The sequence below is a fragment of the Acidovorax sp. CF316 genome (assembly GCF_000276605.1).
GTDB lineage: Bacteria > Pseudomonadota > Gammaproteobacteria > Burkholderiales > Burkholderiaceae_C > Acidovorax.
Genome location: NZ_AKJX01000155.1, coordinates 1 through 55,758, shown reverse-complemented (window position 1 = coordinate 55,758; position 55,758 = coordinate 1). Strand labels below are relative to the sequence as shown.

Below are 55,758 nucleotides of genomic sequence, written 5' to 3'. Positions count from 1 at the left end.
CCTGCTGGAGAGCGAGCGCCTGGCAGGCCGGCATGCGGCCCTGCACCGCGAGCCCACCAACCTGCCCGAACTGGCGCGCGAGGTGATCACCGAGCTGGAGGTGCGGCACGAATGCGCCGACGACATCGTGGTCATTGCCGACCCGGCCTTGCCCGTGCTGGCGCTGGACCGGGGGCGCCTGCGCCTGGTGCTGCGCAACCTGCTGGACAACAGCCTGCGCCACTGCGAGCCCACGGCATCGCCGCCCGAGCTGCACCTGCGCAGCACGCCCACGGGCGTGGAGCTGGAGGTGCGCGACCACGGCCCCGGCGTGCCGCCCGAGCACCTGGCGCGCATGGCCCAGGCCTTCTACCGGCCCGATGTGGCGCGCCAGCGCGCCACCGGCGGCGTGGGCCTGGGGCTGTACCTGTGCCGGCTGGTGGCGCAGGCCCATGGCGGCCAGTTCGAGCTGCGCAATGCCTCGCCAGGCCTGTCCGTGCGCATCACGCTGCCGGCCGAGCCTGCGCAGGTGGCGCCCACCAAGGGCTGAGCTAGCGCGCAGCCGCTCCCGGCGCAGTCATCTCGTCGCGCTGCTGCGCGAAGGCGGCCTTGGCGATGCGCGCGAACAGAGCCGAGCGCGGGTTCTCGTGGCCCTGCTGCCCCGGAGAGGCCAACACCACGGACTGGGCTGCCAGCGGCCCGCGCAGGCGCCGGCAGGCCAGGCGCTTGCCGTCGTAGCTCCAGTCGCGCACCGGCCGCGTGGTGAGCAGCGAAACGCCCAGGCCATTGGCCACCAGCGAGCGCACCATCTCGATCGACGGCGTCTGGTGCGCGATGCGCGGCGTGACGCCTGCCTGGCGGAACAGCGAGAGAAAGTACTCGCGGCTGTGCGGCAGGTTGATCAGGATGAAGGGCTCCTGCGCCAGGGTGGACAGCGCAAGGCTGCTGCGCGCGGCCAGCGCATGGCCGGCCGGCAGCAGCGCATAGGGCACGAAGGAGGTGACCGCCTCCAGCCGCACGGCGCGCGCCAGGCCCAGGTCGTAGAGCAGGGCGGTATCGAGCGCGCCGCGCTCGAGCATCTGCACCAGGGTTTCGGTGTCCGCCTCGTGCACCTCGATCTCCACCTGCGGGTGCCTCTCGCGCATGCGCACCAGGATCTCGGGCAGGTAGCGCGGTGCCAGTGTGGACAGGCAACCCACGCGCAGCAGGCCGGCCTCTTCCTCGCGCCGCGGCCCTTCGAGCGCGCGCGCCTTCTCCAGCAGCACCTGTGCCTCGCGCTGGCGCTGCCGGCCTGCGGCCGTGAGCTCCAGCCCGCGTGCATGGCGGCGCACGAACAGCGCTTCGTTCCACAGCGCCTCCAGGTCGGCAATGGCCTTGGAGATGGAGGGCTGCGACACGCTGAGCGCGTGCGCGGCCCGGGCCGCGCCGCCGTGCTGTGCCGCGGCCACGAAATACTCGAGCTGTCGAAGGCTGATATTGATCAAGATAGTTGATCCATTGCATCAAGATTGAATATTTTATTTTGATAGAGGAATGGGCAACCATGTGAACTCCCGATCAGACACGGAGATCCCTGCCATGACCCCCACCACCCGCCCGCTCGACGGCGTGCGCATCCTCGACTTCAGCCGCGTGCTCGCGGGCCCGCTGTCCACGGCCCTGCTGGCCGACCTGGGTGCCGAGGTCATCAAGGTCGAGCCGCCCACGGGCGACGACTACCGCCACATCGGCCCCATGCGCGAAGGCATGAGCAGCCTGTTCACGGCACTCAACCGCAACAAGAAGAGCCTGGTGTTGGACCTCAAGCACTCCGATGCCGCACAGACCATTGCGGCGCTGGCCGCCACGGCCGACGTGGTGGTCGAGAATTTCCGCCCCGGCGTGGCCGAGCGCCTGGGCGTGGGCCCCGAGGCCTTGCGCGGTGTGAACCCGGGCCTGGTCTACGTGAGCGTTTCGGGCTTCGGCCAGACCGGCCCGCTGGCGCACCTGCCGGCCTACGACATCATCGTGCAGGCCATGAGCGGCCTGATGGAATCCACGGGCGACCCCGATGGCGCGCCCACCATGGTGGGCGAGGCCGTGTCCGACGTGATCGCCGGCCTGTTCGCCTCCTGGGCCACGCTGGCCGCGCTGCTGCAGCAGCGCCGCACGGGCGAAGGCCAGCATGTGGACGTGGCCATGTTCGATGCGACCCTGAGCTTCCTCGTCACCGGCGTGGGCCGTTACCTGTTCACCGGGCAGAGCCCGCGGCGCAGCGGCAACCGGCACGCGTTCTCGGCGCCGTTCGGGGTGTACCGCGCGCAGGACGGGCATTTCGCGCTGGCCGTGCTCAACCACAAGCTGTTCGCATCGCTCGCGCAGCTCATCGGCGAACCCGGCTTTGCCATGGATGCACGCTTTGCGAGCGACGAGCTGCGCCATGCCAACGAACCCGTGCTCGCTGCGGCCATCGAAGCCTGGGCCGCGCAACGGCCGGTGGCCCAGGTGGTGGCCGCGCTGGAGGCGGCCGGCGTGCCTGGCGGCCCGCTGTGGACCACGGCCCAGGCGCTCGAATCCGAGCAGGGCAGGGCGCGCGGCCTGCTGCGCGAGGTGCACGACCCGCGCCTGCCCGGCCTGCGCGTGCCCACGCAGCCGGTCAAGTTCGGTGGCGCCGCGCCCAACCGGGCCGAGCCGGCACCGGCGCTGGGCCAGCACACCGACGAACTCATGGCAGCGCTGCTGCACTGCGGTGGCGAGCGGCTCGCGGCGCTGCGCGAGGCCGGGCTGTTCGGCCCGGCGCAGGCGGCCACCACCTCCCATTGATCCCTGAAGGAGATTTTCCATGACCACCATGAACCGACTGGGGGTGACCCCCGATGACCAGGGCATTGCCGATGCCGTGGCCCGTTTTGCCACCGAGGTACTGGCGCCCCGGGCACGCGAGATCGACGAGGCGGCCCTGTCCGTCACCTGCCATGTGCCGCAGCTGGCCGCCTTGGGCGTGATGGGCATGAACCTGCCCGAGCACCTGGGCGGTGCGGGCGTCAAGCCCACGGCCATGCTGCTGTCGCTGGTGGAGATCTCGCGCGCCTGCGCGGCCACCTCGTCGATGATCGGTGCGCACTACCTGGGCACCGATGCGGTGCTCATCGGCGGCAGCGCCGGGCAGCACCAGCGCTTCTTGCCGCGTGCGGCCAGCGGCGAATGGCTTGCCGGCTTTGCGCTCACCGAGCCGCGCGGCGGCTCGCACCCGGCGGACATGCGCACCCGGGCCGTGCGCGAGGGCGACCACTACCGCATCGACGGCGTCAAGCACTTCATCTCCAACGCCCGCGAGGCGCAGTTCCTCGTGGTCTTCGCCAAGACCGACCCCGATGCCGGGGCGCGCGGTGTCAGCGCCTTTGTTGTGGAAACCAATACCCCTGGCACCACGGTCTCTTCGCCTGAGAAGCTCATGGGCATCCAGGGTGCGCATGCCTTCGAGGTCGCATTCGATGGGGTGCGGGTGCCGGCGGAAAACCGTCTGGGCGAGGAGGGAACGGGTTTCAGGATTGCCATGAAGGTCCTGGACAACAGCCGCCTGGACGTGGCCGCCACGGCCCTGGGCATTGCCGAAGCGGCGATTGCCGACGCCACGCGCTGGATGAAGGAGCGCCTGGTCGGCGGCGAACCCCTTGCCGGCAAGCAGGGCCTGCAGTGGATGCTGGCCGACATGAAGCTGCGCCTGGAGGCCTCCTGGGCCCTGACCCTGCAGGCACTGGCGCTGCGCCAGGCTGGCCAGCCCTTCACGCTGCAGTCGGCCATGGCCAAGCTGCATGCCTCGGAGATGGTCGGGTTCGTGGCCGATGCGGCGCTGCAGATCCACGGCGGCTATGGCTACACGCGCGAAATGCCGCTGGAGCGCTATGTGCGCGATGCCCGCATCCTCCGCATCTACGAGGGCTCCTCGGAAGTGCAGCGCAACATCATTGCGCGCACGCTGCTGGGCTGATTGCGGGTGATTGCACCTTTCTGGTGCAATCTGGGCGCCTGGCATTGGCCCGCAATTTGCTAAATCGCTGTGCCGGTGAAGCACCGGCCAGCGCCCCGAGTGGGCCCGACCATGGGATGGCCCGAAGGGCGTTCCCAAGAGACGGGAAGCGGGGCGGTTTCTTGGGGCCGAGGGCCCGGTTTCCTAGCGTTTACCCTGTATAGACAGGTACGATAGAACCTCCATCATCGGACCCAGGAAGCAAGGCCTGTTTCCCTGCGGATGCATAAAAGTACTTTTTTCCCCTACAGGAGCTGATGATGAGCCGAATGGTTGTGAAGATGGCGTCGCTGGCAGCGGCGGTTGCGTGTGTGGTGGGGCTGGCCGCACCGGCCCAGGCCCAGGAGACCAAGGTGGTTCTGGGCATGTCCGGCTGGACGGGCTTCGCCCCGCTGACCCTGGCGGACAAGGCGGGCATCTTCAAGAAGAACGGCCTGGACGTGGAACTGAAGATGATCCCCCAGAAGGACCGCCACCTGGCCCTGGCCTCCAAGGCCATCCAGTGCGCCGCCACCACGGTGGAGACCCATGTCGCCTGGAACACGAATGGCGTGCCCATCGTGCAGATCTTCCAGCTCGACAAGTCCTACGGCGCCGACGGCCTGGCCGTGCGCAACGACGTCAAAAGCTTTGCCGACCTCAAGGGCAAGACCATCGGCGTGAGCGCACCGGGCACGGCCCCGTACTTCGGCCTGGCCTGGATGCTGTCCAAGAACGGCATGAGCCTCAAGGACGTGAAGATCGTCTCGCTCGAGCCCCAGCCTGCCGCGCAGGCCTTCGTGTCCGGCCAGAACGATGCTGCCATGACCTACGAGCCCTACCTGTCCACCGTGCGTGCCAACCCCGCCGCCGGCAAGATCCTGGCCACCACCATCGAGTACCCGATGGTGATGGACACCGTGGGCTGCGACCCGGTGTGGCTCAAGGCCAACCCCAAGGCTGCACAGGCACTGGCCAATTCGTACTTCGATGCGCTGGAGATGATCAAGGCCGATCCGACCAAGTCCAACGAGATCATGGGCGCCGCCGTCAAGCAGACGGGCGAGGCGTTCGCCAAGTCTTCGGCCTTCCTGCGCTGGCAGGACAAGGCGGCCAACCAGAAGTTCTTCGCGGGTGAGCTCACGTCCTTCATGAAGGATGCCGGCGCGATCCTGCTCGAAGCCGGCGTGATCCGCAAGGCGCCCGAGAACTTCCCCGCGATGTTCGACGACAGCTTCATCAAGTAAGTAACCACCAAAGGATCCAACCATGAGTCGCGTGATGGGTGTTGCACCTTCGCTGGAGCCAGAGCGGCCTCGCCGCCGGGCCCTGGCCCCGCTAGAACCTGTGAGCACCCGCACGCGGCTGGTCTTGGGGGTGGCGTTTTTCATTCTGTTCTTCGCCGTCTGGGCCGTGTTCACGCTGGGGGGCTTCGTGTCGCCCACGTTCCTGGCCAGCCCCGTCACCATGGCCCGGGAAGGCTGGCTGCTGTTCACCGAGTTCGGCTTTTTGCACGACATCGGCATGACCGTGTGGCGCGTGCTGGGCGGCTTCATCCTGGCGGCGATCGTCGCCGTGCCCCTGGGCATCGCGATGGGTGCGCACAAGGGGGTGGAGGCCTTCCTCGAGCCCTTCGTGTCGTTCTGCCGCTACCTGCCGGCCTCGGCCTTCATCCCGCTCCTGATCCTGTGGGCCGGCCTGGGCGAGATGCAGAAGCTGCTGGTGATCTTCATCGGCTCGGTGTTCCAGATCATCCTGATGGTGGCCGTGATCGTCGGCAATGCCCGCAAGGACCTGGTGGAGGCGGCCTACACGCTGGGCTCCAGCCCCACGGGCATCGTGCGCCGCGTGCTGATCCCCGGTGCCGCCCCCGACATCGCCGAAACCCTGCGCCTGGTGCTGGGCTGGGCCTGGACCTACGTGATCGTGGCCGAGCTGATCGGCTCGTCCTCGGGCATCGGCCACATGATCACCGACAGCCAGGCATTGCTCAACACCGGCCAGATCATCTTCGGCATCATCGTCATCGGCCTCATCGGGCTGGTGTCGGATACCTTCTTCAAATTCGTCAACCGCCGTCTGTTTGCCTGGAGTGCCCTGCGATGAGCCCGCTGCTGTCCATCCAAGGTGTCTCGCGCACCTTCGTCAGCCCCAAGGGGCAGGCCACCCAGGCCCTGCTGCCCGTCGATTTCGACGTGCAGGAAAACGACTTCGTGACCATCCTCGGCCCCTCGGGCTGCGGCAAGTCGACCATGCTGCGCATCGTCGCGGGCCTGGACCACCCCACCTCGGGCCGCGTGCTGCTCGGTGGCCGCCCCGTGGAAGGTCCGGGTGCCGACCGCGGCATGGTGTTCCAGAGCTACACGCTGTTCCCCTGGCTCACCATCGAGCAGAACATCCGCTTCGGCCTGCGCGAGCGCGGCATGCCCGAGGCCCAGCAGAAGGAGCGCGCCGCCTACTTCATCGCCAAGGTGGGTCTGCGCGGCTTCGAGCAGCATTTTCCCAAGCAGCTCTCGGGCGGCATGCAGCAGCGCACGGCGATTGCCCGGGCGCTGGCCAACGACCCCAAGATCCTGCTCATGGACGAGCCCTTCGGCGCTCTGGACAACCAGACCCGCGTGCTCATGCAGGAGCTGCTCCTGGGCATCTGGGAGGCCGAGCGCAAGACCGTGATGTTCGTGACCCACGACATCGATGAAGCCATCTTCATGGCCAACCGTGTGGCGGTGTTCAGCGCCCGGCCCGGCCGCATCAAGACCGAGCTGGCCGTGGACCTGCCGCACCCGCGCCATTACACGATCAAGACCTCGCCCGAGTTCATGGACCTCAAGGCACGCCTCACGGAAGAGATCCGCGCCGAATCCATGGCCGCGGACGCCCACTGATCCCGCAAAGCCACCCCTTCGCCATGCCCGCTGCCTCCTCCGCCCGCGCACCCCGTCCCAAGGCTTCGCCACAACCCGTGGCGCAGCCTGAGACGTCTGCGCTGGCCCTGTACCAGCAGATCAAGGACCACATCGCGCGCAAGATCCAGGACGGCTCCTGGAAGGCCGGCGACCGCCTGCCGTCCGAGAACGACCTGGTCACGCAGTTCGGCATGTCGCGCATGACGGTGAACCGCGCCCTGCGCGAGCTGGCCGAGCAGGGCCGCATCGTGCGCGTGGCTGGCGTGGGCAGTTTCGTGGCCGAGGACAAGCCCCAGTCCACGCTGCTGCAGATCGCCAACCTGGCCAGCGAGATCCGCCAGCGTGGGCACGACTACCGCTGCAAGGTGCTGACCGTGGAGCGCGTCTCGGCCACCATGGAAGTGGCGGCGGCGCTTGACATGCGCACCGGTGAGTCGGTGTTCCACGCCGTGTGCGTGCACCTGGAAGACGGGCTGCCCGTGCAGCTCGAAGACCGCTACGTGAACCCGCGCGTCGTGCCGCAGTTCGCGCAGCAGGATTTCACGCTGCTGCAGCCCTCCGAATTCCTGGTGCGCAACGTGCCCTTCGACCAGGTCGAGCATGTGGTGGATGCCGTGCTGCCCACGCCCGACCAGGCGCTGTTGCTTGAAATGGACCCGGCCCAGCCGTGCCTGCTGCTCACGCGGCGCACCTGGAGCCGGGGTGTGCCCGTGACCATGGTGCGCTGCCTGCACCCGTCATCGCGCTACCGGCTGGGGAGCCGCTTCCGCGCGGACGGCAACCCGGTTTTTGAATAGGTATCCAGGACGCCTGCCGGTGGCAGGCATCCCGTTTTTTTCGCTTGTGCCAACTTGTATATACAGGACCAACCCATGACCACTGCAACCTCTGTATCCCCAAGCACCCTGTTGCTGCGCCCCGGACAGGTGAGCCTGGCCGAACTGCGCCGCGTGAGCGCCGGTGGCGTGCGCCTGGCGCTGGACCCCGCGGCCCTGGCCGGCATGCAGGCCTCCGAGGCCACCGTGCAGCGCATCGTGGACGAGGACCAGGTGGTCTACGGCATCAATACCGGCTTCGGCAAGCTGGCCAGCACCAAGATCGCCCATGACCGCCTGGCCGAGCTGCAGCGCAATCTGGTGCTGTCGCACAGCGTGGGCACGGGCGAGGCGCTGCCCGACCCCGTGGTGCGCATGGTGCTGGCCACCAAGGCCGTGAGCCTGGCGCGCGGACACTCGGGCGTGCGCCCGGCCCTGGTCGATGCCCTGCTGGCCCTGGCCAATGCCGACGTGCTGCCGGTGATCCCGGCCAAGGGCTCGGTCGGCGCCTCGGGCGACCTGGCGCCGCTGGCCCACCTGGCCTGCGTGCTCATCGGCGAGGGCCAGGCCAAGGTCGACGGCAAGGTGGTCGGCGGCCGCGAGGCCATGGCCGCCGTGGGCCTGGCGCCCTTCGTGCTGGGCCCCAAGGAAGGGCTGGCGCTGCTCAATGGCACGCAGGTGTCCACCGCGCTGGCGCTGGCCGGCCTGTTCGGGGCCGAGAGCGTGCTGGCCGGCGGCCTGGTGTCGGGCGCATTGTCGCTCGAAGCCATCAAGGGCTCGGTCAAGCCTTTCGATGCCCGCATCCACGAAGCGCGCGGCCAGGCCGGGCAGATCGCCGTGGCGGCCGCCGTGCGCGGCCTGCTCGACGGCAGCGAGATCGACCCCTCGCACCCGAACTGCGGCCGTGTGCAGGACCCGTATTCCATCCGCTGCGTGCCCCAGGTCATGGGCGCCTGCCTGGACAACCTCACGCACGCTGCACGCGTGCTGCGCATCGAGGCCAATGCCGCGTCCGACAACCCGCTGGTCTTCACCGACACCGGCGAGGTGATCTCGGGCGGCAACTTCCACGCCGAACCCGTGGCCTTCGCGGCCGACATCATTGCGCTGGCCGTGTCCGAGATCGGTGCCATCTCCGAGCGCCGCCTGGCGCTGCTGCTGGACACCGGCCTGTCCGGCCTGCCGGCCTTTTTGATCCGCGACAGCGGCGTGAACTCAGGCTTCATGATCGCCCAGGTCACGGCCGCCGCGCTCGCGGCCGAAAACCAGTGCCTGGCCCACCCGAGCAGCGTGACCAGCCTGCCGACCTCGGCCAACCAGGAGGACCATGTCTCCATGGCCACCTACGGCGCACGCCGCCTCTCCGAGATGGTGCGCAACACCGCCGTCATCGTCGGCATCGAGGCCATGGCCGCGGCCCAGGGCATCGACTTCGAGCGCGTGCCGGCCCCAGGCGCCGTTGCCACCTCCTGGCTCAAGAGCTCCGCGCTCGTTGAAGCGCAGCTCGCCGCCATCCGCCAGCGCGTGGCCTTCCTCGAGCAGGACCGCTACCTGGCGCCCGACATCGAGGCCATGCGCCTGTGGGCGCTCGAATCGGCCTGGCCCGCACCGCTGACCCAGTGCCTGCCCAGCCACGCCTGAACTGTCCCATCCATCCACCGCTTTTCGCACCCGTTGACCAGGAGATCACCATGAACGCCAACGACGCCATCATCGCTGCTGCCGCTGCCAACAACGACCCCCGCCACGACGCCTCGCGCGTGATCCGCGCGCCGCGCGGCACCGAGCTGACCTGCAAGAACTGGCTCACCGAAGCTGCCTACCGCATGATCCAGAACAACCTGGACCCCGAGGTGGCCGAGCGCCCTCAGGACCTCGTGGTGTACGGCGGCATCGGCCGCGCTGCGCGCAACTGGGAGTGCTTCGACCAGATCCTGGCCTCGCTCAAGGACCTGAACGACGACGAAACCCTGCTCGTGCAGTCGGGCAAGCCCGTGGGCGTGTTCAAGACGCACGCCAACGCACCGCGCGTGCTGCTGGCCAACTCCAACCTGGTGCCCCAGTGGGCCAACTGGGAGCATTTCAACGAGCTGGACCGCAAGGGCCTGTTCATGTACGGCCAGATGACCGCCGGCAGCTGGATCTACATCGGCAGCCAGGGCATCGTGCAGGGCACGTTCGAGACCTTCGTCGAGGCCGGCCGCCAGCACTACGGCAACAGCCTGGCGGGCAAGTGGATCCTCACCGCCGGCCTGGGCGGCATGGGCGGCGCGCAGCCGCTGGCCGCCACGCTGGCCGGTGCCGTGTCGCTCAACATCGAGTGCCAGCAGAGCAGCATCGACTTCCGCCTGCGCACGCGCTACGTGGACAAGCAGGCCAAGGACATCGACGACGCCATCGCCCTCATCCAGCACCACACCGAGCGCAAGGAAGCCGTCTCCATCGCCCTGCTGGGCAACGCGGCCGACATCCTGCCCGAGCTGGTGCGCCGTGCCAAGGCCGGCAGCATCAAGCCCGACCTGGTGACCGACCAGACCTCGGCGCACGACCTGATCAACGGCTACCTGCCCAGCGGCTGGACCGTGCCCGAGTGGCAGGCCGCCATGAAGGACCCCGCGCGCCATGCGGCCCTCACGGCTGCTGCCGCCAAGAGCTGTGCCGTGCACGTGCAGGCCATGCTCGACTTCCAGGCCATGGGCGTGCCCACGGTGGACTACGGCAACAACATCCGCCAGGTGGCGTTCGACCAAGGCGTGAAGAACGCCTTCGACTTCCCGGGTTTCGTGCCGGCCTACATCCGCCCCCTGTTCTGCGAAGGCAAGGGCCCGTTCCGCTGGGTGGCGCTCTCGGGCGACCCTGAGGACATCTACAAGACCGACGCCAAGATCAAGGAGCTGTTCCCCAACAACACGCACACCCACCGCTGGCTGGACATGGCGCGCGAGCGCATCAGCTTCCAGGGCCTGCCGGCGCGCATCTGCTGGCTGGGCCTGGGCGAGCGCCACCTGGCGGGCCTGGCCTTCAACGAGATGGTCAAGAACGGCGAGCTCAAGGCCCCCATCGTGATCGGCCGCGACCACCTGGATACCGGTTCGGTGGCCAGCCCCAACCGCGAAACCGAAAGCATGAAGGACGGCACCGACGCCGTGAGCGACTGGCCGCTGCTCAACGCACTGCTCAACACCGCGGGCGGTGCCACCTGGGTCAGCCTGCACCACGGCGGTGGCGTAGGCATGGGCTACTCGCAGCACTCGGGCATGGTCATCGTCGCCGACGGCACCGATGCCGCGGCCGAGCGCCTGGCGCGCGTGCTGGTCAACGACAGCGGCAGCGGCGTGATGCGCCACGCCGATGCCGGCTACGACCTGGCCGTGGCCACCGCCAAGAAGCAGGGCCTGAAGCTGCCCATGGTGCGCTGAGCGCCGGCAGGACAGCGCTTTTTCCGAGGCACCGAGACATGCCCAAGGATGCGTCCACCCTGGCCACCGTGCCCACGGCCGACCGGGTGCTGCAGGTGCTGGCCGTGCTGGCCCAGCAGGGCAAGTCCATGCCTGCGGCTGAGCTCATGGAGCGCACGGGCCTGGCGCGCAGCACGCTGTATCGCCAGCTCGCGCGGCTCAAGCGCTGGGGTTTCGTGCTGGAGAGCGATGGTTTCTACGCCCCCGGCCCGCTCAGCCTGCAGTTGGCGCTGGGCTTCGACCTGGCCTCGCACCTGGTGCGCCAGGCGCGGCCCGACATGGTGGACCTGGCCCAGCAATCGCAGGAGAGCGTGGGCCTGATCGTGGCCGTGAACGACCAGGCCATCTGCCTGGACATGGTGGAGAGCCAGCACTCGCTGCGCTGCTCGTTCGAGAAGGGGCGCAGCGTGCCCCTGCGCGCCGGGGCCTCGGCCAAGTGCGTGCTGGCCCACCTGCCCGAGGCCGTGCGCGCCGCGGTGCTCGACAGCCAGTGGGGCGCGGGCACGCCCGAGCGCGACGCCGCGCAGCGCGAGACCGATGCCATCCGCAAGGCGGGCTTTGCCATGACCGCCGGCGAGGTGGACCCCGGCGTCTGGGGCTGCAGCGTGCCGCTGTTCGGCGCCTCGCGCCAGTCCGTGGGTGCCATCACGCTGATGGCACCGATCGTGCGTGCCAGCGGGCAGGAAGAAGCCCTGATCCGCATGGCCGTGGTGGCCGCTGCGCGCATCTCGCGCCAGCTGGTTTTGCATTGACCGACAACGATGACTGATTTTTCGATGAGTGCGATGGTTTTTTGGCTGGCTGCTCCAGCGTGGGAGCACTGAACATGGTGCAGTTTTTTGACCTGGCATCCACCCCCAGCGTGCCCTGGAAGAACGGTGGCGGCAGCACCCGCGAGCTGGCCTGCTGGCCGCAGGGCGCCGGCATGGATGGTTTCGAGTGGCGCGTGAGCGTGGCCACGATTGCCGCAGCGGGCCCGTTCTCGGCCTTCCCGGGCGTGGACCGGCAGATCATGCTGCTCGACGGCGACGGGGTGCATCTGCGCTCGGACGACGGGCAACTGGACCACGACCTGGACCAGCCCTGGCAACCGCTGGCCTTCAAGGGCGACGTGCCGGTGGACTGCGCCATGCTGGGCGGCACCTCCACCGACTTCAACCTCATGGTGCGCCGCGGCCGCTGGCACGGCGGCCTGCAGGTGACCGGCCATGCGCGCGTGGCAGGGCGCGCACGCGCCGGCCTGTGCATGGTGCTGCGCGGGCGCTGGCGCTGCGGTGAAGAGGTGCTGGAGCCCGGCCAGGGACTGTGGTGGAGCGATGGCACCGCCGAAAATGCGCTGGAGCCTTTGGATGCCGATCCGGCATTGGCCTGGATCGACCTGGACATGGAACCCTCCGACTGACTGTTTGCCCATGACACCCACACCCATTCCCACCCCTCAAAGCCATCCCTCCGCCGACGGCATCTGGATCGGCCTGCGCCCGGCCCCCGGCCTGTGCGTACCCGATGTGCCTGTGCCCCAGGGTACCGCCACCTCCGTGGTGGTGCAGGGCGACACCGTGCAGTGGGTGGGGCCAGAGAATGCCTGGCCTGCGGCCTGGAATGCCTTGCCGCGCCATGATGCGCGGGGCGCCCTGGCCACGCCGGGCCTGGTGGACTGCCATACGCACCTGGTCTATGGCGGCCAGCGCGCCAACGAATTCGCCATGCGCCTGGCGGGCGCCACCTACGAAGAGGTGGCCCGGGCCGGCGGCGGCATCGTCTCGTCGGTGCGCGCCACGCGCGAAGCCAGCGAGGACGAACTCCTCGCCCTGGCCCTGCCGCGCCTGCAGGCGCTGCTGGACGAGGGCGTGTGCGCCATCGAGATCAAGTCGGGCTATGGCCTGGCGCTGGAACACGAACGCAAGCAGTTGCGCGTGGCGCGCCGCCTGGGCGAGGCGCTGGGCGTGACCGTGTGCACCACCTTCCTGGGCGCGCATGCGCTGCCGCCCGAGTACGCGGGCCGCAGCCAGGACTACACCGACCTGGTGTGCAACGAGATGCTGCCTGCGCTGGCTGCCGAGGGCCTGGTGGACGCGGTGGATGTGTTCTGCGAACGCATCGCCTTCACGCTGGCCGAGACGGAGCAGGTCTTTCAGGCCGCACAGCGGCTGGACATTCCCGTCAAGCTGCATGCCGAGCAGCTCTCGGACATGGGTGGCTCCGCGCTGGCCGCGCGCTACGGTGCGCTCTCGTGCGACCACATCGAGCATCTGTCGCAGGAGGGCATCGCTGCGATGAAGCAGGCCGGCACCGTGGCCGTGCTGCTGCCCGGCGCCTACTACACGCTGCGCGACACGCACCTGCCGCCCATCGCCGCGCTGCGCGAGGCCGGCGTGCCCATGGCCGTGTCCACCGACCACAACCCTGGCACCTCGCCTGCCTTGAGCCTGCTGCTCATGGCCAACATGGCCTGCACGCTGTTCCGCCTGACGGTGCCCGAGGCTTTGGCTGGCATCACCGTGCATGCCGCGCGCGCGTTGGGGCTGCAGGACACGCATGGCCTCATCGCATCGGGCCGGCCGGCCAACTTCGTGCTCTGGCCTTTTGCCGAGGCCGCGGAGCTGGCCTACTGGTTCGGCCACAAGCCCGCACGCACCATCGTGCGCCAGGGGCGCATCGTGAAAGGGGCCTGAGTCCATGGCCACGCACAGCGAATTCCTGGCGGCGCTGGTCGATGCGCTCGGTGCCGACCGCGTGCAGGTGGGCGATGCCGTGCCAGAGCGCCACCACACCGACTGGAGCGGCACGGCCCCCGTGCCACCGCTGGCGCTGGTGCGCCCGCGCAGCACCGAGGAAGTCTCGGCCCTGTTGCGCCTGTGCCATGCGCACCGCGTGCCCGTGGTGCCGCAGGGCGGCCTGACCGGGCTGGCCGGGGCGGCCGTGCCCTGTGCGGGCGGTGTGGCCCTGTCGCTGGACCGCATGAACGCCATCGAGGCGGTGGACGCACGCTCTGCCACGCTCACGGTGCAGGCCGGTGCCACCGTGCAGGCCGTGCAGGAGGCCGCGCTCGCCGTGGGCCTGCAGTTCGGCGTGGACTTCGGTGCGCGCGGATCGGCCCAGGTGGGCGGGGCCGTTTCCACCAATGCCGGCGGCAATGGCGTGCTGCAGTACGGCATGGTGCGCGAACAGGTGCTGGGCCTGGAGGTGGTGCTGGCCGATGGCGCGGTGCTGCCCATGCTGCGGCCCATGCTCAAGAACAACACGGGCTACGACCTCAAGCAGTGGTTCATCGGCGCCGAGGGCACGCTGGGCGTGGTCACGCGCGCGCTGCTGCGCCTGCGGCCCTTGCCGCGCGCCCGGGCCACGGCCCTGGTGGCGCTGCCCGATTTCGATGCCGCGCTGGCGCTGCTGGCCCGGCTGCAGGGGCGCTTTCCGGGCGCGCTGTCGGCCTTCGAACTCATGTGGCGCGATTTCGTCGAGGCCTCCCTGCGCTGGCAAAGCCTGCGCGAGCCCTTCGAGGTGCCGCACCCCTTTGCTGCACTCATCGACGTGGGTGGCCAGGACGAAGCCGGCCTGCGCGATGCGCTGGAGGAGGTGCTGGGCGAAGCCATGGAGTCCGGCGAGGCCAGCGATGCGGCCATCGCCCAGTCCGAAGCGCAGGCCCGCGCGCTGTGGAAGATCCGCGAGGCGACTGCCGAACTGCCTGCCAACATGCACCCGCCCATCAACTTCGACGTGAGCCTGCCGCAGGCCGACATCGGCCGGTTTGCGCAGGAGTGCCGCGCCGCGCTGACTGCCCGCTGGCCAGGGCACCTCACCGTGTTCTTCGGCCATATCGGCGATGGCAACCTGCACATGTCCACCGATGCCTCCACCGTGAACGGGGAAGAGGGCGCGGTCGAGGAACTGGTGTATGCCCAGGTGGCGGCCTTCGGCGGCAGCGTCTCGGCCGAGCATGGCATCGGCCTGCACAAGAAGCCCTACCTCCACGCCAGCCGCACCCCGGCCGAGCTGGCCGCCATGCGCGCCATCAAGCAGGCGCTGGACCCTCTCCATCTCATGAACCCCGGCAAGGTATTCGACCTATGAACGCTGCTGTTGTTGTTTCCGCCATCGCTGCCCTGGCCCGCCCCGAGGTGCCGCCTCTGCCCGCCTACAACGCGGGCCTGTCGTCCGACGCCGTGCGTGAGCGCTACGGCGTGACCGAGATCGCGCGCCTGGCCAGCAACGAGAACCCCTACGGTGCCAGCCCCGCCGTGGCGCGCGCCCTGGTGGACCTGGCGGCGCGCGTGGGCACCTACCCCGATGCCAACTGCACCGCGCTGCGCGCCGCCATCGCCGCACGCACGGGAGTGGCGCCCGAGGGAATCGTCGTGGGCAATGGCTCCGAGGATATCCTGCAGATGCTGTGCCAGGCCTTCCTGTCGCAGGGCGATCGCGTGCTCACGCAGCGCCCGGCCTTCGGCCTGTACGAGATCTACCCGCGCATGATGGGCGCGCAGGTCGAGCTGCTGGCGCTCACCCCCGAACTCGGCTTCGACGTGGATGCCTGGTGCGAAGCGCTGGCGCGCGGCCCCAAGATCGCCATGCTGGCCAACCCCTCCAACCCCGTGGGCTGCATGTTCACCGCGCCGGAGTTCGAGCGCCTGCTCGCTGCCACGCCCGCGCACACCCTGCTCGTGGTGGACGAGGCCTACCACGAGTACGCCTGCCACGCGGCCGGCTACCCCGACGTGCTGGCCCTGCTGCAGGGCCGCGCCATGCCCTGGATCGTGCTGCGCACCTTCTCCAAGGCCTGGGGCCTGGCGGGCCTGCGCGTGGGCTACGGCCTGGCGAGCGACGCGGCGCTGGTGCAGTTGCTCGACCGGGTGCGCACGCCCTTCAACGTGAACCATGCGGCCCAGGCTGCGGCGCTGGCGGCCTGGGGCGACGAGGCCTTCATGCAGCGCGGTGTGGCCGAGACGGTGCGCCTGCGCGGCGTGCTGGTGCAGCGCTTGCAGGCCCTGCCGGGCTTGCGCATCGCACCCTCGGCCACCAACTTCCTGTTCCTGGACATCGGCCGGTCCAACGGCCCGGTGAACGAGGCGCTGCTGGCCCAGGGCCTCATCACCAAGCCCTGGAAGGAACCGGGTTTCGAGACCTTCATCCGCGTCTCCATCGGTACGGAGGCCGAGAACGCGCGGTTCGCCGACGCGCTCGCCACCATCCTGGAGGTGGCTGCATGAGCGCCAACACCATGCTGTTTGCCGAGCACGCGCTGCTGTCCGGTGGCTGGGCCCGCGATGTGCTGCTGCAATGGGATGCGGCGGGACGGCTGCAGTCCGTGGCGCCCGGCAGTGCCGCCGGCGCTGCGCCGCGCGCCACCGGCCCGGTGATCCCGGGCATGCCCAACCTGCATTCGCATGCCTTCCAGCGCGCGTTCGCGGGGCTGACCGAATACCGCGGCGAAAGCCAGGACAGTTTCTGGAGCTGGCGCAACCTGATGTACCGCTTTGCGGCGCAGATCACGCCCGAGTCGCTGGAGGCCATTGCCACCTGGCTCTACGTGGAGATGCTGGAGGCAGGCTACACCTCGGTCTGCGAGTTCCACTACGTGCACCATGACCGGGACGGCCGGCCCTACGCCGACGATGCCACGCTCTCGCTCGCGCTGCTGCGTGCGGCGCGCAATGCGGGCATCGGCATCACCTTGCTGCCGGTGCTCTACCAGACCAGCGGTTTTGGTGCCAAGCCTCCGCGTGCGGACCAGGCCCGCTTCATCCGCAGCACCGACAACATGCTGGCGCTGCTGGAGCGCCTGGCACCGCTGGCCAAGGCCCAGGGCGCGGGCCTGGGCCTGGCGCCGCACTCGCTGCGTGCCGTGCCGCCGGACAGCCTGGCCGCTGCCGTGCAGGGCCTCACTGCCATCGATGCGCGCGCGCCCATCCACATCCACATCGCCGAGCAGACCCAGGAGGTGGACGATTGCGTGGCCTGGAGTGGCCAGCGCCCCGTGCAGTGGCTCCTGGAAAATGCCCCTGTGGACGCCCGCTGGTGCCTGGTGCATGCCACGCACATGACGCCACAGGAGTATGCCGATGCCGCACGCACCGGCGCGGTGGCCGGCATCTGCCCGACCACGGAAGCCAACCTGGGCGACGGCATCTTCGACATGCCGCGCTGGCTGGGCCATGGCGGTGCCTGGGGCGTGGGCTCGGACAGCCATGCCTGCGTGAACGCGGCCGAGGAGCTGCTGGCGCTGGAGTACAGCCAGCGCCTGTCGCTGCGCCAGCGCAACGTGCTGGCCAGCGCCGCACAGCCGCAGGTAGGCACCGCCCTGTGGCTCGCGTCCGTGCAGGGCGGGGCGCAGGCCTCGGGCCGGCCCATCGGCGGCCTGGCAGCGGGCCAGCAGGCCGATTTCGCGGTGCTGGACCCGTCGCACATTGCCCTGGCCGGGCTGCCGGTGGAATCCCTGCTGTCGGCCCATGTGTTTGGCAGCCACCGCACCAGTGCGCTGCGGGACCTGTGGGTGGGCGGCGTGCAGCGCGTGGCCGCCGGCCGCCATGCCCTGCATGACACCGCGGCCGCCGCCTTTGCCCAGGCCCGTGCAGCGACCATCGCGCCACAATGAACCAAATTTGAAAAGCGTCCCCTTCGAGACCCACGCCATGAGCATCACCACCCAACCCGCCTTCACCTTCCACCAGGGCACCGTGCCGCTGCTGGTGTCCATGCCCCACGTCGGCACCTATGTGCCGCCGGCCATCGCCGCGCGCTTCACCGACGAGTGCCGCCAGGTGCCCGACACCGACTGGCACCTGGAGCGCCTGTACGATTTTGCCAAGGGCATGGGCGCCTCCATCCTCGCGGCCACGCATTCGCGCTATGTGGTGGACCTGAACCGCCCGCCCGATGGGGCCAGCCTCTACCCTGGCCAGAGCGTCACCGGCCTGTGCCCCGTGGACACCTTCGACGACACGCCCATCTACACGCGCGGCGATGGGCCCGACGACACCGAGGTGGCGGCGCGCCGCGATGCCATCTGGGCGCCTTACCACGCCCAGCTGCGCACCGAACTCGACCGCATCCGCGCCGCCCATGGCGTGGCCGTGCTGTGGGACGCGCATTCGATCAGATCGGTGCTGCCGCGCTTCTTCGAAGGCAAGCTGCCCGACCTGAACCTGGGCACGGCCAACGGCGAGAGCTGCGACCCGGCGCTGGCGCAGCAGCTGCTGGCGATCGCGCAGGCCGCACCGGGCTACACCGCGGTGCTCAACGGCCGCTTCAAGGGCGGGCACATCACGCGCCACTATGGCCAGCCCGCGCAGAACGTGCATGCCGTGCAGCTGGAGATGACGCAGTGCAGCTATATGCAGGAGGCGCTGCCGTTCGACTACCTGCCCGAGGTAGCGGCCGGTGTGCAGCCGCACCTTGAGCGCCTGCTGCAGGCGGCTCTGGCGTTTGCGCGGGCGCGGGCCCGGGCCTGAAGGACGGGGCTGCGGGGCCTTGTGGGCCCCGCTACCGCCGTATCGGTGCTAGTATGGGCTTACGCCGCCCTGCAGGGCAGCGGGTGCGCCCCTTGGCCACCACTGCGGAAGGAGCCGCATTTCCCATGGAGACTGCGGCCTACTACTACATGCCCTTGTTCAAGCCGGGTGCCTTCGTGCACCTCGGGAGCAGCCGCGAGACCGTCAGCCATGTGGTCGTGCGCCGCAACGCCCTGATGGTCTACCTGGTGGGGCACGAATCCCCGGTGCACCCCGATACGCTCACGGTGGCGCCCACGGCCTTCCACCTCACGCGGATGCCCGACCGCGCCTGACGCGGGCAGGCTGCGCAAGGCAGGGCCGGTTCAAGCCACCTGGTACTGCGCCATGGTCTCGCCCAGGCGCACGGGGCGCGCGGGGGCCCATTCGGTGTTGAACTGGAACGGCCCCTTGGGGAACAGCATCACCACGGTGGAGCCGAGCAGAAAGCGGCCCATCTCCTCACCCTTTTGCAGCGACACCTGGCCGGGGGCGTAGTCCCAGTGGCGCAGCACGCCGGTGCGTGGCGGGTTCACCTGGCCATGCCACACCGTGGCCATGCTGCCCACGATGGTGGCGCCTACCAGCACCAGCACGAAGGGGCCGTTGGCCGAATCGAAGAAGCAGACCACGCGCTCGTTGCGCGCGAACAGGCCGGGCACGCCGCGCGCCGTGGTCGGGTTCACGGAGAACAGGTCGCCCGGCACATGCACCATGCGCGTGAGCTGGCCGGCGCACGGCATGTGGATGCGGTGGTAGTCGCGCGGGCTCAGGTAGATGGTGGCGAAGTAGCCGTCGTCGAAGCGCGCGGCCAGCGACGAATCGCCGCCCACCAGCGCCGTGGTCGAGTACGAGTGGCCCTTGGCCTGGAAGATCTGGTCCTTCTGGATGGGGCCGAACTGGCTGATGGCGCCATCCACGGGGCAGACCAAGTCCGCGTCGGCCAGCGGGCGGGCGCCGGGCTGCAGGGCCCGGGTGAAGAAGTCGTTGAACGAGGCATAGGCCGCGATGTCCGGATTGGCCGCCTCCGCCATGTTCACCTTGTAGCGGGCCACGAAGCCGCGGATCACCGATGTGGTCAGCCCTCCGAGCTGGGCCGAGGCGAATTTTCCCGCCAGGGCGGTCATGGCCTGCTTGGGCATCAGGTACTGGGGGAGAACGGCGAGGCGGTCAGACACTGTGGGAAGATCCTGCGAAAAGGGTGCGGGCCATTCTACTGATGCCATCCCCTCAAAAATGTAGGTGTGCAGCCTGTTGTGCTGGCTGTGTGCTCCAGGTATGGGGGCGGGGCGACCAGTCCTCGGTGGCCTGCACCAGGGCGCCGACGTAGCCACCCAGGTCGATCCCCAATGCGCTGGTGGCCGCCTCGGCGCCGGCATCCCTGCGGCTGGCGCTGGTGGCGAAACGGCTGAACGCAGGCCAGTCGCGCGCCAGCTGCGCCACGGCGATGCGGGCCAGGTCGTAGGACAGGGCGTTGCCTTCGTCCGTGCGGTGGAACGAGTCGCCCGACCAGAATTCCTGCATGCGCTCGGCATTCCAGAACGCCTGGTGGCGCTGGTGCATGGCCTGCGGCGACTGCGCGGGGCGCCCGGCACCCGCGATGCGGTGCTCGGTGTTCACGGCCAGGCCTTCGTCCAGCCAGGTGGGCAGGCGCAGCCAGGCCAGCGCACTGTGCGTGAGCTCGTGCGCGATCACGGGTTCGATGCTGGACAGGTCGGCCTGCACCACCACGAAATGCGGGCAGCCGTTGTGGATGAACATGCCGCCGCTGAAGGCGAACTCGCCGCCATCGGGGTAGAACTGGCCCACGTAGTGGTAGTAGAGCTCCTGGCTTTCCAGCACCAGCAGCACGCTTTTCTCGCCGGGGTTGAAGCGCGCCACACCGTCGAGCACGCGTGCGACGCGCTGGCGCGTCTTGGTCACATAGCCGGCCATGGCCTGTGCCACAGGGGCTTCCAGTGCAGACAGGATGTACACGTCCTGGCTTTCATGCAGGTGCATGTGCGGGCCGATCGCGTCGCGCAGGTGCAGCAGCCAGGCGCGGCGGCCCTGGTCGATGGCGTGGGTCGTGGCCTCGGGGCTGCCGGCCTGCTGTGCCCAGAGGTCGAGTGCCTGCCAGTCCAGGGCGGGCAGGTCCGCAGGCGCGATCAGGTGGTCCAGCAGGTCGAAGGGGGCCAGGCCGGGGATGCGCAGGACCTCCGGCGCGGGCGGCTGCTCGCCGCCATGCCCGGGCAAGGACGCCGCGGTGGACGGAGAATCCGCGGGTGGGGCAAACTGGTAGCGCGCCATGAAGGCGCCCAGGAAGGGCAGGATCCAGATGCCCATCACCATCAGGGCCTTGCGGTTGCCGAACTCGTCGCTGCGCAGCACGCGCCGCGTGGCCCAGATGTTGAGCAGCACCAGGGCCGCAAGGAGCGCGAGGAAGATGGCGAGGGCAGGGGGCATGGGCGATGGCAGCGTGGTGGCGGGCAAATGGCCGCATGCTAAGGCAATGCGGACCCGCCCAGGCGCCCTGTGCTGCACTTGCCGGCCCCGGCCGAGAAACTGTTCACGTTTCCTCGCGGGATCGTGGGTGCCTACACGCCCAGGTGCTGCTCCAGCAGGTGCGGCTGGGAGCACAGGGTCTCCGAGCTGCCCTCGAACACCACCTGGCCCTTGACCAGGATGACGTTGCGGTCGGTGATCTGGGTGACGTGCTTCCAGTTCTTGTCCACGATCACGCTGCTGATGCCGCTGGCCTTGATGAGGCTGCAGATGCGCCAGATCTCGCGCGCGATCAACGGGGCCAGGCCTTCGGTGGCCTCGTCGAGGATGAGCACGTCCGGGTTGGTCATCAGCGCGCGGCCGATGGTCAGCATCTGCTGCTCGCCGCCGCTCAACTGCTGGCCACCATGGCCCAGGCGCTCCTTGAGGCGCGGAAAGGTCTCCAGCACGCGCTCGTAGGTCCAGTCGCGCTGGCCGCGTGTGCCGGCGCGCGCGGCCATCTGCAGGTTCTCGACCACGCTCAGGTTGCCGAAAATGCCGCGCCCCTCGGGCACATAGGCAATCCCCAGGCGTGCCACCTCGTAGGGTGGGCGGCCCGTGGTGTCGCGCCCGGCCACGGCCACACTGCCCGAGCGGGGCTTGACCAGGCCCATGAGCGACTTGAGCAAGGTGCTTTTGCCCATGCCGTTGCGGCCCATGAGGCCGATGGTCTCCGCCTGGCCCACGGTGAAGTCCACGCCGTGCAGGATGTGGCTGGCGCCGTAGAAGGTGTTGAGGCCGCGGGCCTCGATCAGGGGTGGGTGCTGCTGTGCCATGGTCAATGTTCTTCACCAAGATAGGCGGCCTGCACGTTGGCATCGGCGCGCACCTCGGGCGGCGTGCCGCTGGCGATGGCCTCGCCGTTGACCATCACCGTGAGGTGGTCGGCCAGGGCGAACACGGCGTCCATGTCGTGCTCCACCAGCATCATCGCGTGCCCGGGCTTGATGCGCAGCAGCAACTGCACCATGCGCTCGGCCTCGGCCACACCCATGCCGGCCAGGGGCTCGTCGAGCAGCAGCACCTGGGGTTCGGTGGCCAGTGTCATGGCGATCTCGAGCTGGCGCTGCTCGCCATGGCTCATGGTGCCGGCCACGGTATCGCGCCGCGCCTGCAGGCCCGCCAGTTCGATGGCACGGTCGACGCGCTCGTTGCTGGCGCGGTTGTGCGGGCCGGCATGGCGCGTGTCGCGCCACCAGCGCAGCGGGTTCCAGGGCTGCTGGGCATCGCGCGACTGGGCGGCCAGGCGCACGTTCTCGTGCACGCTGAAGGGCAGGAAGATGTTGGTCTTCTGGTAGCTGCGGCCCAGGCCCTGGCGCGAGATGCGCTCCGACGCCCAGCCGGTCACCTCCGTGCCGCCCAGCCGTATCTGGCCGGCCGAGGGCGGCAGGTCGCCCGAGAGCAGGTTGGTCAGCGTGGACTTGCCCGCGCCGTTGGGCCCGATCACCGCGTGGATGCGGCCGCGCCACAGGTCCACCGAGACGCCGTTGACGGCGGCCAAGCCACCGAAGCGCTTGGTGATCTTGTGGGCCGACAGCAGGACTTCGTGGGGGGTATCAGCCATGGTGTGTGCCTCCCTTGGCTGCGCGCAGGCGCACCAGCATGCCCAGCAGGCCGCGCGGCGCCACCAGCACCACCAGCACGATGAAGCTGCCCATGAGCAGTTGCCAGTGCTTGGTGATGTCCTTGAACACGTGCAGCAGGTACTCGAACGCGAATGCGCCGACGATGGCCCCTGCGAAGTTGCCCATGCCGCCCAGGATGACCATCATGATGGCGTGCGCGCTCATGTGAAAGCCCATGAGCTCGGGGTTCACATAGCCCGTCTGTGCACCCCAGAGGTAGCCCGCCAGGCCTGCCAGGGCGCCCGCCACCGTGAAGGCCGTGAGCTTGTAGCCCTGCGTGGAAAAGCCCATGGCGCGCATGCGGTGCTCGTTGACGCGGATGCCCGAAAGGGCCCGGCCCAGGGGGCTCCACAGCAGGCGGCGCAGTCCCACGTAGACCAGCACCACCAGCGCCAGCGTGAAGTAGTAGAAGGTGCGGCGCCCTTCCAGGTCGAACAGCAGCCAGCCGAACACCGAGGCGTCGGGGCGGAAGTTGATGTAGATGCCGTCCGATCCGCCCAGCACCTTGTTGTCGAAGAACAGGTAGAACACCATCTGCGCGAACGCCATGGTCACCATGATGAAGTAGATGCCGTGCGTGCGCACCACGAAGAAGCCGATGAACAACGCCACCAGGGCCGAGCCCGCCACCGCGGCCGGCAGCGTCCACCACAGGCTGACCGGCGCATCGGCCGGGGTGAGGAAGGCTAGCGCATAGCCGGCCACGCCGAAGTAGGCCGCATGGCCCAGCGAGACCAGGCCGGTCACGCCCTGCAGCAGGTCCAGGCTCATCGCGAAGATGGCCATGATCATCATGCGCGTGACCATCTGCACATAGAAGTCGCTGCCCACGAAGGGAAAGGCGAGCAGCGCGACGAGGCCGAGCGCGAGCACGAACTGCACGCTGCGCGGCAGCACCTCCAGGTTGGTGCGGGGGGCGCTCATGCTGCGTTCCCCTGCCATGGGGATGGCGCGAAGCGCTTCATTGGGTGGATCGTCATCATTGTTTGAACAGGCCTTCGGGTTTCCAGAGCAGCACGGCCGCCATCAGCATGTAGACCAGCATGCCGGCCACGGAGGGCAGCAGCACCTTGCCGAAGGTGTCCACCAGGCCCACCAGCAGCGCCGAGATCAGGGCCCCGCGCACCGAGCCGATGCCCCCGATGACTACCACCACGAAGCACATGATGAGCACCGAGGAGCCCATGTTGGGGTAGACGCTGGAGACCGGCGCGGCCACCATGCCGGCCATGGCCGCCAGGCCCACGCCCAGCGCGAACACGATGGCGTGGATGAGCTTGATGTTCACCCCCAGCGACTCGGCCATGTCGCGGTTGAAGGCGCCCGCGCGGATCTTCATGCCCAGCCGGGTCTTGGAGATCAGGAGGTACAGGCCGATGGCCAGCACGATGCACACGCCCGAGATGAACAGGCGGTACACGGGGTAGGAGAGGGTGTCGGTGAGCGGGATCGACCAGTCCAGCAGCTTCGGGATGGCCACGCCGTGCACGTCGTCGCCCCAGAGGATGGAGCGCAGCTCCTCGAAGATGTAGATCAGCCCGAAGGTGAGCAGCACCTGGTCCAGGTGGTCGCGGTGGTAGAAATGGCGAAACAGCAGCCATTCGAGCGCCAGCCCGAAGGCCACGGCCAGCACCGCGCCGCCCAGGATGGCCAGGGTGAGGCTGCCGAAGTGGCCCGACAGCGAATACGCCAGGTAGGCGCCCAGCATGTAGAAGCTGCCGTGCGCCAGGTTCACCACGCCCATGATCCCGAAGATCAGCGTGAGGCCGGCCGCCAGCATGAACAGCAGGAGGCCGTACTGCACGCCGTTGAGCAACTGGATCAGGAAGGTGGCGAAGTCCATGGTGGCGTGCAAAGAATGGCGATGGTGGGTCTCAGGCCGCGCGGCGCGTGACCAGCAGCAGCGAACCCATCAGGGTGAACAGCCCACCCGAGATGCGGTTGAACCAGCGCATGCGGTTGCCCGCGCGCAGGGCCGGGGCCAGCCGGGCCACGCCCAGGGCGCACAGCGTGAGCACCGTGAACTCGAAGGCCACGAAGGTCGCGGCCAGGATGGCGAACTGCGGCGCAAAGGACAGCGCAGGGTTCAGGAACTGCGGGAAGAAGGCCGTGAAGAACAGGATGGCCTTGGGGTTGCTGCCGCCCACGATCAGGCCCTGCACGAACAGCCGGTGGGCTGGCACGGCGGGAGCCGCAGTGGCGCCCTCGGGCATCTGGTCGAACACCGTGCCCTGGCTGCGGAAGGTCTTGATGCCCAGCCAGATCAGGTAGGCCGCGCCTGCGGCCTTGAGGATCCAGAAGGCAGTTTCGGAGGCGGCCAGCAGCGCGCCCAGGCCCAGGGCCGACAGCAGCATGGTGCCCAGCACGGCGGTGACGCTGCCCCCGGCAGCCGCCATGGCCTTGCGCGGGCCGTGTTGCAGCGAGGTGGTCATGCACATCAGCATGGTCGGGCCGGGTGAGAGCACCAGCAGGGCCACGGCGGCCAGGTAAAGCAGGTAGGTACTGAGGGTCATGGGAGGGGTGATCCAGAGGGTGGCCGCAAAGTCCGGGCGCACGAAGGACTGGCCTGCCGCATTGGCAGGCAAGGTCATTGTGTCAAATTCCGGGGCTTTGAAACCTTTGCGAATTGGCATTCAGCCGGATGGCTAGGCGGTGGGCCGCAGACAGTGCTGTAGCACGGCAAGGCCCACCAACGACGCCAGCCGGTTGAAGGTCAATTCGCCTCAGGCCATGCGGCAGCCGGCGCCGCTGTCGGAGAGGGCTTTCGCCGCCACGCCGACCACCTTGTTTTCCTTGTTCTCGACCACGCGCAGGTAGATGTCCTGCACCGGGTTGTGGGCCTTGCTCATGGTCCACTTGCCGCGCGGGCTGTCGATCACGGCGCTCTCCAGCGCCTTGTACAGCGCGGGCTTGGCGGCCAGGTCGCCCTTGACGGCGTTGGCACCCTGCACCAGCAGCAGGCCGGTGTCGTAGCCCTGCACGGCGTACACGTCGGGCTGGCTGCGGAAGGTCTTGGCGTATTCCAGGCGGAACTGCTTGTTGCGCGGTGTGTCCAGCGAGTCGCTGTAGTGCATGGTGGTGATGATGCCGTCGGCCGCAGGGCCGGCCGCATCGAGCACGCCTTCGGTCAGGAAGCCCGAGCCGTACAGCGGGATCTTGTCCTTGAGACCGGCGGCCGCATAGTCCTTGATGAACTTGGCCGCGCCGCCACCGGCGAAGAAGCAGGCCACGGCATCGGGCTTGAGCGCCGCGATCTCGGTCAGCAGCGCCTGGAATTCCACGTTCGGGAAGGGCAGGCCCAGTTCCTTGACGATGGTGCCGCCGGCAGCGGTGTAGCTTTGCTTGAAGCCCTCGAAGGCCTCGTCGCCGGCCGCGTACTTCCAGGTGATCCAGACAGCCTTCTTGTGGCCCTTGTCCATCATCGCCTTGCCCAGTGCCAGCGTGGGCTGGGAGTTGCTGAACGAGGTGCGGAACACATTGGGCGCGCACAGCGCGCGGGTGGCGGCATGCACGCCCGCATTGGGGATCAGGTTGAGCACACCGGTGTCGCGCGCGACCTTCTGAATGCCCATCTGCACGCCTGAGTGCACGGTGCCGATCAGCACGTCCACCTTGTCGCGCTGCACCAGCTTGCTGGCGTTTTCCACGCCCTTGCTGGGCTCGGACTCATCGTCCACCTTGAACCACTCGATCTCGCGCCCGCCGAGCTTGCCGCCCTGCTGGTCGATGGCCATGCGCACGCCGTTCTCGATGGCCACGCCCAACTGTGCGAAAGTGCCCGTGTAGGGCAGCATGAAGCCCACGCGCACCTTGCCGCTCTGGGCCCGCACGATGGAGGGCAGCAGCAGGCCCGTGGAAGCGGCGCCGACGAGGGCTGCGCTGCGGCTGATGACGAGGCGGCGAGTGGTCATGGGGAGTGTCTCCTTTGTTTAGGCTTAAAGTAATTTAACTCCAAGCCCCGTGGTGAAAACCTATGGCTTACCCGTACCGGTACTGGCGTGCAGGTGTTCTTCCCGTGCCGCGAGATCCCGTTGTCAGGCCGCTGGCTGCCCATGGGTAACGTGAAGTAAACTGCATTAAACACGGTGTACATGCAGTATAGAGCATGTTTTTTGGGTCGTGGGACGCTGTTTGCCCCATGGGGCTAGGTAGTTTCGAGCATAGGCCGGGTTTTTTTACCCACCCTGGCAGGGCCGGGTTTGCACCCGCTTGGTGCATGCGATGCCAGTGCCCGGCAAAATGGCAGGCTGCATGCGGCGCGGCATGCACTCCCACCGCTTTGCGGGGCGGGGTGCCGTGCCGGTGTGTGAATGTTCCGTCCCCATGTCTGCACCGCCCCAGCCCCCTCTGCCTTCTTCTCCAGCCCCGGAGCCTGATCCTCCCCCCTTGCCAGCCTCGCGCCCCGTCGTGGCCCGTTTGCCGACGCGGGTGCGGATCGTGCGCTGGCTGCGCCATTTCTGGCCGGCCCCGCTGGGCATCGATGGCCGCGAGCGCCTGCGCTTCATCGTGGGCGCCGTGCTGGGCATCTTCCTGACAGCGGTGCTCAGCCGCTGGTGGGTGGGCGGTGGGAATGCCCACGGGCCCTGGATGCTGGGGGCGCTGGGCGCCAGCGCCGTGCTGGTGTTCGGCATGCCGTCGAGCCCGCTGGCCCAGCCCTGGCCGGTGCTGGGCGGCAGCACCCTGTCGGCAATGGTGGGGGCGGCGTGTGCTGCGCTGGTGCCCGACCCGGCCGTGGCGGGCGCGCTGGCCGTAGGCCTGGCCATCGCCCTCATGGTGCCGCTGCGCTGCCTGCACCCGCCCGGGGGGTCCATGGCGCTGTACGTGGTGCTCACGGCGAGCGACGGCCTGCACCTGGCGGCGTTTCCTGTTCTCTTCAACGTGCTGGTGCTGCTGCTGGCGGGCGTGGTCTACAACAGCCTGACCGGGCGCAGCTACCCGCATCCGCAGCAGTCGCCTGCACGCACCGCCGTGGCCAAGGGGGCCTTTGCCGCATCGGATGTGGATGCCGCGCTGGCGCACTACAACCAGGTGCTGGACGTGAGCCGCGCCGACCTCGAAGGCCTGCTGCAACTGGCGGGCCGCGCGGCCTTCCAGCGCACGCTGGGCGAGGTGCGCTGCGCCGACATCATGTCGCGGCCGGCCATGGCGGTGGAGCAGGGCGTGTCGCTCAAGGATGCGTGGACCCTGATGCGCATCGAAAAGATCAAGGCCCTGCCCGTGGTGGATGCGGGGCGGCAGGTGCTTGGCATCGTCACGGTGGCCGATTTCATGCGCCTGGCCAACCTCGACCTGCACGAGGGCCTGGGCCAGCGGCTGCGCGCCCTCGTCAAGGGCCGCAGCGGCCAGCCCGCCAGCGTGGGCGAGATCATGACGCACCCGGTGCAGGTGGCCCGGGTGGGCCAGCACGCCATGGACCTGGTGCCCCTGTTCTCGCAGGGCGGGCACCACCACATTCCCATCGTCGACGATGGCGGGCACCTGGTGGGCATCATCACCCAGACCGACCTGGTGCGCACCCTGGCGGTGGCCGTGCAGGGGCAGGATCCAGGGGCCTGACAGGCCTGCGGGGGCTGCCTGCAGAGGTGCTGCGCCGCTGCGGCATTCTCGCCATAGGCAAGTACGGGTACATCGCGGTACAATCGACAGGCTATGCACAGCGCTCTGCCTGTCCATTGATACGGATTTGCCTTTAACCGTGTAGCGTCGTTGGTTCGCCTTGCCGTGCTACAGCACTGTCTGCGGCTCCCGCCTAGCTACACGGTCAAATGCAAATCCGTATGAAGCCGTCTCCCCGGCCCTCTGCCTGATCTGCGCCCCGGGTGCAGCGACTCCCACCGCCCGCAATGCACCGTGTGTCGAGCCCGACCACGCTGCATCGGCCGTGGTGGATGCCCCAGCGTTCAGGTGCCGATCACCAGATTTTTTGATTTTTGAAAAGACAAGAGAACATGGCCAAAGAAGAACTGATTGAAATGCAAGGCTCCGTGACCGAAGTGCTGCCCGACTCGCGCTTTCGCGTGACGCTGGACAACGGTCACCAGCTGATTGCTTACACCGGCGGCAAGATGCGCAAGCACCACATCCGCATCCTGGCGGGCGACAAGGTCTCACTGGAAATGTCGCCTTACGACCTCTCCAAGGGCCGCATCACCTTCCGCCACCTGGCCGGCCGCGGCCCAGGCCCGTCGAGCCGCTGATTGCAGGCCACCCTGCGGCCGCTGATGCGCGGTCGTGTGCTGGTGCCTGTGGGCTCGCCGTAGTGTCTTCCCCGTTGGTTGTTGGTTATTGATTGAGTTTTCCCTCCCATCGCCGCAGTTTGCATCGCCCTGGATGCATGACAGCACTGCCGATGGAACCCTGGTCCGATGCAGTCGCTGCAAAAAAATCAAAAAAAGCGCGCATTTGGTCAGAACCCGAAATTTCCCGGGTTAGAATACGAGCTGTCGGAGCGTAGCGCAGCCTGGTAGCGCATCTGCTTTGGGAGCAGAGGGTCGCGAGTTCGAATCCCGCCGCTCCGACCATTATTGGCAAGGCCTGCAGAAGCAATTCTGCAGGCCTTTTGTCATTTCAGGGCCTGCACTGCGCAGGCCTTTTCTTTTGGCCCACTGCAAGCGGCGCCCCTTCCTGGCATGGCTCCAATGACCCGCGGGAATGCTCTGAAAAGCCGCCGCGGTTAGCGGAATGGGGTACGATAACTGTATGAAAATACAGTATCCCATCGCTCCCCCAGCCCTGCCGTGCAGGATGCTCCGGGGTTGGGTGCGCAAGCCGCACCTCTCTGCCTGACCCCGTGCATGTCCATCCCGGGTTGCCTCGCTCATGTCCGCCGTCCCCCTCCGTTCCGTGCCCGCTGGTGCCCCGCCCCGGCTGGCAGGCGTGTGGCTGGCCGACCAACTGGGCACATCCGCCGCAGCGCGGGTGCAGGCCACGGGGCATGCGCTGCTCGATGCGCAGCTGCCGGGTGGGGGCTGGCCCCTGGGGGCCTTGACCGAGGTGCTGCAGCCTGCAGCCGGGCTGCACGTGTGGCAACTGGTGCTGCCGGCACTGGCCCAGGCCACGGCTGAGCGGCCGGGGGCCGTGGTGCTGGTGGCGCCGCCCCATGAGCCCTTTGCCCCCGCCCTGCGCGCGGGTGGGCTGGACGCGGCGCGGCTGTGCCGCGTGCAGGCCACCTCGGCGGCGCAGGCATTGTGGGCGGCCGAGCAGGCCCTGCGCTGCCGCGATGTGCAGGCGGTGCTGGCCTGGCTGCCGCAGGCCGCGCCCGAATCGCTAAGGCGGCTGCAGCTGGCTGCCGCGCAGATGGGGCAGCTGCTGTGGGTGTTTCGCCCGGCCAAGGTGCGCCAGCAGGCATCGCCCGCGCCGCTGCGGCTGTGGGTCGAGGCCGTGGCCGCATCGGGCGGCGCCGAGCTGCAGGTGCAGGTGCTCAAGCGCCGTGGGCCCCCCATGGAGCAGCCCCTGGTGCTGCCGGCCAGCAACGCGGCGCTGGCCCGGGTGCTGGCCGCATCGGCGGCGCGCGGCGAGGGGCGGCGTGCGCCGCCACAGCAGCAGCCAGCAAAGCCTGCCGTGCTGCTGCCGCTGGCGGCGTGGCTGGACCGCTTGCCCGCAGGAGGTGTGCAGCATGCACTGGATCGCATGGCCGTTGCCGCCCACCACCCCCACTGACGGCGGATCCTCCCGCCCTGGTGCTGGCGCGCCGGCCGCTGCCGGGCCGCACCCACCCTTGCCGCAAGCGCCGCACGAACACTGGTGGGCGCTGCAGTTCACGCCGCGCGTGGCGCGGGTGGAGGACGAGGCCTTGCTGCTCGAAGTGTCGGCCACGGAGCGCCTGTGGGGCGGGCGCGCAGCATTGCTCGCCCAACTGCAACGGCACAGCCCGCCCTGGTCCGGCCACCTGCCCGCAGAAGCCGGCCACCCATCGCCAGGGCCTGCGCAGCAGGAGGGCCCAACCCCTTTTGCCGAGGCCCCCACCTCGCTGCAGGCCCTGGCCCTGTTGCGCCTGCAACTGGCAGGCCAGCCCGCGCCCCGGCACCTGCCCGATGGCCTGCCGCTGCACACGCTGACGGCGCTGCACCCGCACCTGCCCAGCCTGGCGCGCATGGGTTGCCGTACCTGGGGGGCCTTGCGTGCGCTGCCGCGCGACGGTGTGGCACGGCGCCTGGGCGCGGCCGTGCTGCTGGCGCTGGACCGGGCCTATGGCCACATCGCCCACAACCATGCCTGGGTGGAGCTGCCCGAGCGCTTTGAGCTGACGGCCGAGCTGCCCGCGCTGGCCACCTCGGCCGACGCCTTGCTGTGGTCCGCGAGCCGGCTGCTCTCGGCCCTGCAGGCCTGGCTGCAGGCACGCCAGCAGGGCGTTCTGGCGCTGGAGCTGGCCTGGCGGCACGACCTGCGCCGGGTCGACGGTGTGCTCATCGCCCCCTGGCATGCGCTGCCCGTGCGCACCGCCCAGCCCACGCACGAGCTGGCTCACCTGCGCCGCCTGCTGGCCGAGAACCTGGCGCGCACGCCCCTGGCCGCGCCCGCCAACCAGATCACGCTGCGTGCGCTGGAGACCGCACCGCTGCCGCATGCCAGTGCCCACCTGCTGCCGCCCGATGGATCGTCGGCCGCCGGTGACCAGGAGGGCGAGGCCTGGCACCAGCTGGTCGAGCGCCTCTCGGCCCGCCTGGGCACGGATGCGGTGCAGTCCGTCACCCTGCTGGCGGACCACCGGCCCGAATGCATGCAGCGCTGGCAGCCCACCGCAGGCCGTGCACCGGCGACATCCAGGGAACGGCAGGGCGCCCACGCACCCGAGGCCGTGCTGTGGCCCACCTGGCTGCTGCGCACGCCGCAGCGCCTGGCCATGCAGGGCCACCGGCCGTGCTACCAGGGGCGGCTGAGCCTGCTGGCCGGGCCGCACCGGTTCGACATGGCCTGGTGGGAGGAAGGCGAGAGCCAGGTCCCCGCCAGTGCCAGCGACATGGTGCAGCGCGACTATTTCGTGGCCGTGAGCCCGGGGGCAGGGCGTGTTTGGGTGTTCCGTGAACGACCGGTGCATGCGCTGCCGGCGACGTCGGCAGACCACTGGTTCCTGCAGGGCCTGTATGCATGAGCGGACCGGCACATGACCCACACCCTTCCTGACCGCAGCCCCACCGGGGTGGCCTCGCCGCCTGCCTTGCCGGACTATGCCGAACTGCACTGCATCTCCAGTTTCAGCTTCCAGCGCGGCGCCTCGCAGCCCCGGGACCTGGTGGAACGCGCGGCCGAGCTGGGCTACCGCGCGCTGGCGCTGACCGACGAGTGCTCGGTGGCCGGCGTGGTGCGGGCCCATGGACCGGCCAAGGAGCTGGGCCTGCAGTTCATCCCGGGCAGCGAGTTCGCCTACCCGGGCTTTCGGCTGGTGGCATTGCCGCGCAACGTCGAGGGCTGGGGCAACCTGTGCGAGTTCATCAGTGCGGCACGCCGTACCGCGCCCAAGGGGACCTATGAACTGGGACCTGTGTCCGATGTGGCGCGGCTGCAGGACTGCGAGCTGCTGCTCATTCCCGACCGCAGCCTGCAACATGCGATGGAGACCGATGCCTTGCTGGCTTGCGTCCGCCAGGCACAGGTGGATTTCGGTCAGCGCTTCTGGCTGGGCGTGGAACTGCTGCTCGCGCCCGATGACGACCTGTGGCTGGCCACGCTGCAGCAGGTGGGACGCCAGGCGGGCGTGTCCCTGGTGGCTGCGGGCGATGTGCACATGCACCTGCGCTCGCAAAAGCGCCTGCAGGACGTGATCACCGCCGTGCGCCAGGGCTGCACCGTGGCAGAGTGTGGCTTTGCGCTGCAGCCCAATGCCGAGCGCCACCTGCGCCAGCGCGTGCGCCTGGCCGGCATCTACCCACCCGAACTGCTTGAGGCCACGCTGGAGATCGCGGCACGCTGCACCTTCAGCCTCGACGAGATCAAGTACCAGTACCCGCTGGAAGCCGTGCCCGAGGGCATGACGCCGGCGGAGGGCCTGGCCTGGCTGACCTGGGCGGGGGCGCAAAGCCGCTACCCGCAGGGTGTGCCGGACAAGGTGGTGGCGCAGATACTGCGCGAGCTCGCGCTGATCGCCGATTGCCAGTACGAGATGTACTTCCTCACCGTGCACGACATCGTGCGCTTTGCACGCGGCGAAGGCATCCTGTGCCAGGGCCGCGGCTCGGCCGCCAACTCGGCCGTGTGCTACTGCCTGGGCATCACCGAGGTGGACCCGGAGCGCACCAAGCTGCTGTTCGAGCGCTTCATCAGCAAGGAGCGCAAGGAGCCGCCCGACATCGACGTGGACTTCGAGCACAACCGGCGCGAGGAGGTCATCCAGTATGTCTACACCAAGTACGGCCGCAACCGCGCCGCCATTGCCGCCGTGGTCACCAGCTACCGCACCCGCAGCGTGCTGCGCGACGTGGGCAAGGCGCTGGGCGTGCCTGCGCAACTGGTCGACGCCTTTGCCAAGGACCACCACTGGTTCGATGAAGCATTTGCTGCGCACCGCCTGCAGGAGATGGCACTCGCCATGGGCGAGCACCTGAGCCTGCACACGGCCGAAACGTGGTTGAAATTGTCGGGGCAGCTCAAGGGCTTTCCGCGGCACCTGAGCCAGCATGTGGGCGGCTTTGTGCTCACGCAGGGGCTGCTCACGCGCATCGTGCCGGTGGAGAACGCGGCCATGGTCAATCGCTCCATCATCCAGTGGGACAAGGACGACCTCGATGAGATGCACCTGATGAAGGTGGACGTCCTGGCCCTGGGCATGCTCAGCGCGCTGCGCCGCTGCCTGGACCTGCGCGCCAGCCTGCGCGGCGAGCGCTGGGAGTTGCACCAGATTCCCCCCGAAGACCCTGCCACCTACGACATGATCTGCGCCGCCGATACCGTGGGTGTGTTCCAGATCGAAAGCAGGGCCCAGATGAGCATGCTGCCGCGGCTGCGGCCGAAGGTGTTCTATGACTTGGTGGTGGAGGTCGCCATCGTTCGGCCAGGGCCCATCCAGGGCGGCATGGTGCACCCCTATCTGCAGGCGCGCGAAAAGCAGCGCAAGGGGGAAAAACTGAAACTGGAAAAGGAAGAGTTGGGCGACGCCCTGGAACGCACGCTGGGCATACCTATCTTCCAGGAACAGGTGATGCAGATTGCGATGATCGCCGCCAAGTTTTCCGCATCGGAGGCCGATGCCCTGCGCCGCTCCATGGCCGCGTGGAAGCGCACTGGCGGGGTGCACCGCTTTGAAGAGCGCCTGGTCGAGGGCATGGTGAAAAACAAGTATGACCGTGGATTCGCCGAACGCGTCTTCAAGCAGATGCTGGGCTTTGGCGAATACGGCTTCCCCGAAAGCCATGCCTTCAGCTTTGCGATGCTGGCCTACAGCAGCAGCTGGCTCAAGTGCCATGAGCCCGCCTGCTTTCTGGCGGCACTGCTCAACTCACTGCCCATGGGCTTCTACACCGCTTCGCAACTGGTGCAGGACGCCCGCCGCCATGGCGTGCGCGTGCTGCCCATCGACGTCACCCGCAGCGACGTGGACTGCACGCTCGAAGGCACGCCCGAGAGGCTGCGGCCCGACAAGGGCCTGCCTGCACCCCCGTTACCTCAACCCGCTGTGCGCCTGGGCTTGCGCCTGGTCGGCAGCCTGGAGCAGGGCGCGGCCGAGCGCCTGGTGGTGGCCCGTGCGCAGGGGCCCTTTGCCAGCACCGAAGACCTGGCCCTGCGCGCGCGCCTGAACCACCAGGACATGCAGATACTCGCTGCGGCCGACGCGCTGGCCCGCCTCTCGGGCCACCGGCGCCAGCAGATGTGGGATGCGTCTGCCCAGCATGCCGCACCGGCCCTGCTGCGCGATGTGCCGGTGAACGAGGCCCCGCTGCAACTGCCCGAGGCGCCCGAGGGCGAGGAGATCCTGTTCGACTATGCGGCCACCGGCCTCACCTTGCGCCGCCACCCGCTGGCACTGCTGCGCGGCCGGCTCGCGCGCTGGCGCCTGCTCACGGCGCTGCAGCTGCGCAACGTGCCCGATGGTCGGCTGGTGCGCGCCTGCGGCATCGTCACCGTGCGCCAGCGGCCCGGCTCGGCCAAGGGCACCATGTTCGTGACCCTGGAGGACGAGACCGGCCCCGTCAACGTCATCGTCTGGCCGGCCATGGTGGAGCAGTGGCGCGACGCCATCCTGCGCTCACGCCTGCTGGCCGTGCAAGGGGTCTGGCAGTGCAGCCGGCATGGTGAGGACGAGGAGAAGGGGATCGCAGGCAGCGCTGGGGAGGCTTTTGTGGTGCGCCACCTGGTGGCCCAGCGCTTCAAGGACCTGACGCCGCTGCTGGGCCGCATGGCCGGGGCGCTCGATGGCAGCCGGGACTTCCATTGATACGGGTTTGCCTTTGAGCGTCTGGCGTCGTTGGTTCGCCTTGCCGTGCTGTAGCACTGTCTGCGGCTTCCCGCCTAGCCATACGATCAAATGCAAATCCGTATGGGCGCTGCGGCTACTGCTCTTTCAGGTACGCCCCTGGGTCGATGAAGAAGGCTTTCTTGACCCCCTGGGTTGCCCCGTCGATCTGCCACGGTGCAGGCAGCAGCCGCACGATGGAATAGTGCAGGTGCGGCGGCTTGCCCTGGGCATTGCCGCTGGCCCCCACGGTGCCAATGGCGCTGCCCGATGCCACCGGCGCCAGCGCGTCGGTCGTGATGCGGTCCAGGTGCGCGAAGTAATGCAGGCGCCAGCGCGGGCCGAGCACCAGCACTACCTTGCCGCCCTTGGCGATCTCGCCCGTGAAAAGCACCATGCCATCCGTGGTGCTGAGCACCGGCGTGCCCGTCTTGCCGAAGATGTCGATGCCCTTGTGCACACCCGAGGTGCCCCAGGGTTCGAACCAGAACGACTGGGCGTTCCAGTCCTTCGGGGTGGCTCCGGCCACGGGGATCCGGATGCGCTCCGGCACGGCCAGGCCCAGGGCCAGCACCACCAGGGCGGCCAGCACCAGGTACTTGAGAATCTTCATGGAGGGAAAGCGCTGCACCTTGGTGCGCGCCGGGAGTGGCAACGGGTGGGATTATTCCTGCAACCGTTGTCCCTGGCCAATCAGCGCGCGGTGGCCGGCTTGCTCGCGGCACGCCGCGCAGGCTCGGACGCGGTGCCCGCTGCCCCCTGGGCGCCGGGCTTCACGGGCTCCTTGGCCAGGTCCAGCAGCGGCTTGCAGTAGGTGTCGTCATCGGCGGCCGGCACCGTCACGGGCACCAGGGCCAGCGCTGCAGGCGCTGCCACGGCGGCGACCACCGCGGCGCCCGCGCGCAGCAGCAGGGGGCCAGGCTCCACACCGACGTTGGGATTGCCGAAGGTGCCCTTCACATACAGCGGCGTGCGCAGCGAGAAGAACTTCCACTTCAGCGACTCGGGCTTGATGCGCAGGTCCAGGGCTTCGGTGCCCAGGTCGATGGTGCCCGTGGCCTCGATCACCGCATCGTCGGTGCTCATCTTCACCACGCGGGTCTGGGCCAGCCCCTCGACCACGGTGAAGTCGGCCACCGCGCAGCGCAGGTGCACTTCCTTGTCATCGCCGAACAGCTTGCCGACGATGATGCTGCCCACATTCAGCGCGGCCAGGTCCAGCATCTGCTTGCTCAGCGTGCCCTCGCGCACATACAGCCGCGCCTCGCCCGTGCCCTTGCCCAGCAGGCCCGCCACGCTGTTGCCCTGGCTTTGCAGCGCCACGGCGCCGTCCATGCGGCCGAAGCTCTTCTTCATCAGTTCGACCTTGGGGAACAGGGCCGAGAGCTTGAGCCCTTCCACCTTGCCGCGGATCTGTGCCTTGAGTGGCGGTGCGCGCCCGTCGATGCTCACTTCGGACTCGATCTTTCCCTCGGCCACGCCGAAGGTCAGCGGTGCCAGCCTGAGCTGTGCGTTGTCCATCACGGCGCGCATGCTCAGGTTCTCCAGCGGCAGGCTTTCGGGGCGGATGATGTTCTTGCCCTTGAACTGGATGTCCATGTCCATCGCGTTCCATCGCTCGGCCGCGAACTTCGCGTCCGGCAACACCTTGCCCTTGTCCTTGCCATCGCCTCTGCCATCGCTCTTGCCGCGGTGGGTGTTGTCGCTTGCCGTGGTGCCCAGGGCCGGGCCCAGGTCGGCCAGGCGCAGCTGGTTCGAGTTCATGCTGCCCGTCAGCTTGGGCCGCGGCTTGCCCGAGGTGTACTTGAGGTTGCCGTGCAGGTCGCTCTGACCCACCTTGCCGTGGAAATCGCTGTAGCTCCACACGGCGCGCTCGGGCTCCAGGCTGCCGGTCAGGTGCCCGCGCGTCTCGAAGGGCGGTGTGCTGGGCAGCACCAGCCCCGTCACCTCGTACAGGTCGGCCATGCTGCCGGCCTTGAGCCTCACGTCGAAGTCCATGCCCGACAGGGCCCCGGGGTTGGCCAGAATGCCTTCTGCCGACAGCGCCGCACCGCCCGCGGTGGCCTCGATCTGCAGCGGGTAGTTGACCACCTTGTCGCGCAGGCTGATCACCTGGCCGGCCCGGCCGCTGCCTTGGACCTGTGCCTTGGCAATGCGGCCCTGCAGCTCGAATTGCAGGCCGTAGGGCACGGGGGCGCTGCTCCCGCTGTCCTTGCCGGCCGCTGCGTCGCGCGAGGCCGCAGCTTCGGCCGAGGAGGCCGCCGCTGACGCGGGCAGGGCGGATTCCTTGGCCGCCTTCGCACTGCCTGCCCGTGCGGGATCGATCGGCTCCGTGGTGTTCACCCGCGCCTGCAGGTCCACATCCTTCATCGCATCGGCATAGGCCAGCAGCCCCTGGTTGACCACCAGCCGGTCCAGGTCGAAGGTCCAGCGGCTCTTGGGGGTGTCCTCGTCCTTGTGCTTGAAGGTCCAGTTGTTGCTGCCATCCTTGGTGCGGGCCAGCGCGATCTCCGGGTCGGTCAGGGCCAAGGTGTCCACGGCCAGGTGGCGGCGCAGCAGCGGCAGCAGGCTGATGGAGGCACTCGCGCTGCCGATGCTGGCCATGGTCGCGGTGCCGGACAGGGTGGCCGTGGTCGGCGGCGTGGATGTCGAGGCCGACCCCACCGAAGCGGCGCTGGCCGGGGCCCGGGCCGCAGTGGTGCCTTGCGCCTTGTCGCTGCCCCTGGCCTTGCCTTTCTTTGGGTCATCGCCGCTGAACGGGGGCTCGAACCCGGCAGGGTTGTCCATCACCAGGCGCTCGGCCTTCACCGTCACGCCCGGCACCCAGCGGCGCCAGCCTTCTTCCAGCGGCTGAGGCCAGCGCCAGGCGGCCGACAGGTCGCCCTCGATCTCGAAGCGCCGGCCCGTGGCCTCGCTGACCTTCTCGTTGACCCAGGGCTTGTAGCGGTTCCAGTCCATCAGTGCCAGCACCACGCCGACCAGGATGGCCAGGCCCACCAGCAGGCCGGCCAGTACGAGCAACCACTTCATCAGCCGGTGCAAGGGCTTGCGGGCAGGGCGGCCGGCCGCCGGTGGCGGGCTGGGCAGGTCGGTCGATGGCGTGGCGGGCATGGGGACAGGTTTTATCCAAAAGAGCGAAGATCAGTGCACATGCCGCAAGGCCATGGGCCGTTGCATGCGGTGCGGGCCATGCTAGCCCGCAACCGCGCCTGCGGGGGGCGCGCGCGCCCAACTGCCGCCCTTGTCCTACAGCCCCGGTGCGGGGTCGCCAGCGCCCGCCTTGCGCAGCAAGGCCTGGGCGCATGCACGCAGTGCGTCGCGCAGGGCCGGCGGGTGCAGCACCTCGAAATCGAAGGACAGGCGTGCCAGTTGCCGCGCATACCAGGCGAGGTCGTCCACCTGGCTGTGCAGCAGCACGCCGCCATCGTGCGGGGCAAACAGGCCGATGGCATCGAACAGTTCTTCACGTGCCGTGGCCAGGTCGGTGTGCAGCAGCACCTGCACGCTGAACGCGCGCGGCAGCGAGGCCACGCCCAGCGCCAGGTGGCGCACGGCATCGAAGTCCTCGGGCACGCCGAACGAGGCGGGCAGCGGCTGCACCCCCTGCACCCGGTCGAGCCGGAACGAGCGCAGCCCGCCGCGCAGGTGGCAGTGCCCCACGGCGTACCAGCGCCCACCGCGCCAAGCCAGGCCATAGGTGTCGAAGCCGCGTTCGGTCACCTCGCCCTGGGGCGTGCGGTAGGCCAGCTGCACGCGCTGGCGCGCATGGGCCGCCGCACTCAGCGTGAACAGGGCCTGGTTGTCTGCGGGCGTGTCGGGGTGCGCCAGGTCCAGCTGCACCGTGTCGCCCAGGGCGCGAATGCGGCGCCGCAGCGGCTCGGGCATCACGCGCTCGAGCTTGGCGCGCGCACTTTCCACGGCCGGCGCGGCCTCGGCCAGGCCCAGGCGGCGTGCGGCCAGCAGGCCCACCGACAGGGCCAGGGCCTCGTCGTCGGTGAACACCATGGGCGGCAGCTTGAAGCCCGGCATCAGCCGGTAGGCGCCGTAGCGCCCGCGCTCGGCCACCACCGGAATGCCCAGGTCCTCGAGCTTGCGGATATAGCGGCGCAGGGTGCGTCCGTCCACCTCCAGCCGCTGGGCCAGCTCGGTGCCGCTCATGGCGCCGCGCGCCTGGAGCAGTTCCAGCACGCTGAGCACGCGGGTGGTGGGGGAGGCCATGGCGCCATCATGCACCCGAATCAGGGCCGATTGTGTCCTGATTCATCCCTACATTGGCTGGCAGGCGGTTCCCAACCCGGGGCCGGATGAAGGAGATGAAAGATGGACTGGGCAATCGATTCCCTGGCGCTGCAGCACACGGCGCACCTGTGGCTGTTCTTCGTGGTGCTGCTCGGCGTGGTGGCGCTGCCGGGGCTGGACATGGCTTTCGTCATGGCCAGCTCGCTGGTGGGCGGGCGTCGGGCGGGCCTGGGCGCGGTGGCGGGCATCGTCGCCGGTGGCGCCTGTCACACGGCCATGGGGGCACTGGGCGTGGGCGTGGTGCTCAAGCTGTTTCCCGCGGCCTTCAACGCGCTGCTGCTGGCGGGCGCGGCCTATGTGGCCTGGATGGGGATGGCGCTGCTGCGCAGCCGCTCGGCCTTCGATGGGGCGGTGCACACGCGCCGGCGGCCGCTGGCCGCCACCTTCGGCAAGGCCGTGCTCACCTGCCTGATGAACCCCAAGGCCTATGTCTTCATGCTGGCCGTGTTCCCGCAGTTCCTGCGGCCCGAGCACGGCCTCATCTGGGCCCAGGCCGTGGTCATGGGGCTCATCATCGCCGCCACCCAGGCCGGGGTCTACGGCGTGGTGGCGCTGGGCGCGGCCCGGGCGCAGAGCAGCCTGCAGGACAATCCGCAGGCCAGCGTGTGGACGGCGCGGGCCGTGGGAGGCCTGCTGTTGCTGGCGTCGGCCTGGACGGCATGGGAAGGCTGGCGGCTGTAACGGGCCGGCGATGGTGGCCTTTTAGAATGCGCCACCATGCACAGCCCCCACCATCCTTTCGCCCCGCCCATGCGCGACGGCGTGGGCCCGAGCTGCGTGGTGCTGCCCACCCACGGGCAGGGCAGCATGCTCGACTTCCTGGCCGAGCGCCTGCCTGCGGTGGACCGCAGCGAATGGATGGCGCGCATGCAGGCCGGCGACGTGGTCGATGAGCGCGGAGCCGTGGTCGCACCCGCGCGCCCGTTCGAAGGCGGGCTGCGCGTGTACTACTACCGGCACCTGGCCGATGAGCCAGAGATCCCGTTCACCGAAACCGTGCTCTACCAGGACGGGCACCTGCTGGTGGCCGACAAGCCGCATTTCATGCCCGTCACGCCGTCCGGCCGCTACCTGCAGCACACGCTGCTGGTGCGCCTCAAGCGCCGCCTGGGCCTGCCCGAACTGTCGCCCCTGCACCGCATCGACCGCGACACGGCCGGGCTGGTGCTGTTCTCGGTGCAGCAGCGCACGCGCGGCGCTTACCAGGCGTTGTTCCGCGACCGCACCATCACCAAGCACTACGAGGCCGTGGCACCCTGGCGCGACGACCTGGCCTTTCCGCGCGAGCATGTGAGCCGCATGGAGGAAAGCCCGCAGTTCTTTCGCATGCACGAGGTGCCGGGCGAACCCAACAGCCACACCCACATGGAGGTGCTGGAGCGGCAGGGCAACTGGGCGCTGTACCGCCTGTCGCCCATCACCGGCAAGCGCCACCAGCTGCGCGTGCACATGGCGGCGCTGGGCCTGCCGCTGCGCAACGATGCGTTCTACCCGGTCGTCAACGACCCGCCCGAGGGCGATTACTCGCGCCCGCTGCAGCTGCTGGCGCGCTCGCTCGCGTTCACCGATCCGCTCACAGGCGAGGGCCGGCAATTCACAAGCCAGCTGCAGCTCAATTCCCTGGATTGATCAGCCGCGCGGCACGCTGCCGCGGGCCACGGCGTCCACGTAGACATTGCCGCCACTCGAGATATGCCGGCACATGTGGCGGTCGGCCGCGTCCTCGTCGCCGTCGAGGATGGCCTTCATGATGTCCTGGTGCTCGGCCAGCGAGTTGCGCACGCGGTTGGGCCGGTCGAACAGCGAGCGCTGCGGATGCCGCATGCGCAGGCGCATCTGGCGCAGCTGGCGCGCCAGCACCTCGTTGAGGCTGCCGTCGTAGATGGTCTGGTGGAACCAGCGGTTGGCCTCCTCGTAGGCCACGGAGTCGTCCTTGGCGGCTGCGGTCTCGCAGGCCTGGAAGGAGGCCTGCAGGTCCCGCCGCAGGGCCGCCGGCATGCGCCGTGCCGACAGGCGCGCGGCCAGGCCTTCGAGCTCGGTGAGCATCTCCAGCATGGCCACGTACTCGGTGAGCGAGAGGGTGGCGACCACGGCACCGTGGCGCGGCACCATCTCCACCAGGCCGGCGGTGGCCAGTTGCTGGATCGCCTCGCGCGCCGGGGTGCGCGACACCTCGAAGCGCTCCATCAGTTCCTGCTCGTCGATGCTGCAGCCGGCATAGAGCTTGCCGGAGATGATCTCTTCCTCCAGGGCTTCGCGGATCTTGTCGCTGAGGTTGACGCGGGGCGGGGTCGTGGTTGTGGTGGCCATGTTCGTAGTGGCCGAATGATAATGCGCGGGCGCTCGCATCGCTCTCGGGCTCAGCTCGGGGTGGTGGTACCGCGTTGGCGCTCCTGCAGCACCTCGCCGAACAATTGCAGGCGCGCTGCGGCAAACGCCGGGCGCTGCTGCATGGCCTGCCACCAGCCGTGCACGCGCGGGTGCGCCGCTTCGGCCAGCGCTGCGGGCGCTATCTCCGCAATGCGCGCGATGAAGGGCGCAGCCGCAATGTCCGCCAGCGAGTAATCGGCGCCCATCAGCCACGGCGAAGAAGGTGCCAGCATCCCTTCCATGCGGTCCACCAGCAACAGCAGCTTGCGCAGGGCCTCGGCCTTTTCCTCCTCGGTGTAGGGCTTGCGCGCAATGCGCACCCAGGCCTCGCGCCGCTCGGCCGTGGGGATGCGCGCCAGCTTGTCCTGCAGCTCCTGGTCGCTCCACTGTTGCGCGGTGGACTGCAGCATCAGGCTCCAGTTGAGGATCAGCAGGTGAGGCAGCGATTTCTCGTCGGTCCAGCGCACGAAATTGCGCATCTGCGCCAGCGCGTACGGGTCCGTGGGCCGCAGCGGGGGCTCGGGCACGGTGTCGTCCAGGTACTCGCAGATGGTCGAGCTTTCGTGCAGGAAGCGGCCGGGCGCGATCTCCAGCGCCGGCACCACGCCGTTGGGGTTCATGGCCAGGAACTCCGGTGCGTGCTGCTCCTGCCGGCTCAGGTCCACGGCCACGCTCTCGTAGGGGATGTTCTTTTCGGCAAGGCACAGGCGCACGCGGCGCGAGGCGCTGGACAGCCAGGCATGGAAGAGTCTCATGGTGGGGCAGTGGTCAGGTCAGGGGATGAGGACGGGTGCGCCGGTGGTGGCGCGGCTTTCCAGGTCGCGGTGCGCGCGCCGCACCTCGGCCAGCGGGTAGCGCTGGCCTATGCCCAGCCGCACATGGCCGTCGCGCACGGCGTCGAAGAAGGCCTGGGCCGATGCGCGCAGCTCGGCCGGGTCGGTCACGAAGCTGCGCAGGGTGGGGCGGCACACGCTGAGCGATTTCGCATGCAGGACCTGCAGGTCGAAGGCTTCCACGTCGCCCGACGCCGTGCCGTAGTTGACTGCCAGGCCGCGCGGGCGCAGGCACTGCAGCGAGGGCAGGAACACGTCCTTGCCCACGGCGTCGTACACCACGCCCACACCGACACCGCCGGTGAACTCCAGCGTGCGGGCCACGAAGTCTTCGCGGCGGTAGTCGATCACGTGGTGGCAGCCATGTGCCAGCGCCACCTCCGCCTTGGCGGCCGAGCCCACGGTGCCGATCACCGTGGCGCCCAGCGCGCGCGCCCATTGCGACAGGATGAGCCCCATGCCGCCCGCGGCTGCATGCACCAGCACCGCCTCTCCGGGCTTCACCGCATACAGCCGCCGCAGCAGGTACTCGGCCGTGAGCCCGCGCAGCAGGTTCGCCCCCGCGATGTCCTGCGGTATCCAGTCCGGCAGCGCTACCACGCGGTGTGCCGGCACGTTGCGCGTGACCTGGTAGGCCCCCGGGTGCAGGTAGGCGACGGCCTGGCCCGGGGTGAATTCACGGACCCCCGGGCCCACCGCCTCCACCACGCCTGCCCCCTGTGCGCCCGGGGTGACGGGGAAGGGCGTGGCCGCGTGCGGCCCATGGCCGCCGCGGCGCTGGTAGATGTCCGCGAAATTGAGGCCGATGGCCGTCTGGCGCACCTGGACCTCGCCAGGTGCAGGTGCGGGAACGTCGACGTCCACGGCTTCGAGCACGTCGGCCTCGCCGTGGCGGTGGAAATGGATGGAGGGGCTTTGTGTCATGGCAGCGCCATTAGAGCTTCTGAATCGGTTGTAAAAAATACATACAAACCATTAGTGTATTTTTATAAATCTTCTGTGCATACTGAAAAGAGGCCGACACCGATCGGTCACCAACGATCAGGAGACAACCCATGTTCTTGCGCAGACGAGAGTTCGGTGTGATGGCGGCCAGCGCACTGGCCTTTCCCGCGATAGTCCGCGCCCAGGCCGCGAGCCTGGGCGCCCTGCACGATGCTGCCCGCAAGGAGGGCGAACTCACCTGGTACACCGTGCCCCAGACCTCCGAGGTGGCCGAGAAGATGGGCCGCACCTTCACGGCCCGCTACCCGGGCATCAAGGTCAACGTGGTGCGCACCACGGCGCAGGTGGCCTACCAGCGCCTGAACCAGGACCTCAAGGCCGGCACGCCCAATTGCGACGTGTTCACCTCCACGGACCTGGCGCACTACGTGGACCTCAAGGGCCGCAACCTGCTGCTCAAGTTCCTGCCGGCCGCCGTGGCCCGCCAGGACAAGCGCGTGCAGAACATGGACCCGGACGGCTACTTCCACGCGTCGAGCTGCTTCATGATGGGCCTGATCTACAACACCCAGAAGGTGTCGGCCGCCGCGGCGCCCAAAAGCTGGAGCGACCTGCTCGACCCGAAGTGGAGCGGTGCCGGCCTGGTGGCGCACCCCGCGTACAGCGGCGCGGCCGGTGCCTGGTGCATCGAGATGCGCAAGCTCTATGGAGACGGCTTCTTCCAGAAGCTGGCCGCCAACAAGGCGCACGTCAGCCGCTCCACCATCGACGCGGTGACGGCGGTGATTTCCGGCGAGTCCTCCGTCTCCGCCGGGCCGATGAGCCTGGCCGCGCGCTCGGCATCCAAGGGCAACCCGGTGGCCACGCTGGCGCCCAAGGAGGGCCCGGTGCTGATCCTCTCGCCCACGGGCATCCTGGCCAACACGCGCCGGCCCCATGCGTCCAGGCTGTTCATGGAGTGGCTGCTGGGCAGCGAGGACACCGAACGCATCTCGGTCGAGGAGTTCAGCGTGCCGCTGCGCGCCAACGCCAAGCCTGCGCCCGGCGTGATCGGCCTTGGTGACGCCAGCCCGCTGCTGGCGCCCACGCCCCCGCAGATGGTGGCGCAGATCCCCAAGGTGATCGACGCCTGGCGGGAGGCTTTCGGTGTCTGACGCCATGGCCGTCCCCGCCCCGGCCATGGGCCGCTTTTCCGCCCGCTTCGGCGATCCTGCCGTGTGGCTGTTCGGCGTGCTCATTGCCGTGCTGATCCTGCTGGTGGCCAATCCCATCCTGCGCCTGGTGTGGGACAGCTTCCATACCGCAGAGGGCGCCTGGTCGCTTCAGAGCTATGCGCAGGCCCTGGGCCGCGGCCGCAACCTGCAGGCACTGCTCAACTCGCTGTACCTGGGTGCGGCGGTCACGGCCATCGCCCTCGCGCTGGGCGTGCCGCTGGCGCTGGCGGTCTCGCGCACCAACATGCCGGGCCGCGGCTTCGCGCACCTGAGCGTGCTGGCGGCCTTCGTCATGCCCAACTTCCTGGGCGCCATCGCCTGGATCCTGCTCGCCGGCCCGAATGCCGGCTGGCTCAACCGCCTGGTCGTGGAGCTGACCGGGGTGCAGAAGGGGCCGTTCAACATCTTCAGCTTCTGGGGCCTGGCCTTCGTCATCGCGCTGTACACCTACCCGCTGATCTACGTGTTCACCAAGTCGGCGCTCGACCTGGTGTCCACCGAGCTGGAAGACGCCGCCAGCATCCACGGGGCCGGCAAGTTCCAGACCATGGCGCGCGTGACGCTTCCGCTGGTGCTGCCCTCCATCATCGGTGCGGCCATCCTGATCTTTCTGGAGGCGATTGCCCTGTACGGCACGCCGGCGCTGATCGCCATCCCCGCGCGCATCAACCTGGCCACCACGCAGATCGTGTCGTTCTTCCAGTACCCGCTGCAGGTGGAGCAGGCGGCGGCGTTCTCCATGCCCATCCTGCTGCTCACCATCGTCATGCTCATGCTGCAGCGCAAGCTGCTGGCGCGGCGCGGCTATGTGTCGGTGTCGGGCAAGGGTGGGGAGCGGCGGCCTTTCGACATCGGCGCCTGGAAGTGGCTGCTGCTGGCCTACTCGGCGCTGGTGGCTCTGCTCAGCGTGGTGATGCCGCTGGCCATCCTGGTGCTGGCCTCGTTTTCCAAAGCCTGGGGCAAGGGGCTGGCGCTCAGCAACCTCACGCTGGCCAATTTCCACGGCATCTTCTTCGAGCAGCTCACGGTGCGCTCGGCCATCGCCAACACGGTGCTGTACTCGGCTGCCACGGCGCTGGTCTGCGTGGGCATGGGCATCTGCATCGCCTACGCCACGCAGCGGCGCATCACGCCGTTTCCGGTGCTGGTGCAGTTCCTGGCGCTGGCGCCCGTGGCGGTGCCGGGGCTTATCCTGGCCATCGGCCTGTATGCCGCATACGCCGGCCCGCCATTCTCGCTGTACGGCATGGGCGTGCTGATCGTGATCGCCTTCACCACGCGCTTTTTGCCGATCTCGGTGGCCGCCAGCGCGGCGGGCGTGCGCGCGCTCAACCCCGAGCTGGAGGAGGCCGTGCGCATCCTGGGCGGTGGCCGCATCACGGTGCTCACGCGGGTGGTCGCGCCGCTGCTCAAGAAGACGCTGGTGGGGGCTTTCATCCTGGTGTTCGTGATCTGCACCAAGGAGCTGTCCACCGCGGTGTTCCTCACCGGGCCGGGTTCGCGCGTGGTCTCGGTGCTCACCCTGGACCTGAGCGAGCAGGGCAATTACGAAACGCTGGCCGCCATGGGCGTGGTGCTGGTGGTGATCGTCACCGTGGTCGTGGCCATCGGCATGAAGCTCGCGGGGCGCGACTTCATGCTGCGCCGGGGCTGATGCATTCAGAAAGCAAACAAAAAATGTCCAAACTCGAACTCAAAGACCTGCGCAAGAACTACGGCAGCGCGTCCGTGGTGGACGGCGTGTCCCTGCAACTGCGGCGCGGCGAACTGGTCACCCTGCTGGGCCCCTCGGGCTGCGGCAAGACCACCACCTTGCGCATGATCGCGGGCTTCATCGAACCCAGCGCCGGCGCCATCCTGGTGGACGGGCGCGAGGTCTCCACGCCCACGCGCTCGGTGCCGCCCGAGCACCGCGGCATGTCGATGATCTTCCAGAGCTATGCCATCTGGCCCAACATGACCGTGGCCGAGAACGTGGGCTTCGGCCTGCAGGTGCGCAAGACGCCCGCGGCCGAGACCGCGCAGCGCGTCAAGGAGATGCTCGACGTGGTCAAGCTCGGCCCCTACGCGCAGCGCTACCCGGCCGAGCTGTCGGGCGGGCAGCAGCAGCGCGTGGCCCTGGCCCGGGCCATGATCGTGCGGCCCGAGGTGTTGTTGCTCGACGAGCCGCTGTCCAACCTCGACGCAAACCTGCGCGAGGAAATGGCCGCGGAAATCCGCCGCCTGCACGACGAATTCCGCTTCACCACCGTCTACGTCACGCACGACCAGACCGAGGCGATGGCCATCTCCGACCGCATCGCCGTGCTGCACCAGGGCCGCCTGGAGCAGATCGACACGCCCTGGAACCTCTACAACCGCCCGCAGACGCCCTTCGTCGCGGGCTTCATCGGCAAGACCAACCTGGTGCAGGGGGCGGTGCAGGGCGGGCACATGCGGCTCGACGGCCTGCCCGATGGCATTCCCCTGCAGGCCGGGCTGGATGGCGACCGCGCCAGCCTGCAGGCCTCCATCCGCCCGCAGTCGCTGTACCTGGGCGCCGGGCCCGATGGCGCCGTGCCGCTGGGTGCCGTGTCGGTCGTGGGCCGCACCTACCTGGGCGAGTACTGGCACTACCTGGTGCAGCCCAGCGCGGGCGGCGGCACGCTCAAGGTCCACGCGGTGCCGTCCATGGTGCTCGAGGTGGGGCAGCAATCGGTGATCTACGCCGATCCCGCAGCCGTGGCAGCGGTGCAGTGATGTCCTCCATGAACGAACTCCCCATGCAAGTCCCCCCCACTGCCACCGCTCCCATGCCGCTGTCGGGCTACCGCGTGCTCGACCTGACCATCGCACGCGCTGGCCCGGTGGCTGTGCGCCTGCTGGCCGACTGGGGTGCCGACGTCGTGCGCATCGACCCGCCCGACCGCAAACCCACGCTGGGGCCGCGCCGCGGCTCCGACGAGCAGAACCTGCACCGCAACAAGCGCAGCCTGAGCGTCAACCTCAAGACCGCCGAGGGCATGCGCGTGCTGCGCCAGCTGGTCGAGCGCAGCGACGTGGTGGTGGAGAACTTCCGCTCCTCGGTCAAGCAGCGCCTGGGGCTCACCTACGAAGCCCTGAGCGCGGTGAACCCGCGCATCATCCTGGCCAGCATCTCGGGCTTCGGGCAGACCGGCCCGTATGCCGAGCGGCCAGGGCTCGACCAGATCGTGCAGGGCATGAGCGGGCTCAGCTCCGTCACCGGCGAGCCGGGGCGCGGCCCGTACCGCACCGGCATCGCCATTTCTGACACCACGGCCGGCATGTTCCTCGGCCAGGGCATCCTGCTGGCGCTGCTGCACCGCGAGCGCACGGGTGAGGGCCAGTGGGTGCACACCTCGCTGCTCGAGGCCATGCTCAACAAGCTCGACTTCCAGGGCGCGCGCTACACCGTGGACGGCAAGGTGCCGGGCCAGGAGGGCAATTCGCACCCCACGCTGGTGCCCATGGGTACCTTCGAGGCGCGCGATGGCCAGGTCAACATCTGCGGGCCCGGCGCTGCCATGTGGGCCAAGCTCTGCGACTTTCTGCAGGCGCCGCACCTGGCGCAGGACGAACGCTACAAAGACCAGCCTTCTCGCCTGGCCCACCGGCGCGAGCTGGAGGAGGCCATCAGTGCGATCACGCGCCAGTTCGGCGTGGCCGAACTCGTGGAACGCCTGAACCAGGCCGGCGTGCCCTGCGGGCCGGTGTATGACATCGGCCAGGCCTTTGAGGATGCGCAGGCCCGGCACCTGCGCATGACGCGCCCGGCGCCCCATGCCGAGCTGGGTGCGTTGCAGCTGCTGCGCTCGCCCATCAACCTGTCGGCCTGCGCGCATGCCGAGGTCTTCCACCGTGCCGCGCCCGATGCCGGTGAACACACCGACGACGTGCTGCGCGAGCTGGGCTATGGCGCCGAAGCGATCACTGCCCTGCGCAGCGAAGGGGCCGTGGCATGAGCGCGCTGGACCTGGGAACGCCACGCATCCTGGCCGAGGTGCAGGGCGGCGTGGGCTGGATCACCTTCAACCACCCCGAGCGGCGCAACGCCATGTCGCTGGACATGTGGCAGGGCCTGGGCATCGCGGCCGAGGCCTTCGAGCGCGACCCGGCCGTGCGTGCCGTGGTCATGAAAGGGGCGGGCGGCAAGGCCTTCGTTTCGGGGGCCGACATTTCGGAATTTGAGCAGCACCGCGCGGACGCGGCGCAGAAGCAGACCTACGACGGGATCGCCGCGCGTGGCCACGCCGGCCTGGCCTCGCTGACCAAGCCGCTGATCGCCATGATCGAAGGCTATTGCGTAGGCGGCGGCCTGGCGATCGCGCTGGCGGCCGACGTGCGCTTCGCGGCGGCATCCTCGCGCTTTGCCATCCCCGCAGCCCGGCTCGGCCTGGGTTACGACTACCGGGGCGTGGCGGCGCTGGCGCGCCTGGTCGGGCCGTCCACCGCCAAGGACATCCTGTTCAGCGCGCGCTTCCTGGAGGCCGACGAGGCGCTGCGCGTGGGCCTGGTCAATTTCGTGGTCGACGATGGCGCACCGCTCGGGGAGCGCGTGGCCGCCTATGCCGCGCAGATCGTCGCCAATGCCCCGCTGACCGTGCATGCCGCCAAGCAGGCGCTGCAGGCATTCGAGCACTATTCCGATGCGGCCGAAGGCGCCGACGCGGTGGCAGCCCTGGTGCTGCGCTGCTTCGACAGCGAGGACTACCTGGAAGGCCGCCGCGCCTTCCTGGCCAAGCGCCAACCCCAATTCCAAGGCCGATGAGATCCCCGATGAACGCACTTCCCGAACTCACCATCAACGGCGCGGTGGCCACCATCACCCTGCGCCGGCCCGACCAGGCCAACCGCCTCACCGCCGATGACCTGGAGCACCTGGCCGGGCTGATCGAGCAGGTCAATGCGCGCCCTGAACTGCTGGTGCTGCAATTGCGCAGCACCGGCAAATACTTCTGCAGCGGCTACGACATCGGCAGCATCGGCGCCCCGCGCAAGATCGACTTTGCCGGCATGGTCGATGCGCTGGAGATGGCGCGGCCCGTGACCATCGCCGTGCTGCACGGCGGCGTCTACGGCGGTGCCACCGACCTGGCGCTGGCCTGCGACTTTCGCGTGGGGGCCGAGGGCATCGACATGTTCATGCCGGCCGCGCGACTGGGCCTGCACTACTACCGCTCGGGCATGGAGCGCTATGTGAGCCGGCTGGGGCTGGACCATGCCAAGCTGCTGTTCCTCACCGCGCGCAAGATCGGTGCGGCGCAGATGCTGCGCATCGGCTACCTCACGCAGCTGGTGGAGGCGGCGCAGCTGGAGCAGGAGGTGGCCGACCTGGCGCGCGACTGCGCCAGCATGGCGCCGCTGGCCCTGGTGGGCATGAAGCGCCACCTCAACCGCATGGCCCGGGGCACGCTGGACGTGGAAGCCTTCAACGCCGATGCCTTGCGCGCCTACCAGTCGGCCGACCTGCGCGAAGGCCAGGCGGCCTGGGCGCAAAAGCGCGCGCCCCAATTCACGGGCCGGTGATGAACGGCCGGCAACGGAGACCTCCGCCATGAAACTGCACTGCATTGCCTGGGCCCTGCTGCTGGGCCTGGCAGCCTCGGCCCAGGCCAGCGACTACCCCGCCAAACCCATCCGCCTCATCGTGGGCTATTCGCCCTCGGGTGCGGGCGATGGCATCGCGCGCATCGTGGCCGAGGCCATGGGCAGGGAGCTGGGGCAGGGCATCGTCGTCGACAACAAGCCCGGCGCCGGCAGCACACTGGCTTCCACCCTGCTGTCGCGTGCACCGGCCGACGGATACACCATCGGCCTGGCCACGGGCACGCTCTACGGCATCGACCAGCACCTGTACGGCGTGCGCTACACCCCTGCAGATTTCACGCCCATCAACCGCCTGACTGTCTCGCCGCTGGTGCTGGCGGTCAGCCCCAAGAGCGGCATCACGCAGCTCAAGGATCTGGTGGCCACGGCCAGGGCGCGGCCGGGCCAGCTCAACTACGCCTCGTCGGGCACCGGCGGCTCACCGCACCTGGCGGCGCTGACCTTCGAAAAGGCCATCGACGCGGCCATGGTGCACATCCCCTTCAAAGGCGGCGCACCGGCGCTGCAGGCCGTGGCCACCGGCGAGGTGGACCTGTCGTTCGGTACCGCGGCCTCGGTGCTGCCCCTGGGCCGCCAAGGCGTGGTGAAGATGCTGGGCGTGACCACGCAGCAGCCCTCGGCCGTGGCGCCCGGCGTGCCCACGCTCGACTCGCAGGGGCTGCCGGGTTTCGAGTTCTCGTTCTGGTTCGGCCTGTTCGGCCCGGCCAGGCTGCCGCCCGAGGTGCATGCGCGCCTGGTTGCTGCGTCCAACAAGGTGCTGGCCGACCCGCAGGTGCAGGAGAAGCTGCTGTCCACCGGCAACGAGGCAGCGCCCTTCAAGTCCGTGGCGGAGTTCGGTGCCTGGGCCGCCGGGGCCGGCAGGGCCCAGCTCGAGCGCGTGAAGAACGCCAACGTGAAGGTGGAGTGACCGATGATCGACGTCTATTCCTGGGCCACGCCCAATGGCCACAAGGTCCACATCCTACTGGAGGAGTGCGGCCTGCCTTACCGGGCACACCCCGTGAACATCGGCACGGGCGAGCAGTTCCGGCCCGAGTTCCTGGCCATCAGCCCGAACAACAAGATCCCGGCGATCCGGGACCCTGAAGGCCCGGGCGGTGAACCCATCACCCTGTTCGAGTCGGGCGCCATCCTGCTGTACCTGGCGGGCAAGACCGGGCGCTTTCTGCCGCCCGGTGATCGGGGGCGCTACGAGGTGCTGCAGTGGCTCATGTTCCAGATGGGCGGCGTGGGGCCCATGTTGGGGCAGAACCACCATTTCAGGCTGTATGCGCCCGAGAAGATTCCCTACGCCATCGACCGCTACACCAACGAAGCGAAGCGACTCTATGGCGTGATCGAGCGGCGGTTGGCGGCCAGCCCCTGGCTGGGCGGCGAGCAATACTCGATTGCCGACATCGCGGTATGGCCCTGGCTGCGCAACTGGGAAAAGCAGGGCATCATCCTGTCGGACCACCCGCACCTCGAACGCTGGTTTGCCACCGTGGGCAGCCGCCCCGCCGTGCAGCGTGGCATCGCCGTACTGGCCGACCTGCGCAAGCCCGCTCACGATGAACGGGCGCGCGAGGTGCTGTTCGGAGCACAGCAGTACGCGAAGCGTTAACCCCGGAATGTGACCGACAGCCGCGACAGCGGCGCGTCGAAATCCGCGCTCCAGTGCTGGCCGGGCTGCACGGGCCAGGCATCGGTCCAGGTGCCGGTGGTCACCACGTCGCCGGGCTGCAGGTCCGGCGCACCGGGGCAGGCGCGCAGTTCTTTCAGGAAATGGTGCAGGGCGTTCAAGGGGCCGCCCAGGACGTTGGCGCCCTGGCCCTGTTCCACCGCTTCGCCATCGCGCAGCAGCGATACGCGCGCGGCCGCCAGCTGCTGGTCGAGCCCGGCCGCCGAGCGGGCGAATTCGCGCACCGGGCGTTGCGGGCCCACCAGCAGCCGCGCATGCAGCGCGCTGTCGGCCACGGTCTGGGCGGCGGTGAACTTCCAGCCCGGCTGGTGCGACTGCACGATCTCCAAACCCGGCGCCACCCAGTCGATGGCATCGAACAGATCGTCCAGCGACGCATCAGGCGCCGGCGTGGCCTTCAGGCCGAAGACCGCCTCGGGCTCCAGGCGTGGCTGGGCGCAGTGGTCCAGCGACACGCTGCCGTCACCCGCGCAGAAACCCAGCGTGGTCGACCATACCGTGCCCCAGATCGGCCCGAACACGTTGTAGTGCGCCCAGATATTGCGGTTGGTGAAGCCGATCTTGTAGCCGCGGGGCACCTCGCCGCGGGCAGTGCGCAACGCGCGCACGGCCAGGGCCTGCTGGTAGGCGGTGGGCACATCGCCCTCGATGCCCGCGGCTGCCTGGGCAGGCCACAGCAGGCCGCTGTCGTAGTGCGCGAGGAGTGTGTCGGGGGTCATGTTCAGCGGGCTCCTGGGTGGATGCGACCAGCCTCCCTGGCAAGCCCGGATACAGGGCTGCCGGGGGCGTGCTGCAGTGTATCCATGCAGGGGTTCGGGCTGCGCATTGCTGTTTGCACGCTTGCGGGGCTGGCCTTTATGCGTCACAAAGACGCAAGATGGAGACAGATGGCCCCAGGCGATGCCGGGCCAATGCCGGAGGGCTGACGGCGGCGTTTACATTTGGACTGATTGAAAACACCTATTGACATTTGAATATTTTTATTCGAAGGGTCCATGCCATGAGAAATTTTGCCTCCCGATCCATTGCCTTCAAGCTGTCCTTCGTGGCCCTGGCCAGCCTGCTGGTGGTGCTGCTGTCCACCATGGCCCTGGTCAGCAGCATGGTGTGGAAGAGCTTTGGTGCAGCGTCCCGAGGCGAGGTGCGGCAATACGCATTGCAGGTCGCCACCCTGGTCAAGACCATGGACGAATCGGCCCAGCAACTGGCACGGCGTGATTTCGGCCTGTTGAAATCACGCTTTGCGGGGGCTTTCAGCCTGGCCGAGCAGCCTGGTGCCGATGGCAAGCCCGAGGCGGTATTGAGCTTTCAGGGCAACCCGCTCAATGGCAATTTCGAACTGGTGGACCGCTTTTCCAGCGACGCCCAGGGTGCGGTGGCGACGATCTTCGCGCGCACGGGCGATGACTTCATCCGCGTGACCACCTCGCTCAAGAAGCAGGACGGCGAGCGTGCCTTCAAGACCCTGCTGGACCGCAAGCACCCGGCCTATGCGCTCATGGCCGAGGGCAAGCCCTACATCGGCCGCGCCAACCTGTTCGGCCGGGACTACATGACCGTGTACGAACCCATCCGCGAGGGCAACCGCACCATTGGCATCCTGTTCATCGGCTCCGACATCGCGCCCATCCTGGGCAGCCTGGGCGAACTGATGGCCAGCCGCAAGCTGTTCGACACAGGGGCCGTCTACGCGGTCGACGTCTCGTCGGGGCCGGCGCGCGGCCGCATCACAGGCCTGGGCGGCTCGGGCACGCCGCCGGTCGTGGACGAGAAGGGGGAGGAGGGCAAGGCCTGGCTCGCATCCCTCACGGCGGCGGAGCAGTCCGGCGACTTCGAGGCGTCCTGGTCCCCGCGCCCTTCCGGCAATGCCAGCGCGCGCCGCTATGTTGCGGTGGAACGCTACAAGCCCTGGAACTGGGCCGTCGTGGCCGAGGCGCCTGTGGCCGAGCTCACGGGAGAGGCGCGCAGCGCATTGACCTGGCTGTGGCTGGGGGTGCTGGTGGCGCTGGTGCTGCTGGCCGTGGTGCTGGTGCAGGCCACCCGGCGCCTGGTGGGCGCACCGGTGCAGCAGTTGAGCACGGCCCTGGGCTACCTCGCGCAGGGTGACCTGACGCACGGCGTCAGCATAAAGTCCCGCGACGAGATCGGCACGCTGGCGCAGGCCATGGAAGGCTTTCGCCTGCGCCTGCTGGAGAGCCTGGGCACGGTGCGCGCCAGTGCCGAAAGCGTGTCGGCCGCCAGCTCCCAGATCGCCCAGGGCAACCAGGACCTGTCGGCCCGCACCGAAAGCCAGGCCAGTTCGCTGGAGCAGACCTCGGCCAGCATGGAAGAGCTGGGCGCGACCATCCGCCACAACGCGGACGGTGCCGCCCAGGCCAACCAGCTGGCCGTGCGCGCCAGCCAGGTGGCGACCGATGGCGGCAAGGTCGTGTCCCAGGTGGTCAGCACCATGCATGGCATCAACACCAGCAGCCAGAAGATTGCCGACATCATCGGCGTGATCGACGGCATCGCCTTCCAGACCAACATCCTGGCGCTCAACGCCGCCGTGGAAGCCGCGCGCGCGGGCGAGCAGGGCCGCGGCTTTGCCGTGGTGGCTGCCGAGGTGCGCAGCCTGGCGCAGCGCACGGCGGCCGAGGCCAAGGCCATCAAGGAATTGATCGGGGCCAGCAGCGCCATGGTGCAGCAGGGCTCGGTGCTGGCCGACCAGGCCGGAGCCACCATGCAGGAGGTCGTGCAGTCCATCGGGCGCGTGGCCAGCATGGTCGCCGAGATCAGCGCTGCCAGCAGCGAGCAGACCGCCGGCGTCGGCCAGGTGGGCGAAGCCGTCACCCAGCTCGACCAGGCCACGCAGCAGAATGCCGCCCTGGTGGAGGAGATGGCGGCCGCTGCCAGCAGCCTGCGCACCCAGGCCGAGCAGATGGTCGGGGCCGTTGCGCAGTTTGAGCTGGGCAGCGGCGGCGCGCACCCTGTGCCGGCCCTGCGCGGCAAGCCGCAGGCGCGCCTCAGCGCGGCACGCTGACTGCGTGGCTCGGGGGAACAGGAACCAGGGGGAGAGGACGGACGTCCGAGAGAAGAACTGGAGCGGGTGAAGGGAACCCGCCCCATAGTTTGCATACCGACGCAAACCATTGATTTAAAAGAGAAGAAGGCGCCTACATCGCCCTACCGTTGTCGGAATCGTAGCATGGTGTCGTAACCGCGAAGGAGTGCTCACAAGGCCTGCACAGCCCTGATACAAATTAATACACATTGACCGAAGAGCAGAGATCTCAACTTCCAATAATGAATTTTCAGTGGCCGCGTGTGCCACGTTTTTTCATTACTTCATGAACATTGGATCTATCTCGACGCCAAGCTCCCAGTTCTCCGCCCGCATCGATCTCATCGAGATTGAGTTGCCGCACAGGCACATGAGCCGGGTCAGTAGGAGCCCTTTCCGCCAGTTTGAGTGCAAGGCAGTTTTTCCCAAAAGCGCTGGCGGGTTGAAGGTCCAGTTGGTCCAGCCAACGCTTGCAGACCTGCAGACCTTGCGCGAGAAGCTGCCTCATGCGGTGCTCTCAAAAATTCACATCGCGGTCGCGCGGCAGGGAAACTTCCGTAAGCTTAATAGTGGATGGTGCTGTTGAATTCCACTGAATAT

General features: G+C 68.7%; 50 protein-coding genes and 1 tRNA gene (1 of these 51 only partly in view). 34 read left to right on the top strand and 17 right to left on the bottom strand.

What is annotated here, in order from left to right:
- Nucleotides 1–529 carry the 3' end of a HAMP domain-containing sensor histidine kinase gene (locus tag PMI14_RS19030; protein ID WP_007856935.1) on the top strand. The gene continues 962 nt to the left of window position 1, outside the view, so 529 of the gene's 1,491 nt are visible here — the last part of the coding sequence; its start codon lies off the left edge, out of view; the stop codon is at nt 527–529.
- A 1-nt stretch (nt 530) separates the two neighbouring features.
- Here PMI14_RS19030 and PMI14_RS19025 read toward each other — a convergent pair whose 3' ends face one another.
- Entirely contained in the window at nt 531–1,463 is a 933-nt protein-coding gene (locus PMI14_RS19025; RefSeq protein WP_007856934.1) for a LysR substrate-binding domain-containing protein, read from the bottom strand.
- Nucleotides 1,464–1,557: 94 nt separating this feature from the next.
- Between PMI14_RS19025 and PMI14_RS19020 the strand changes: the two genes are divergently transcribed.
- From PMI14_RS19020 to PMI14_RS18945, 16 genes are all read left to right on the top strand, one after another.
- Complete coding sequence (locus PMI14_RS19020) at nt 1,558–2,781, top strand: CaiB/BaiF CoA-transferase family protein (RefSeq protein ID WP_007856932.1); 1,224 nt, start codon at nt 1,558–1,560, stop codon at nt 2,779–2,781.
- Nucleotides 2,782–2,800: 19 nt separating this feature from the next.
- Nucleotides 2,801–3,949 (top strand): acyl-CoA dehydrogenase family protein, encoded by a 1,149-nt coding sequence (locus PMI14_RS19015; RefSeq protein WP_007856931.1) that lies wholly within the window; start codon nt 2,801–2,803, stop codon nt 3,947–3,949.
- 299 nt (nt 3,950–4,248) lie between these two features.
- Nucleotides 4,249–5,214, top strand: coding sequence for an ABC transporter substrate-binding protein (locus PMI14_RS19010; protein ID WP_007856930.1), 966 nt, complete (start codon nt 4,249–4,251; stop codon nt 5,212–5,214).
- 22 nt (nt 5,215–5,236) lie between these two features.
- Nucleotides 5,237–6,073, top strand: coding sequence for an ABC transporter permease (locus PMI14_RS19005; RefSeq protein ID WP_007856929.1), 837 nt, complete (start codon nt 5,237–5,239; stop codon nt 6,071–6,073).
- Nucleotides 6,070–6,852, top strand: coding sequence for an ABC transporter ATP-binding protein (locus tag PMI14_RS19000; RefSeq protein ID WP_007856928.1), 783 nt, complete (start codon nt 6,070–6,072; stop codon nt 6,850–6,852). Before PMI14_RS19005 ends, PMI14_RS19000 begins: the two co-directional genes overlap by 4 nt.
- A gap of 23 nt (nt 6,853–6,875) precedes the next feature.
- Nucleotides 6,876–7,670 (top strand): histidine utilization repressor, encoded by a 795-nt coding sequence (hutC, locus tag PMI14_RS18995; protein ID WP_007856927.1) that lies wholly within the window; start codon nt 6,876–6,878, stop codon nt 7,668–7,670.
- A 75-nt stretch (nt 7,671–7,745) separates the two neighbouring features.
- On the top strand, nt 7,746–9,329 hold the full coding sequence (gene hutH, locus PMI14_RS18990; RefSeq protein WP_007856926.1) for a histidine ammonia-lyase: 1,584 nt from the start codon (nt 7,746–7,748) through the stop codon (nt 9,327–9,329).
- A 50-nt stretch (nt 9,330–9,379) separates the two neighbouring features.
- Entirely contained in the window at nt 9,380–11,107 is a 1,728-nt protein-coding gene (hutU, locus tag PMI14_RS18985) for a urocanate hydratase (protein ID WP_007856925.1), read from the top strand.
- A gap of 38 nt (nt 11,108–11,145) precedes the next feature.
- A complete protein-coding gene (locus tag PMI14_RS18980) occupies nt 11,146–11,898 on the top strand; it encodes an IclR family transcriptional regulator (protein WP_007856924.1) in 753 nt (250 codons plus the stop codon).
- A gap of 74 nt (nt 11,899–11,972) precedes the next feature.
- Complete coding sequence (locus tag PMI14_RS18975) at nt 11,973–12,548, top strand: HutD family protein (RefSeq protein ID WP_007856923.1); 576 nt, start codon at nt 11,973–11,975, stop codon at nt 12,546–12,548.
- A gap of 10 nt (nt 12,549–12,558) precedes the next feature.
- On the top strand, nt 12,559–13,821 hold the full coding sequence (gene hutI, locus PMI14_RS18970; RefSeq protein ID WP_007856920.1) for an imidazolonepropionase: 1,263 nt from the start codon (nt 12,559–12,561) through the stop codon (nt 13,819–13,821).
- Nucleotides 13,822–13,825: 4 nt separating this feature from the next.
- Nucleotides 13,826–15,217, top strand: coding sequence for an FAD-binding oxidoreductase (locus tag PMI14_RS18965; RefSeq protein ID WP_007856919.1), 1,392 nt, complete (start codon nt 13,826–13,828; stop codon nt 15,215–15,217).
- Entirely contained in the window at nt 15,214–16,353 is a 1,140-nt protein-coding gene (locus tag PMI14_RS18960) for a histidinol-phosphate transaminase (protein ID WP_007856917.1), read from the top strand. The genes PMI14_RS18965 and PMI14_RS18960 overlap by 4 nt, the downstream gene beginning before the upstream one ends.
- On the top strand, nt 16,350–17,738 hold the full coding sequence (locus PMI14_RS18955) for a formimidoylglutamate deiminase (RefSeq protein ID WP_007856915.1): 1,389 nt from the start codon (nt 16,350–16,352) through the stop codon (nt 17,736–17,738). The genes PMI14_RS18960 and PMI14_RS18955 overlap by 4 nt, the downstream gene beginning before the upstream one ends.
- A 37-nt stretch (nt 17,739–17,775) precedes the next feature.
- The gene (hutG, locus tag PMI14_RS18950; protein WP_007856914.1) at nt 17,776–18,594 is read left to right on the top strand and encodes an N-formylglutamate deformylase; all 819 of its coding nucleotides are present in this window, start codon (nt 17,776–17,778) and stop codon (nt 18,592–18,594) included.
- A gap of 125 nt (nt 18,595–18,719) precedes the next feature.
- Nucleotides 18,720–18,929 carry a hypothetical protein gene (locus PMI14_RS18945; RefSeq protein WP_007856913.1) on the top strand — a complete coding sequence of 70 codons (210 nt, stop codon included), beginning with the start codon at nt 18,720–18,722 and terminating at the stop codon, nt 18,927–18,929.
- A gap of 30 nt (nt 18,930–18,959) precedes the next feature.
- Here PMI14_RS18945 and asd read toward each other — a convergent pair whose 3' ends face one another.
- The 8 genes from asd to PMI14_RS18905 form a co-directional block, all read right to left on the bottom strand.
- A complete protein-coding gene (asd, locus tag PMI14_RS18940; RefSeq protein ID WP_007856912.1) occupies nt 18,960–19,811 on the bottom strand; it encodes an archaetidylserine decarboxylase in 852 nt (283 codons plus the stop codon).
- A gap of 52 nt (nt 19,812–19,863) precedes the next feature.
- Nucleotides 19,864–21,078, bottom strand: coding sequence for a hypothetical protein (locus PMI14_RS18935; protein ID WP_007856910.1), 1,215 nt, complete (start codon nt 21,076–21,078; stop codon nt 19,864–19,866).
- A gap of 131 nt (nt 21,079–21,209) precedes the next feature.
- Nucleotides 21,210–21,932, bottom strand: coding sequence for an ABC transporter ATP-binding protein (locus PMI14_RS18930; protein ID WP_007856909.1), 723 nt, complete (start codon nt 21,930–21,932; stop codon nt 21,210–21,212).
- 2 nt (nt 21,933–21,934) lie between these two features.
- On the bottom strand, nt 21,935–22,720 hold the full coding sequence (locus PMI14_RS18925; protein WP_007856908.1) for an ABC transporter ATP-binding protein: 786 nt from the start codon (nt 22,718–22,720) through the stop codon (nt 21,935–21,937).
- The gene (locus tag PMI14_RS18920) at nt 22,713–23,705 is read right to left on the bottom strand and encodes a branched-chain amino acid ABC transporter permease (RefSeq protein WP_035204606.1); all 993 of its coding nucleotides are present in this window, start codon (nt 23,703–23,705) and stop codon (nt 22,713–22,715) included. The genes PMI14_RS18925 and PMI14_RS18920 overlap by 8 nt, the downstream gene beginning before the upstream one ends.
- Nucleotides 23,706–23,760: 55 nt before the next feature.
- Complete coding sequence (locus PMI14_RS18915) at nt 23,761–24,624, bottom strand: branched-chain amino acid ABC transporter permease (RefSeq protein ID WP_007856906.1); 864 nt, start codon at nt 24,622–24,624, stop codon at nt 23,761–23,763.
- Between the two features lie 31 nt (nt 24,625–24,655).
- Nucleotides 24,656–25,372 carry a LysE family translocator gene (locus PMI14_RS18910; protein ID WP_007856905.1) on the bottom strand — a complete coding sequence of 239 codons (717 nt, stop codon included), beginning with the start codon at nt 25,370–25,372 and terminating at the stop codon, nt 24,656–24,658.
- Between the two features lie 132 nt (nt 25,373–25,504).
- A complete protein-coding gene (locus tag PMI14_RS18905; RefSeq protein WP_007856904.1) occupies nt 25,505–26,692 on the bottom strand; it encodes an ABC transporter substrate-binding protein in 1,188 nt (395 codons plus the stop codon).
- A gap of 340 nt (nt 26,693–27,032) precedes the next feature.
- Between PMI14_RS18905 and PMI14_RS18900 the strand changes: the two genes are divergently transcribed.
- The 6 genes from PMI14_RS18900 to PMI14_RS18875 all read left to right on the top strand — a co-directional run bounded on the left by PMI14_RS18900 (nt 27,033) and on the right by PMI14_RS18875 (nt 35,148).
- Nucleotides 27,033–28,337 carry an HPP family protein gene (locus PMI14_RS18900; protein ID WP_007856903.1) on the top strand — a complete coding sequence of 435 codons (1,305 nt, stop codon included), beginning with the start codon at nt 27,033–27,035 and terminating at the stop codon, nt 28,335–28,337.
- A 392-nt stretch (nt 28,338–28,729) separates the two neighbouring features.
- Nucleotides 28,730–28,978 (top strand): translation initiation factor IF-1, encoded by a 249-nt coding sequence (infA, locus tag PMI14_RS18895; RefSeq protein ID WP_007856902.1) that lies wholly within the window; start codon nt 28,730–28,732, stop codon nt 28,976–28,978.
- 247 nt (nt 28,979–29,225) lie between these two features.
- Nucleotides 29,226–29,302: transfer RNA gene (locus tag PMI14_RS18890), tRNA-Pro, on the top strand.
- A 298-nt stretch (nt 29,303–29,600) separates the two neighbouring features.
- Nucleotides 29,601–30,440 carry a translesion DNA synthesis-associated protein ImuA gene (imuA, locus tag PMI14_RS18885; protein ID WP_007856901.1) on the top strand — a complete coding sequence of 280 codons (840 nt, stop codon included), beginning with the start codon at nt 29,601–29,603 and terminating at the stop codon, nt 30,438–30,440.
- Entirely contained in the window at nt 30,397–31,872 is a 1,476-nt protein-coding gene (locus tag PMI14_RS18880; protein WP_007856900.1) for a DNA polymerase Y family protein, read from the top strand. The genes imuA and PMI14_RS18880 overlap by 44 nt, the downstream gene beginning before the upstream one ends.
- Before the next feature lie 12 nt (nt 31,873–31,884).
- Nucleotides 31,885–35,148, top strand: coding sequence for an error-prone DNA polymerase (locus tag PMI14_RS18875; RefSeq protein WP_007856899.1), 3,264 nt, complete (start codon nt 31,885–31,887; stop codon nt 35,146–35,148).
- Nucleotides 35,149–35,263: 115 nt separating this feature from the next.
- Here the strand turns inward: PMI14_RS18875 and PMI14_RS18870 are convergent, their stop codons facing one another.
- From PMI14_RS18870 to PMI14_RS18860, 3 genes are all read right to left on the bottom strand, one after another.
- On the bottom strand, nt 35,264–35,779 hold the full coding sequence (locus PMI14_RS18870; protein ID WP_007856898.1) for a M23 family metallopeptidase: 516 nt from the start codon (nt 35,777–35,779) through the stop codon (nt 35,264–35,266).
- A gap of 80 nt (nt 35,780–35,859) precedes the next feature.
- A complete protein-coding gene (locus PMI14_RS33630) occupies nt 35,860–38,277 on the bottom strand; it encodes an AsmA family protein (RefSeq protein WP_007856897.1) in 2,418 nt (805 codons plus the stop codon).
- A gap of 135 nt (nt 38,278–38,412) precedes the next feature.
- Nucleotides 38,413–39,384, bottom strand: a complete 972-nt coding sequence (locus PMI14_RS18860; protein ID WP_007856896.1) for a YafY family protein — start codon at nt 39,382–39,384, stop codon at nt 38,413–38,415.
- Nucleotides 39,385–39,486: 102 nt separating this feature from the next.
- On the opposite strand from PMI14_RS18860, the gene PMI14_RS18855 reads away from it, so the two are divergent.
- Together PMI14_RS18855 and PMI14_RS18850 are read left to right on the top strand one after the other, a co-directional pair.
- Nucleotides 39,487–40,146 carry a LysE family translocator gene (locus PMI14_RS18855; RefSeq protein WP_007856895.1) on the top strand — a complete coding sequence of 220 codons (660 nt, stop codon included), beginning with the start codon at nt 39,487–39,489 and terminating at the stop codon, nt 40,144–40,146.
- A gap of 36 nt (nt 40,147–40,182) precedes the next feature.
- Nucleotides 40,183–41,094, top strand: a complete 912-nt coding sequence (locus PMI14_RS18850) for an RluA family pseudouridine synthase (protein ID WP_035204582.1) — start codon at nt 40,183–40,185, stop codon at nt 41,092–41,094.
- On the opposite strand, the gene PMI14_RS18845 is transcribed toward PMI14_RS18850, so the two are convergent.
- Genes PMI14_RS18845 through PMI14_RS18835 form a run of 3 tightly spaced genes read right to left on the bottom strand, consistent with a single transcriptional unit; the run spans nt 41,095 to nt 43,592 of the window.
- Complete coding sequence (locus PMI14_RS18845) at nt 41,095–41,775, bottom strand: GntR family transcriptional regulator (protein WP_007856893.1); 681 nt, start codon at nt 41,773–41,775, stop codon at nt 41,095–41,097.
- Nucleotides 41,776–41,825: 50 nt separating this feature from the next.
- On the bottom strand, nt 41,826–42,590 hold the full coding sequence (locus PMI14_RS18840) for a glutathione S-transferase family protein (protein ID WP_007856892.1): 765 nt from the start codon (nt 42,588–42,590) through the stop codon (nt 41,826–41,828).
- Nucleotides 42,591–42,608: 18 nt separating this feature from the next.
- Nucleotides 42,609–43,592 (bottom strand): quinone oxidoreductase, encoded by a 984-nt coding sequence (locus PMI14_RS18835; protein WP_007856891.1) that lies wholly within the window; start codon nt 43,590–43,592, stop codon nt 42,609–42,611.
- Nucleotides 43,593–43,723: 131 nt separating this feature from the next.
- Between PMI14_RS18835 and PMI14_RS18830 the strand changes: the two genes are divergently transcribed.
- From PMI14_RS18830 to PMI14_RS18795, 8 genes are read left to right on the top strand one after another with little or no spacing between them, the layout of a single operon-like run.
- On the top strand, nt 43,724–44,767 hold the full coding sequence (locus PMI14_RS18830; RefSeq protein ID WP_007856890.1) for an ABC transporter substrate-binding protein: 1,044 nt from the start codon (nt 43,724–43,726) through the stop codon (nt 44,765–44,767).
- A gap of 4 nt (nt 44,768–44,771) precedes the next feature.
- Nucleotides 44,772–46,481 (top strand): iron ABC transporter permease, encoded by a 1,710-nt coding sequence (locus PMI14_RS18825; protein ID WP_007856889.1) that lies wholly within the window; start codon nt 44,772–44,774, stop codon nt 46,479–46,481.
- A 23-nt stretch (nt 46,482–46,504) separates the two neighbouring features.
- Entirely contained in the window at nt 46,505–47,566 is a 1,062-nt protein-coding gene (locus PMI14_RS18820; protein WP_035204579.1) for an ABC transporter ATP-binding protein, read from the top strand.
- A gap of 23 nt (nt 47,567–47,589) precedes the next feature.
- The gene (locus PMI14_RS18815; RefSeq protein ID WP_035204601.1) at nt 47,590–48,789 is read left to right on the top strand and encodes a CaiB/BaiF CoA-transferase family protein; all 1,200 of its coding nucleotides are present in this window, start codon (nt 47,590–47,592) and stop codon (nt 48,787–48,789) included.
- Complete coding sequence (locus PMI14_RS18810) at nt 48,786–49,595, top strand: enoyl-CoA hydratase (RefSeq protein ID WP_007856885.1); 810 nt, start codon at nt 48,786–48,788, stop codon at nt 49,593–49,595. The genes PMI14_RS18815 and PMI14_RS18810 overlap by 4 nt, the downstream gene beginning before the upstream one ends.
- 8 nt (nt 49,596–49,603) lie before the next feature.
- Nucleotides 49,604–50,353 (top strand): enoyl-CoA hydratase/isomerase family protein, encoded by a 750-nt coding sequence (locus PMI14_RS18805; protein WP_007856882.1) that lies wholly within the window; start codon nt 49,604–49,606, stop codon nt 50,351–50,353.
- Between the two features lie 28 nt (nt 50,354–50,381).
- Nucleotides 50,382–51,341, top strand: a complete 960-nt coding sequence (locus PMI14_RS18800) for a tripartite tricarboxylate transporter substrate binding protein (protein ID WP_007856881.1) — start codon at nt 50,382–50,384, stop codon at nt 51,339–51,341.
- A gap of 3 nt (nt 51,342–51,344) precedes the next feature.
- On the top strand, nt 51,345–52,037 hold the full coding sequence (locus PMI14_RS18795) for a glutathione S-transferase C-terminal domain-containing protein (protein ID WP_007856880.1): 693 nt from the start codon (nt 51,345–51,347) through the stop codon (nt 52,035–52,037).
- Here PMI14_RS18795 and PMI14_RS18790 read toward each other — a convergent pair.
- Nucleotides 52,034–52,834, bottom strand: coding sequence for a 2-keto-4-pentenoate hydratase (locus tag PMI14_RS18790; protein WP_007856879.1), 801 nt, complete (start codon nt 52,832–52,834; stop codon nt 52,034–52,036). The two genes, PMI14_RS18795 and PMI14_RS18790, sit on opposite strands and share 4 nt — an antisense overlap.
- Nucleotides 52,835–53,115: 281 nt before the next feature.
- Between PMI14_RS18790 and PMI14_RS18785 the strand changes: the two genes are divergently transcribed.
- Nucleotides 53,116–55,137 carry a methyl-accepting chemotaxis protein gene (locus PMI14_RS18785; RefSeq protein ID WP_007856878.1) on the top strand — a complete coding sequence of 674 codons (2,022 nt, stop codon included), beginning with the start codon at nt 53,116–53,118 and terminating at the stop codon, nt 55,135–55,137.
- Nucleotides 55,138–55,408: 271 nt separating this feature from the next.
- Here PMI14_RS18785 and PMI14_RS34970 read toward each other — a convergent pair whose 3' ends face one another.
- Nucleotides 55,409–55,666, bottom strand: a complete 258-nt coding sequence (locus tag PMI14_RS34970) for a hypothetical protein (protein WP_146187976.1) — start codon at nt 55,664–55,666, stop codon at nt 55,409–55,411.
- Nucleotides 55,667–55,758 lie beyond the last annotated feature (92 nt).

Excerpts from the sequence above, each read along its gene's own strand:
- hutG (WP_007856914.1), top strand. The coding sequence starts at position 17,776 with ATGAGCATCACCACCCAACCCGCCTTCACCTTCCACCAGGGCACCGTG.
- PMI14_RS18980 (WP_007856924.1), top strand. The coding sequence starts at position 11,146 with ATGCCCAAGGATGCGTCCACCCTGGCCACCGTGCCCACGGCCGACCGG.
- PMI14_RS18835 (WP_007856891.1), bottom strand. The coding sequence starts at position 43,592 with ATGACACAAAGCCCCTCCATCCATTTCCACCGCCACGGCGAGGCCGAC.
- PMI14_RS18790 (WP_007856879.1), bottom strand. The coding sequence starts at position 52,834 with ATGACCCCCGACACACTCCTCGCGCACTACGACAGCGGCCTGCTGTGG.
- PMI14_RS18820 (WP_035204579.1), top strand. The coding sequence starts at position 46,505 with ATGTCCAAACTCGAACTCAAAGACCTGCGCAAGAACTACGGCAGCGCG.
- hutC (WP_007856927.1), top strand. The coding sequence starts at position 6,876 with ATGCCCGCTGCCTCCTCCGCCCGCGCACCCCGTCCCAAGGCTTCGCCA.
- PMI14_RS18805 (WP_007856882.1), top strand. The coding sequence starts at position 49,604 with ATGAACGCACTTCCCGAACTCACCATCAACGGCGCGGTGGCCACCATC.
- PMI14_RS19005 (WP_007856929.1), top strand. The coding sequence starts at position 5,237 with ATGAGTCGCGTGATGGGTGTTGCACCTTCGCTGGAGCCAGAGCGGCCT.
- infA (WP_007856902.1), top strand. The coding sequence starts at position 28,730 with ATGGCCAAAGAAGAACTGATTGAAATGCAAGGCTCCGTGACCGAAGTG.
- PMI14_RS34970 (WP_146187976.1), bottom strand. The coding sequence starts at position 55,666 with ATGAGGCAGCTTCTCGCGCAAGGTCTGCAGGTCTGCAAGCGTTGGCTG.
- PMI14_RS18900 (WP_007856903.1), top strand. The coding sequence starts at position 27,033 with ATGCGGCGCGGCATGCACTCCCACCGCTTTGCGGGGCGGGGTGCCGTG.
- PMI14_RS18930 (WP_007856909.1), bottom strand. The coding sequence starts at position 21,932 with ATGGCACAGCAGCACCCACCCCTGATCGAGGCCCGCGGCCTCAACACC.
- PMI14_RS18855 (WP_007856895.1), top strand. The coding sequence starts at position 39,487 with ATGGACTGGGCAATCGATTCCCTGGCGCTGCAGCACACGGCGCACCTG.
- PMI14_RS18935 (WP_007856910.1), bottom strand. The coding sequence starts at position 21,078 with ATGCCCCCTGCCCTCGCCATCTTCCTCGCGCTCCTTGCGGCCCTGGTG.
- PMI14_RS18945 (WP_007856913.1), top strand. The coding sequence starts at position 18,720 with ATGGAGACTGCGGCCTACTACTACATGCCCTTGTTCAAGCCGGGTGCC.
- PMI14_RS18915 (WP_007856906.1), bottom strand. The coding sequence starts at position 24,624 with ATGGACTTCGCCACCTTCCTGATCCAGTTGCTCAACGGCGTGCAGTAC.
- PMI14_RS18815 (WP_035204601.1), top strand. The coding sequence starts at position 47,590 with ATGCAAGTCCCCCCCACTGCCACCGCTCCCATGCCGCTGTCGGGCTAC.
- PMI14_RS19015 (WP_007856931.1), top strand. The coding sequence starts at position 2,801 with ATGACCACCATGAACCGACTGGGGGTGACCCCCGATGACCAGGGCATT.
- PMI14_RS18880 (WP_007856900.1), top strand. The coding sequence starts at position 30,397 with ATGCACTGGATCGCATGGCCGTTGCCGCCCACCACCCCCACTGACGGC.
- PMI14_RS18920 (WP_035204606.1), bottom strand. The coding sequence starts at position 23,705 with ATGAGCGCCCCCCGCACCAACCTGGAGGTGCTGCCGCGCAGCGTGCAG.
- PMI14_RS18965 (WP_007856919.1), top strand. The coding sequence starts at position 13,826 with ATGGCCACGCACAGCGAATTCCTGGCGGCGCTGGTCGATGCGCTCGGT.
- PMI14_RS18960 (WP_007856917.1), top strand. The coding sequence starts at position 15,214 with ATGAACGCTGCTGTTGTTGTTTCCGCCATCGCTGCCCTGGCCCGCCCC.
- PMI14_RS18860 (WP_007856896.1), bottom strand. The coding sequence starts at position 39,384 with ATGGCCTCCCCCACCACCCGCGTGCTCAGCGTGCTGGAACTGCTCCAG.
- PMI14_RS18925 (WP_007856908.1), bottom strand. The coding sequence starts at position 22,720 with ATGGCTGATACCCCCCACGAAGTCCTGCTGTCGGCCCACAAGATCACC.
- PMI14_RS19010 (WP_007856930.1), top strand. The coding sequence starts at position 4,249 with ATGAGCCGAATGGTTGTGAAGATGGCGTCGCTGGCAGCGGCGGTTGCG.
- PMI14_RS33630 (WP_007856897.1), bottom strand. The coding sequence starts at position 38,277 with ATGCCCGCCACGCCATCGACCGACCTGCCCAGCCCGCCACCGGCGGCC.
- PMI14_RS18840 (WP_007856892.1), bottom strand. The coding sequence starts at position 42,590 with ATGAGACTCTTCCATGCCTGGCTGTCCAGCGCCTCGCGCCGCGTGCGC.
- hutI (WP_007856920.1), top strand. The coding sequence starts at position 12,559 with ATGACACCCACACCCATTCCCACCCCTCAAAGCCATCCCTCCGCCGAC.
- imuA (WP_007856901.1), top strand. The coding sequence starts at position 29,601 with ATGTCCGCCGTCCCCCTCCGTTCCGTGCCCGCTGGTGCCCCGCCCCGG.
- PMI14_RS18825 (WP_007856889.1), top strand. The coding sequence starts at position 44,772 with ATGGCCGTCCCCGCCCCGGCCATGGGCCGCTTTTCCGCCCGCTTCGGC.
- PMI14_RS18975 (WP_007856923.1), top strand. The coding sequence starts at position 11,973 with ATGGTGCAGTTTTTTGACCTGGCATCCACCCCCAGCGTGCCCTGGAAG.
- PMI14_RS19020 (WP_007856932.1), top strand. The coding sequence starts at position 1,558 with ATGACCCCCACCACCCGCCCGCTCGACGGCGTGCGCATCCTCGACTTC.
- PMI14_RS19000 (WP_007856928.1), top strand. The coding sequence starts at position 6,070 with ATGAGCCCGCTGCTGTCCATCCAAGGTGTCTCGCGCACCTTCGTCAGC.
- PMI14_RS18875 (WP_007856899.1), top strand. The coding sequence starts at position 31,885 with ATGACCCACACCCTTCCTGACCGCAGCCCCACCGGGGTGGCCTCGCCG.
- PMI14_RS18800 (WP_007856881.1), top strand. The coding sequence starts at position 50,382 with ATGAAACTGCACTGCATTGCCTGGGCCCTGCTGCTGGGCCTGGCAGCC.
- hutH (WP_007856926.1), top strand. The coding sequence starts at position 7,746 with ATGACCACTGCAACCTCTGTATCCCCAAGCACCCTGTTGCTGCGCCCC.
- PMI14_RS18830 (WP_007856890.1), top strand. The coding sequence starts at position 43,724 with ATGTTCTTGCGCAGACGAGAGTTCGGTGTGATGGCGGCCAGCGCACTG.
- PMI14_RS18850 (WP_035204582.1), top strand. The coding sequence starts at position 40,183 with ATGCACAGCCCCCACCATCCTTTCGCCCCGCCCATGCGCGACGGCGTG.
- PMI14_RS18795 (WP_007856880.1), top strand. The coding sequence starts at position 51,345 with ATGATCGACGTCTATTCCTGGGCCACGCCCAATGGCCACAAGGTCCAC.
- PMI14_RS18910 (WP_007856905.1), bottom strand. The coding sequence starts at position 25,372 with ATGACCTTGCCTGCCAATGCGGCAGGCCAGTCCTTCGTGCGCCCGGAC.
- PMI14_RS18905 (WP_007856904.1), bottom strand. The coding sequence starts at position 26,692 with ATGACCACTCGCCGCCTCGTCATCAGCCGCAGCGCAGCCCTCGTCGGC.
- PMI14_RS18845 (WP_007856893.1), bottom strand. The coding sequence starts at position 41,775 with ATGGCCACCACAACCACGACCCCGCCCCGCGTCAACCTCAGCGACAAG.
- PMI14_RS18785 (WP_007856878.1), top strand. The coding sequence starts at position 53,116 with ATGAGAAATTTTGCCTCCCGATCCATTGCCTTCAAGCTGTCCTTCGTG.
- PMI14_RS18955 (WP_007856915.1), top strand. The coding sequence starts at position 16,350 with ATGAGCGCCAACACCATGCTGTTTGCCGAGCACGCGCTGCTGTCCGGT.
- PMI14_RS18870 (WP_007856898.1), bottom strand. The coding sequence starts at position 35,779 with ATGAAGATTCTCAAGTACCTGGTGCTGGCCGCCCTGGTGGTGCTGGCC.
- PMI14_RS18810 (WP_007856885.1), top strand. The coding sequence starts at position 48,786 with ATGAGCGCGCTGGACCTGGGAACGCCACGCATCCTGGCCGAGGTGCAG.
- hutU (WP_007856925.1), top strand. The coding sequence starts at position 9,380 with ATGAACGCCAACGACGCCATCATCGCTGCTGCCGCTGCCAACAACGAC.